Genomic DNA, 57671 nt, shown 5'->3' with positions numbered 1-57671 from the left:
AATCCAAGGATAGATCTTTGCGCCGACTTCCGGGTCGACCATGTTGATGGTGATCGTCACGTGATCAACATTCATTTCGGCAAGCTCAGCTACATGGTCCGGCAGCACGAGCCCGTTGGTGGAGACGCACAGCTTTATGTCGGGGATTTCCCTGATGACGCGGTCGAACGTTGCCTTCGTTTTCTCCCAGTCGTAACAGGCATCCCCCGGCCCAGCGATGCCAAGAACCGAAAGCTGCGGAACTTCGTTGGCAACCGCGATGACCTTGCGTAGCGCTTGGTCGGGCGTCAGCTTCTCAGACACAACACCAGGCCGGCTCTCGTTGGCGCAATCGTATTTGCGATTGCAGTAGTTGCACTGGACATTGCAAGCCGGCGCGACCGCCACATGCATACGCGCGAAATAGTGATGCGCTTCCTCCGAAAAGCAGGGGTGATCCTTGATCTTGTCCCAAATAGCCGGATCCACATCGCCCGGGCTGGTCGGCGACGAACCGTAGGAGGACGGTGCGCAGCCACCGGATTTCGCGGCTGCCAGAAAACCCTCGGATGTCGTGCTGGTCGGCCCCTCAATCGAAACTGTCGGTGAGGACATCAAACGGCTCCGTTGCTGGTAACGTCGCGGTTCAAGGTGCAAGAGCCATACCAACTTAAAAAAGCGGCTTCAGTTCACTATTTGGGTCGATGTCGGATTGTGTGAGGCCGGCGCGACACAATTTTGTCCTGCTTGCGACAGTGCAAGTCCAAATCCGTTCAGAAGCACAAAGCACTCCTTGTCGCGCAGAGGGCGCGCAAGACCACTGGCCTGACGATTGGCTCATCAGGCTCTTAGAATTTCCTTCACCTCGAGACTATGCCGGCGTATCGCCTAGCCGACTTGTCGCGGCGTGAGGCGGAGAATTCGAGCCGCATTAGCCTGAACCCAGCCGGCCTTCTCCATTGTGTCGATCAGCCGGTCACGCTCCGTCCGTCGCGGTCCCAGCGCCGGTCCGGCCGTATCGTTAGAATCGCAACCGGCTATCTCGTGTTCAGGGGCGCCGATGCGCCTAACCGGCTTCGTGCTGGGCCGTGAGAGCTCGTCGATGCCATTGCCACGTTCCGAAAGATTGGTTCCTTCCAGAGGAGAACGCGCAAGTGTGGCTGTTCTTTACACGCAGTTCTCCAGCTCGCGGACGTTGCCGGGGAAATAGCATTGCGAGATCAGCTCAACTGCCGACGGCGTAAAGCCATGGTTCTCCATATTTCAAGGGTAAGCGCTGTGTCCTTCCAGGAGTGCCCGCGATCTGTGGGCCTGCCGATTCTGAGGTGGATCGGAGATCGGCTTGTGTCTGAACTTGAACTTTACGATTGACCCTGAGCGGCAGCCTCGGCGTTTCAAGGTGATCAACGGCGCTGTTAGTCGGCAGGCATTGGTCGATGGACGACAAGGGACGGAGTCATCGCCGAGACCCTGGGGCCGAACGTGGTGATCTCGGAGGTTGCCCGGCGCTACGGGCTGCGGCCGCGGCGGAACGCTCGCAAGCTTGCGACGTCGGCAGGACAGGCCACTCCCGCCTTTGTTCCGGTGGTGGTTTCGGTGGCGCCACCGGAACGACCCGTTGGGCCTACATCCGTGCACCAGAACTCAAGGCCGCGGCCTGAGAATCGGCCGCCCGCTCACCCTTTACTTGGTTCCTCAGCCGACAGCGCTAAGAAGGAGAGCAACTTCCGTCGGTGCGAGGATCATTGCGTCGTGGCCAGTGGCGAGTTCCTGCCACGCCCAGCCATCCTGCTTCGCGACCCATTCTCGCGCTCCCGCCGTCGGCGGGTGGAGCGGATTAGTGCAGACGACATAGGTTCGGGGCCTGCCGTTGCCGAGCGGGGGCTCGAGCTTAAGTCTGCTTTCGTAGGTGCTTGCCGCATGCGGTGTTATCCGGCGCCGCACCCAGTCCGTGAGCGAGTGTCCCTTGGGAATGCCGAATGCTGTTGGCGGCGGAGTCGGCATGAAGATACCCCGTCCTTCCTCCGCAACCAATTTTCGACGGGCGGCGACGATGTCGGGGGGCATGGTGCTGAATACACTTTGACCGCTCTCGACGATGGCGCCGTCGAGCGAGATAAACGAGATGGCTGATATGGTCGGGTATCCGGTCGGCGGCGCCGGTGATGCTGATGCCGCCTAGACTGTGACCGACAAGGATCACATCGCTCAGCTCTTCCGTTACAATGTGGTTGACGATGTCGGTCACGAATGTGTCGGGCGTGATGTCCTTGCACAGCAAATGTGCGCGTTCGCCGACACCTGTCTGGGTCGGCGTGGTCACGTGGCATCCCATCTTGCGAAGATTGGCGGCGACGTCCCGCCAACACCATCCGCCATGCCAGGCACCATGCACTAGCACATACGTCTTTGTCATGGATTGTGCCGTTCCATTTGCTCACCGGCCGTTGTGGCTGCCATCCGGCACGATGGCCGAACGTTGTCCCAAAGGGGCTCGACCACGTTACCGGTGGTAAGTCCGGCGCACAGGCCGCCGCCGTGGCCTGAGGACACCCCTACCAGTCGAGGAAATTTGAATTGCGAACGCCCAATATTCACTAGCTCTTTGCAAGTGGATGGAGAGGCTCATGGTGTGCCGCAGTTGCTCGCTGCCGGCATGCTCTTGGCACGGTCCCGGCTGATCATCCGAACTTGAACAGGACACCAAAGCCGCCGCGCGGATAGTTCCACTCGATGTCGCCGCCTTTCTCGCACAATATCCGGCAGGTGCCGCATTCCATGCAGCCGTCGGCGGTGATCTCGACTTGGCCCCTGTCATTCAACTCATAGCATTTCGCTGGACAGACGTAGGTCAACGCAAGCAAGTTCGCGCTTGGCTTCTCGTGCGGTCGCACTATGATATGGGGGCGGCCGGAATCGACCAGGTAGCGGTTCTGGTAAAGCTTGTCCTCGACACGAACCTTCGTCACTGCGATCGTCATCTTGTACCCTCTTCAGCGCCATGCCAATGCCAGCCGGACCGCGTCGCTGACCAACCCCCAGCGCGAGCGCGCGTTGATGAAGGCGGCCGTGGTGGCCCTTTCCTTCTCGATCTTCGGCGTGCCGTCGACACGCATGAAGTTCTGAGCGGCATACGACATCAACCGCGGATAGCTGGTAAAAAAGTTGCTGGAATTGGTGTGGAGTAAGGCTGGCATGTCCTTGTATTTCTTAAGATCCTTGATCACAAAGGATTCATCCAGCATCGTCTTGTAGAGCGCAAGGTTCCCTTTGGTCATAGGACCGTTGCGGCTTTTGACTTTGATGATCGCCTCAGCCGCGACACGACCCGAGGTCATGGCAAGGTTCGAACCCTCACGGTGAATGGCATTGTTCAGTTGCGCTGCGTCGCCGACGATGACCCAACCGTCGCCGAAGAGCTGCGGAATGGCCCTGTAACCACCTTCGGGGATAAGATGGGCGGCATATTCTTTCACCTCCGAGCCAGCGATCAGCGGCCGGATCGAAGGATGGTTTTTCATCGCGTCTAGGAGGGCGGACGGGCTCTCCAACATCGCGGCGAAATCCGAGACCAGGCAGCCGATGCCGAGTGAAATCGACTCCTTGTTGGTGTAAAGGAAGCCGAGCCCGGCCATGTCGCGAGAGATCGTGCCCACGGCCTCGATTACGCAGCCTTCATCGCCCTTGACACCGAACCGCTGGTCAATGACCTCTTCGGGCAAGAAATGCATTTCCTTGACGGCAAGCGCCACGGTCTCCGGCTTCGGCATCTCGCGCAGGCCTGCGCGAGTGCCAAGCAATCCCGACACCCCTTCTGCGAGAACGACCACATTCGCGAAGACCACTCCGCCAGCCCGGTCTGTGCGGACGCCGATCACCTTGCCATTGCCATCACGGACGAGTTCCGTCGCGGTCGTCTCACACAGGACCGTCGCGCCAGCCTCGCGCACCTTGCGGGAAAACCATTTGTCGAACTGGGCGCGGATGATCGTGTAGCGGTTGGGTTTCGCCTCATTGAAGTCGTCCGACCGGTAATGAATTCCGGTGTGAGATGTGTTGTCCATCACCCAAAGTCGCTGTTCGACCAGGTGCCGCTCGAGGGGCGCATCATCCCGGAAGTCCGGGATGATCTTCTCCAGCATGTTCGCGTACATTATGGCGCCCTGGACGTTCTTAGAGCCCGGATATTCCCCGCGCTCCAACTGCAGTACCTTCAGCCCCTGGCTTGCCAAAGTGTAAGCAGCTGCGTTTCCGGACATGCCGGCTCCGACCACAATGGCATCGAATTGTTCAATCATGTCCTCTCCCTCAACTCGCAAGCTTGTCTCGACTGTGCGGCGACAGCCGCCGGGTGAAGGCTTCCGTGAGTGCGGGCAGGAAGCGGATTGCATCCGTGACGATCCCGAGGTGGGCGAACTCGAAAATCGGCGCGTTCGGATCGGTGTTGATCGCGACGATGAGATCGGCCCCCTCGACCCCAACTCGGTGCTGGATGGCGCCGGAAATTCCGGCCGCGATGTAAAGCTTCGGTCGAATGGTCTTGCCAGTTTGGCCAATCTGGCGATCAGCCGGCATCCAGCCCTTCTGGACCAAGGGGCGCGAACAGCCATGCTCGGCGCCGATCGCTCGGGCAAGATTCTTCACAAGCTGAAGGTTCTCCGCCGCACCGAGACCGAGGCCTCCCGCAACCACGACATCCGCATAGGCAAGATTTGCCATTGCCGACTGGTTATCCGGTAGGAAGCCGAGGACTTTGGTGACGATATCGTCCTCAACGAGCGACAGCTTGTGCCGCATGACACGCCCGACCGGCTTATCCACCCGTTGCGGCATAGGCATGACCCTTGGTCGCACCGTCGCCATTTGCGGCCGGTAATTTAGTGTATAGATCGTACACAACAACGAGCCACCAAAAGTCGGACGGGTCGCGGCGAGTGAACCGTCGGAATCTACATCAAGTTCGGTGCAGTCGGCCGTGAGCCCCGTCTGCAGGGTCGTCGCTACCGAGCCCGCAAGATCCCTGCCCAGTGTGGTCGCGCCGAGAAGGAGGATTTCGGGTTTATGGGTATTGACCAGATCCGTGAGCGCCTTGGCGAACGGCTCGTTGCGGTAGTCGGCGAGCGGCGGCGCATCGACGATGTAGACAAGATCCGCCCCGTAAGCGAAGGCCTCGGCAACAGCGTCCTCGACCATCTCGCCCGGCGGTCCCAGCACGACGCCCGCGAGCTGGACTTCAAGCTTGTCGGCTAATTTGCGGCCTTCACCCAGCAGTTCGAATGATACAGGATGCACATTGCCGCGTTCGAGCTCGAGGAAGACCCACACGTGCCGGTAGTCTTTGAAACGGTCGGGAAGTTCTTTCTTTACACCGGCACGGCCGGGGGCAAGGCGAGGGGTAGCTTGGCTTGCGGTCGACATTTTCTGCTCCTGGCCGTCACGTGCCGCTGTTGAAGGCCAACTCATGTTCCAGCGCCGGCCGGCGGGTTAAGATATCGGCGATGAGTTCATCGGCGATGTCCTGCAAGCCCTTTTCCGCGGTGTCGATCTGCGTCGCGCTTTCTGCCCGTGCGGTGGGGGCGAAAACACGCTTGACGACTGTCGGCGAGCCACGCAGACCGCACCGGGTGAGATCGTCAATGCCGGCGTCGGCTGCAGTCCACTTCACGACTTGGCTGCGCGCCGCGCAAAGAGCCTGCTGGAGCGAGCCCCGGCGGATTTCGTTGGTGTCTTCCAGCATGGTAATGAGGCAGGGGAGTCTGCTCTTCAGCAACTGGGTGCCGCCTTCGGCGCGACGCGCGACTTCGATCTCGCGCGTTTTGAGATCGATGGAGGCAATCTTCGCGACGTAGGTAAGTTGCGATAGATTCAGGCGCTTGGCTATGCCTGGTCCGACCTGGGCGGTATCGCCGTCAATCGTCTGCTTGCCGGTGAAGACGATGTCTGGCCTGCCGAAAGTCTCCCCAATTTTTGCGATTGCTTGCGAAAGAGCAAAGGAGGTCGCCAGCGTATCGGATCCGGCAAAATAGCGGTCCGTCAAGAGAACTGCTCGGTCAGCACCGTAACCGAGCGCCTTTCGCAGCGAGTCCTCCGCCATGGGCGGACCCATTGTGAGCACAGTAACCTCGCCACCATGAACGTCGCGCAGTTTGAGCGCTTCTTCGAGGGCGAACAGGTCGTAAGGATTGATGATGGTCGGCACACCCTGACGCATGATCGTGTTCGTCACCGGGTGGACGCGGATCTGGGCCGAATCCGGCACCTGCTTGATGCAGATTACGATGTGCATTGGCGATTTCTCTAAGCTCCCAGTCCGGATGCGTGCTTGGCGGTTCACCTCATTGCCTGCATCGTTCATGCCAAGTCTTCTTCCTGCCTCTATTCCAGAAGGTGGCTTCGTTTGCGTCCGAGGAGGCGTCATGAGGACTGGATTTGTCGACTTCCCGACATTGTCGCGTCGCAGCCGTGTCGGGCTCATTACTTTCCGAACCGCTTCAGTGCAGAGTCGAGCGGGACGAAGGCGCGGCCAGGTGCGGGACATATGTTTGGATCGTGGTCCCTTAGCACCTTGAACACACGTTGCGTGAGCGGCGAGGAAGTCGCGAAATCTTCGTAGGCGCGTTCCAGCTTGGCGCGCACCCGCGCGGCGATTACCTGGTCAGGCAGACCGGAGAAATCTTCTTCGGCAAGGTATTGGCCCACGCGCTTCATGATATGGAGCCGCGAGACATTCATCACTTTCGGGTCGTAGGAGACGCCAAGGCAGGCGAAGAAGTCCTCCGCAGCCGACAGGCCCTTCAGTCGCGCCAGGATATCGGTGGGATCAATCGGGCGGCTGTCAGCGGAGCAGTTCATTGTATTCTCCCGGCGCGAAATTGTGGTGTCGATGCGTTGGTGACATTGCTGACGGCGTGCCGACCTCTGGCACGGCGGCTGGGGCAAGAGACTTGGCGATCTCAAGCTTTTCTGAAGTGGTGAAGGCGACCCCGGGTTGCCTGCTCTCCATTGCGTAGGGTCGTCACGTTGAGGAAGTCCTCACGGCTCATGAGTGGGCGTCGGCTATTGTGCCGCTCGGGCCCGGGCCGGAATGAAGGTGTTCTGCACCTCGCCCGCACAGTCCAGCACTGGGAACGGCACGTAGTTTCTCGATGATCGCAGGCAGGACCTCAAGCACGCGGTCTACGTCATCTTCGCCGTTGTCACGCGACAAGGAGAAGCGGACTGCCCCACATGCCGCGTTCATAGCGATCAGAACATGGCTCGGTTCCATTGAGCCAGAGGCACAGGCGGACCCGGCGGAACAGGCGATTCCCAGCCGGCTGAGGACAATTGGGATTGCATCGCCTTCGATACCTTCGAATCCAATGTTTGCAGTGTTTGGCAATCGCTCCTGCGGATCGCCGTTGATGGATGCGTTTGGGATGCGCTGGATGATCCCGTTCTCAAGGCGGTCGCGCAACCATTTTATTCGTGTTGTCTCGTCCATGAATTTCAAGGCGAGTTCGGCCGCCATGCCCAGTCCGACTATGCCGGGTGTGTTTTCAGTGCCTGCACGCCGGTCGCGCTCTTGGTGGCCACCCTTGATCAGGGAGGAGAAGCGCACGCCACGTCTTACATAAAGCGCGCCTATCCCCTTTGGACCATGCAGCTTGTGGGCGGAGAGCGACAGCATGTCGATCGCGGTCGATTTCAGCTCAATCGGAAACCTTCCGACCGCCTGCACTGCATCAGTGTGGAAAAGCGCGCCGACTTCCCTGGCTAGGTCGGCAAGCTCAACCACGGGAAAGATCGTACCGGTCTCACTGTTCGCCCACATTATCGAGACGATTGCCACTTGTGGGGTGAGGGCGGTTCTGTAGGCGTCCAGGTCGAGCCGGCCGTGGTGATCGACTGGGATAATGTGCACCTTGACGCCGCGCGTCTTTTCAAGGTGCGCGCACAACTTCAGAACGGCCGGATGTTCAACCGCGGAAGTCACTATTTCCGTTCGACCGGGCATTACCTCGAGCGCCGAAAGGATGGCTGTACTGTCGCTTTCAGTCCCGCCCGAGGTGAAGATGATCTCGTCCTCGAATCCCGCGCCGATGAGGGCTTGCAACTGCCGCCTCGCCTTTCTCACGGCTTCAGCAACCGATGCGCCATAGGCGTGCATGGACGAAGGATTGCCAAATTGCTCCGTAAAGAAAGGCAACATCGCTCCAAGGACTGCAGGATCAACCCGCGTCGTTGCGTTGTTGTCGAGATAGACAGGTCTCATGGGAGTGATCCTTCAACTGCTGAAATGATTCAAGGGTAGGCGGGCCATTGAACCTCTGGCGCATATCGTATCTGGTGAGGTGGGCGGCCGGGCGAGCGATGGCTTGGCTGACCGGTCGCTGCCGACATTGCCATTTGGTGGCGGCATCCGCCGGGAATTCAGCTGTTTCGGGCAATGTTGTTTGCTTGCCCACGGCAACGATCGATGATCGCGATTTGGCACATCACCGAACGCAATTGTTCCGGGCCGACAGTGCGTGTCGGCTGGTTCCAGAGCGCCGGGGGTTACCGGTTTGACGCAGTATTCCTTGGCGTCGCTATAGTCGAACATAGCCTGTTCCCCTGCAATCATTTGCAGGACTTGCCGCAGCTGCACTTCTCCTGCGCATTGGGGTTATCGAAAACAAAGCCGGATGTTTCGAGCCCTGTGACGAAGTCGACGGTCATGCCGGCGGCATGGGGTTGGGAGCCTCTATCCATGAACACCTTGAGCCCATCTCGCTCGATGATCGTATCGCCCTCATGTGAGACGCTCTCCAGGCCCATTGAGTATTGGAAGCCGGCGCAGCCGCCGGCATGGACCATGATGCGAAATCCTTCCGCCGGCTCGCTGGCGCGGTAAAGAGCGGCCTTGATGGCGGCAACAGCGTTGTCGGTGAGCGTAATCATGGCTCGATTTCTCCTCGGTCCGTGACGTTTTCGCGGATCATCTCGCATGAACCGTGCCAAAGGGAAGACGTGTGTAAAAACGGTAGGACATCCCGACGTCTCTATGCTCGATTGCTGGGGAGACGTCCGACAACCGACACTTACTGTCGGGTTTGTCGCGTCCGCGTCACAGGAGGGGCGCCTGAGTTCGCGATGCACTCACGCGTAAAGCAATGAACAGAGCCAAAGATGTTCAGAGCTTGCCGCGGAGCAACTGGCACGACTTTTGAGAGCCTTCGTTGCGGCGGCAAAATTGCCGGCCGATTCACCTTTGGGTTGCCCTCGCAATCGAAGAACGAAGGAAGCAATATGTCGCTCCTCCCTCAGACCCGCCTTGTGTGGGAAAGCAGCACCGCCGGTGGAACCCGAATGCTCGATCGGCCGATTGGCGCCGACCACCCAACAATCGCTCTCTACCGGCGATTGGCCGCTGACCGCCCGGAGACAGGATTCGACTGGCGTGTGCCTGACGATCAATCGCGTCCGCCGTGCACACCCCTGAGGCCCTTTTTTCGACCGATCGTCAAAAGAAGAACGGGGCGGGGTTAAAAACATGGATCAGCGCAAGAAGCGGTCGCCCAACGAAATCCGGCGTGCGTGGGAAGTCTGTCCGAGCATTCCCGCGCGTGATTTCGCCGCCCAATTGGGCATTTCGGAAGCGGAACTGGTCGCGGCCCATTGCGGTTTCGGCGCGGCACGCATCGACCCGCGCGTCAATCACCTGCTGACGGGCCTCGAATTCGTGGGCGAAGTGACGGCGCTGACCCGCAATCAAGGTGCCGTGCACGAAAAGATTGGCGTCTTCAACAAAGTGATAACCGGCAACAATCACGCCATGGTCCTTGGTGACGAATTCGACCTTCGCGTCTTCCCGCAGGCTTGGAGGTATGGTTTCGCTGTTGAAAGGCGCCATCGCGGCGGAATCCAGCGCAGTTTGCAATTCTTCGACGCCGCCGGCGCAGCAGTGCATAAGGTGCATCTCAGGCCGGTCTCCAACCTTCATGCCTATCGAAAGCTGGTGGCCGAGCTCGTATCCGCCAACCAGGAGCCGACCATGTCGCTTAAGGCGAGAGTAGCCGACCTGGGCGCGAGGACTGCGGACCGGGCCGGCACGGTGGACGACCTACGCGAGCACTGGAGCCGGCTGACTGACGTCAACCTTCTGAAGACGCTCAAGCTCAGCCGCTGCCAGGCTTTGCGCATGGTAGGCCAGGATTACGCTTGGCTGCTCGACAATGCTGCAGTTGGCGCCGTGCTCCAGCGTGCGGCCGAAGACGAATTGCCGATCATGTGCTTCGTCGGCAACCGAGGCTCTATCCAGACCCATTCCGGCTTAATCAAGTCGGTCAAGCAGATCGGGCCGTGCATCTATGTGCTGGACGAAACCTTCCGGCTGCATCTCAGGAGCCACCAAATCCGTGAGGTTTGGGCCGTGCGCAAGCCGACCAATGACAGTCACGTCACCTCGCTCGAAGCATATGGGTCCGACGGCAAGATGATCATCCAGTTGTTCGGTGCGCGCAAGGAAGGCGAACGCGAGCGCGACGACTGGCGGGTTCTGGCGGAAAACCTGCCGCGTTTCCCCGACAGCTACATGAGAACAGCTACATGAGAAAGACCGATCGTTGTCGGTGGGACGCCGGCGCCCATCTGCCTCCGCAGCGAGTAGCCGGGCATTGAAGCCGAGATCGGGAACACGATGACGCAATAAGCGCGCTGTATTGTCATAACGCGATGAGCAGGTAGCAATTTGGCGCTGCCCCATCGAAGGCATGGTTACGACGAAGCCGCGGCCTTTGGCCGAGCTCAGAGGTGACAATAGCGTTAACGCCACCGACCGTCGTCACTCCCCACCAGGCGGTCAGCTGTTGCGGTTCTGGCCGAGCAGAAATACTGTCAAGACAGCGAGGAACGTGGCAACCGCGCTGTAGAGAAAGACACTGGCAATGCCCGTGTGATCCACCAATAGGCCACCGAAAGTTGTGCCGGCTGCGATCGCCACTTGGAAGGCTATGACCATCAGTACACCAGCGCTCTCGGCCTGTTTCGGAGCGGCGCGCAGCACCATCCAGGTCTGCAATCCGACCGGGACCGCGCCAAAAGCAAAGCCCCATACGGCAACTGCAATTGCCGAGGTCAAGGCCGATGCTCCCATAGTCAGGAGCGAGACAGCGGCTACGGCAATGAGCAGGGGCGGCAGGGCCGCGACTGCCTTGAGACTGTGTTTGGTGAGGAATGCGCCCGCTAAATTGCCGAAGACGCCGGCCGTGCCAGAAGCAAGGAACACGAGCGGGATCGACTTCTTGTCGAGCGGAGGAACGCTCTCGAGAAAGTCGCGGATGTAGGCGAAGCTGGCAAAATGGCCGGAAGCGACCAATAGCACGACTAGGACCGCAACCTTCATCGTCGGATTCTTCGCGACATCCAGCGGACTGCGGAATCTGCGCACTTCGATCGGAGGCAGTGGCGGAATGGTTACGAGTTGCACGAGCAGCGCAACGGCACTCACGATTGCGGCGACCTTGAACGAGGCTCGCCATCCCCAAATGTCACCGACATAAGCGCCGATTGGAGCCGCGCAGACGGAGGCGACAGAAACGCCGGTGAGGATGATCGACATGGCGCGCGGCATGAGGTGACTTGGAACCAGCCGCATTGCCAACGCTGCCGAAATTGACCAAAAACCACCGAGCGATATGCCGAGGACGACGCGTGCCGCCAGCAACACCGGCAGCGACCCCGCAACCTCCGCCAGAACGTTCGACAGGATCAGCAGCAGCGTCATCGCCCAGATGACGACCCTGCGGTCCAGACGCTTTGTCACGATGGCCATTGTCGGTGCCGAGATCGCCGCGACGATTGCGGTCGCTGTTAGCGCCTGTCCAGCCGTGCCCGTGCTGATACCGAGATCATGCGCGAGCGGTGTCAGAACGCTGGCGGGCAGAAACTCTGCCGTCACAAGCCCGAAGGTGCCGAAGGAAAGCGAAATGATCGCACCCCATGCGGGGCCAGACCGTTGATAGGGACTTTCTGGGTCAAGCCGATCTCGGTCGAACAGAGCCGCGTCCACTAAATCTGTCGCCGATTCGGTCATGAATGAGTTCTCCAGCTAGGAGCTGTTGCAGCAGGGGTGGCTATATCGCCGGGGATCAAAGCCGCTAGACCTTCCGGCGGCGGCCAGTCGGCCTCAGTCGAGGCCTCGGCGCCCACGCATCCGAGGCCTCATCGGAGGGCCGACGGACACAACCGTCGACAATGCGGGAGAGTTCTCGGCGCGGTCGCATCGATCGCATCCGTCGAAGTGCGGCCTGTTCACTGCGAACCAAGCAAGCCGAACGCGGTGTCCTCGATCGAGGCCTTGATGGGGGGATGATCGACGATCTCTATATTGCTTTGAAGCAGGAAGTTCCGTCGCCATATGCGGTTATCCTGGCAGCCAGAATTGAGCGGTCGTCGCAAGCACCAAGGCGGTCGCAATGAGTGCAACGAGGCGGAAGTCTGATCGATGGCTGCGGTTCGATGGCCGCGCGATCGACAGAATTGAGGTGATGAGTTATCCCTTTTGAAGCCGTTGCTCCCAATTCTGGGATAAGGTAATTGCAGGCGGTCCCAGCAACGTCGGGCGGCCTTTTTGGTGATTGAATTCATGGGACGACACTCTCGGTCCGTGACGCGTCTGCGAATGACTGCGCAAGTACCGTGCCATCAACGACAAATCTGGCTCTGCTGAGCGGGTGGTGGAGGCACGAGCGTGGGCTATCCCAAGAGCTTGCCGCAAGGTTGTTCGAAGTTGAGGTGCCGGATAGGCCGCAAATATGTCGGGCGGCCTGGGGTTCGCCAACACGAAGATGCGCAAGTTCAAAAGGACGAGCTGAACCCTTGCCGATATCCGTCCGAGGCTGATCTGGAGAAGGTCAAGAACTGCGTCTTGAAGGCTTTCCGCCGCACCGGCAAATGCGAAGCCAAGGTGCTGGGCAAGATGGACAGGGCCACACAACCCCTCGACTGGACGCTCATTAACGGCATCGGTGTGGCTCTGGTAGCTGGCGAGAAAACGCCGTGCTGAAAGACGAAAGCTCGTGTGGCCGGCTCTGAAGGAGGGCCAATGAGGCAGGCGAGGAGAGGCTATAGCCCATTCTTGTAGACTGACCTTGTCCCACGGAGGCGGCTAACCACCCCGCCAGACATCATCGAGGGGAGCGCCACTAGGCTCACGAACAAGTGTTGGTCATTTCCACCTGGGTGACCTCGGCCAAGTCACCAAACCGCTTAGCGCAACCTTTCGAACTGGATGCTCCCCGGGCACATGATCGGCTAGCGATCCCACCAATTGAGTTGCTCCAAGTCGGTGTCTAGCTTTCTACATTCTGTGTCCGACGCTGGACAAGAATGTTGCAATCCCGACCAGTAAGTCAGCACAGGCGCCACCTGTTGCCCAGCAAACGGCAAGGATTATCGAAAGACGAATTCGGCACGGAGCTTGCACCAACGATTGCATGCAAATGCCGACAGCATCTCATGAACGGTCTCTCGATTCTGGCGCGGTTAAATCGCGGCCGGTTCCAGATCATGTCCCGCCCGAAATGGTGAGGGACTTCAGCCTGTTTACGTCGCCCGGCATGTTGCCGACGGCCAACGGGGATCCGCATGCAGCGGTTGCTTGCGTTCATGCCGGGCCTCCGATCTTTTATTCAACCAGCAACACGCGCGACGGTCGGGGTACCTGGGTCATCACTCGCGCGAGCGACCAGCGCCGGGTGCTGCAGGACACCGAAACGTTTTCCAGCCATCGCAGCATCTTCGCCTCTGTGCTCGGCGAGAGCTGGCCGATGATCCCGCTTGAGCTCGATCCGCCATTCCACGGTGTTTTTCGCTCACTGCTCAATCCGCTGCTTTCGCCAAAGCGGGTAATGGCATTGGAGCCGGCTGTCCGGGAACGAGCGATCAAGCTGATCGACAGGATCGCCGCATCAGGCACGAGCTGCGACATCATGAAGGATTTTGCAGTTCCGTTCGCGGTCAATATCTTCCTTCGCTTTATTGGGCTTTCGGACGACGGACTAGAAACATTTGTCGGCTGGGCTAGAGATCTGCTCCACGGCGATAAGGAGCAACGACCACCCGCAGCCCGGACGATCGTGGCCTTCATCGACGAACTTGCCACCGAGCGCCGCAAGGAGCCGGTCGATGATTTCATGACCTTCATCGTGAAGGCAAAGGTCGAGGGCCGTCTGCTCAGTGACGAAGAAGTCCGTGGCATCGGCGTGCTTGTGTTCGTCGCGGGGCTCGACACGGTCTCAGCAGCCATATGCTTCGACTTGGCCCATCTCGCGCGCAACCCCAAAGATCAGGAATTGCTACGAAGCGAACCGGACCGGATTGCCGTCGCCGCGGAAGAATTGCTGCGCGCCTATTCGACCATTCAGATGATCCGAGTGGCAACGAAGGATGTCGACTTCAAAGGCGCGCCGATCCGCAAGGGAGACTATGTTTCCTGTGCCACGATGATTGCCAATCGTGACCCGGCGGAATTCGAATACCCGAATGAGATCGATCTGGCGCGCGAGGACAACCGGCACGCTGCCTTTGGCTATGGTCCCCATCGTTGTCTTGGCTCACACCTTGCCCGGCGGGAGATTGTCATTGGCCTGGAGGAGTGGCTGGCGCGCATCCCAGCCTTTCGGATCAAGACAGGGACTGAACCCATCACCTTCGGCGGCCATGTGTTCGGGATCGAGAATCTGATCCTGGACTGGTCCTGAAGTTTCCGCCAACGACATTGGAGTTCGCTATGCGTGTCATCGTACACAAAGCCAGATGCCAGGGTCATGCGCGCTGCTTGGCGCGGGCGCCGAGAGTCTTCAAGCTTGATGACGACGGCTACATCTTGCCCGGTGATATTGATGTTGCCGATGGGGAGCAACTGCTTGCCTCACAAGGGGTAAGAGCCTGCCCCGAACAAGCTCTGGAAGTTGACGAGCCCCCCGCTAACTCAATTGTAGAGAGAGACACACGCAAAGTGCAGACTGGCGTCGGGAAGGACAAAACAATCATACAATTCGCGACAGAACCTGTCGACCACGCGAAAATTACCGAACTGCGTGACCGAGAGGCGATCCGCAACTGCCTGTATCGGTACTGCCGCGGGATAGACCGCGCCGATGAGGCGGCGCTGCGTAGCGCATACTGGCCCGAAGCGTATGACAGGCACGGTCCCTATTGCGGACCGGCAGAGGACTTCATCCAATTTGCTCTCGGTCTGCCGGGGCAGCGTAACATCCATCAAATCACGAACAGCCTGATCGACTTCATCAGTTCAGCAGAGGCCGCGGTCGAGAGCTATTTCACCGCGCTGCAACGCGGACCGGATACAGACCAAGAAATACGTCAGACGCTGCTTTGCGGCCGTTACTGCGATCTGTTTCAGAAGAGGCAGGACGAGTGGCGAATTGCGGAACGGACAGTCGTCTACGATTGGGTTGAGGAGCAAATCCCGCCAGCGATTCTTGAGGCAGATAGGTTCGGCCGGCGACAGCCGATTGGAGCACCACATCCAGACGATCCCATCTACCAGCTGCTCAAGCGTCACATCCCCACCGACCAAGATGGCGTCGAGGGTCCCCAACTGGGAGCTGCATAAGTGGGTAGAAATGGAGGATGAGCGCCTTGCGGGATTGAGATCTGTGTGGGGCCGCAACTGGCGGTCACTGCAACGATTTGGCTCGACCCTTCATTCCGCCCAAGGTCGATGGGCTGAGATCACAAGCGGTCATCGTGGAGAAGCTCTCGTGAAACTGGCAGCACGCACCGTAATCATCACAGGCGCCGCGGGCGGGATCGGCCGTGCCCTGGTCGATATCCTTGCCGCGGACGGAGACACTGTAGTTGCGGTGGACCTTCCGGGCAGTGGTGTGGTTGAACTGGCTCGGGATCTCGGGTCGCCGCACGTCGGTCTGGAGTGCGATGTGTCGCGAGAGAAGGACATGCTCTCACTTTTCGGCCAGGTCGAAGCACGGTTCGCGCAAATCGATGTCCTCATCAACAATGCGGCGGTTGGACCCACGATGGATAGGATCATCGACACCGCTGTCGATACCTTCCGACGCGGCGTGACAGTGAACCTTATTGGGCCATTCGTTATGGCCCGGGAAGCGGCGCGGCGCATGAGGCCGGGCGGTGCGATCGTCAATGTGGCTTCGATGGCGGGCGTGGTCGGCAATCCCAGGCGCAACGCCTACGCAGCCTCGAAAGCTGGCGTGATCTCGTTGACAAAGTCCCTTGCGTGCGAGTGGGCTATGCGAGGAATCCGCGTCACGGCGGTGGCGCCGGGCTCCGTCCGCACCCCAATGGTCACAGAACTGGCACGCGCTGGCAAAATGGACCTCGCGGCGATACGCCGCCGCGTGCCGATGGGGCGCTTGGCTCGCCCCGACGAGATCGCCAGGGTCGTGCGTTTTCTGAGCAGCACGCAGGCGCGCTACATCACCGGCTCGGTGCTGGCAGTCGACGGAGGCTGGATGTCATTCAACCAGCCGGGGGATGCTCACCCGCCGGTGGATAGTGCGCTCCAAGCCGAGCTCTCCTGTCCGGCCGAATGCACAGATGCGCGAATCGTGCTCGTCACCGGTGGCGCAAAAAGCATTGGCGCGGCCGTCGCTCGCCGCTTTGCCGCGAACGGCGACACCGTCGTGATTGCTGATAAAGATGGCACTGCAGCGGCAGAGCTGGCTACATCGCTCCCCGGCAAGCATCTGGCGAAATCGCTGGACGTGGCCGTCGAGAGCGATGTGGTGTCGATGTTCGAAGAGCTGAGGCGACGCTTCGGGTATATCGATGTTCTGGTCAATAGTGCTGATACCGCCGACAGGATTGTGCCTGCGATCGAGCAACTGTCGAAACAGCTCGAACACGTCCTGGATGTCAACCTTACCGGCGCCTTCACCTGCGCGCGCGAAGCGATCAAGGCTATGCGCCCGGGCGGCGTGATCCTCAATCTCGGGTCGATCGACAGCTTTCTGCCGTTCGCGCCGCGCCATGCCTACGGCGCCTCCAAGGCGGGGATGGATATGCTGACCCGTTGCATGGCGGCCGAACTCGGCCCGGTCGGAATTCGGACAGCCACCGTCGCTCCTGGCCACATCCGCACGCCCGCACTTGCTCAGTTGGCCAAAGCCGGCCGCATCGACCTGGCAGCAATCGGACGACGCATCCCCATGGGCAGGATGGGACGGCCAGAAGACGTCGCAGATGCATCGTTCTTCCTTGCTTCGTCTGACGCCTCATACATCAACGGCTCGATCCTCTACGTGGACGGCGGCTGGACCTCGTTCGGTGATGCGGGAAACGCCAGCGAACTCTATGACGAATGTTTTGCGGAGGCCGCAGGTTAATTGCCAGGCATTCGCAGGGCGACCGGCCGAGCATTATGAAGCCTCGGCTCCACGACGCACCCGAGGTGCTTGAGATCCAAGCATGCGCATGCCGAGCACATTCCCGGTCGGCTGACGTGTCTATAACGAGGAGAAATCATGGAATTTGCCACTTTCATTCTGGCCGCCCAGCGTGGCTATCACCAATCCTCAGAAAGCGTCATCCGCAACTCCATCGAACAGGCCGTCGCTTCGGAGCAGGCTGGGTTCAACACCGCGTGGTTTGCTGAGCACCACTTCAACAATTACAGCCTCATACCATCCCCGCTGATGATGGTGGCGCACTGCGCCGGCTTGACAAGCACGATTCGCCTGGGCACTGCCGTCTGCGTGCTGCCGCTTTACCAACCGCAGCGCCTGCTGTCCGAGATCGGCTTCGCCGACATCGTTGCGAACGGCCGTCTCGAGCTCGGCGTAGGCTTGGGATACCAGCAGTTCGAGTTCGAACGGTTCGGCGTGGACATCGATGAGGCGCCGGCCGTCTTTTCGGAATACCTGGACATCATTCTCAAGGGCCTCAACCAAAACGTCTTCGAACACGACGGCCAGTATGAGAAGATCCCCCCAACAGCGATTTCGGTCCGCACAGTCCAGCAGCCGACGCCGCCTATCTGGATCGCTGGCGGAGCCGCACGGATGGCTCGGGCCTACCGCGAGGGGCACAATTTTTTTGTCACAGCCTTCCACGACGGCTTAGAGACTTTGACCACACTGCGTGAATCAGTCGAGAGGGCGGCGGCATCCGAGGAAAAGAACGTCACCGACGTCAAGATATCGCTGCTGCGCTGCTGCTATGCCAGCCACGACGAGTTGGAGATCAACAGCTATCTCGACAATGCCCGCTTCCAGCGCCGGCTTTCTGAAGCCCTGCATCAGCGCCGCCAACAGAGCCACGATGGCTACCTGCTGCAGGAGACACCGACCCAGCAGGATCTGTCCTTCGAGACCATGCGCAAAAATTTGCCGATTGGCAGCGTAAATCGCGTGATTGATCGCCTGCTGGAAGAGATCGATATCTTGAAACCGGACCAGATCGCAGTTCAGACTCAATTGGGCGACTTCGACCAAAAGACGATGCTGCGCCAGATCGAGCTCTGGGGCGACAAGATCATCCCTGCGGTCAACAAGGCGCTTTGTCATGCCGGAAGCTGAAGCCGGCCGTTACGATGATGGCTGCCTATCCACGCGCGCAATGGCGTGGGTCCGAGCTAGGGAGGAGCTTCGATCAGCATGTGCTGCCCTGCGTGCTTTCGCGTTCGCTTGAGGAGGTCCAGGCGGGCGAGGTGTTGGCGACGGAGGGGACAGGCCTTTCGTCTGTCGAATTGCGTGATGTCTTGGCCGCAACTTTCCCGTCTACCTCCAGCAGCGTATTCGCTTTGGAGGAGTTGAGCGAGCCCGAGCCGGAACTGGAAGAGGAGCTGCTGCGCCGGCTGCTGCTAGCGCATGCTGCGCCGGGCGACCCGGCGAGCGCCCGCTTGGCCAAGATCATCGCCCGGCGTGCGATGCGCACGGACCATCTTTGGCGGGATCTTGGCCTCTCAAATCGCGCTGAGCTCAGCCGCCTGCTTGCCAGACATTTTCCCGCGCTGGCGGCAGGCAACACAGAAAACATGAAATGGAAAAAGTACTTTTACCGCAAGCTGTGTGAGGCCGAAGGCTTTTCGTCATGCACTGCACCCAGTTGTCGGGAATGCCATGACTTCGAAAGCTGCTTCGGCCCGGAGGAAGTTGAGAGTCGCCTCTCGCCGACCAGGAATGCCGGTTAGTCACTTCGCTTGATCGCAGCTGCGGACAACCGCTTATCACGGCGCCGTAGTATGGAGGAAGGGATGTTCATCGCCTCGCGATATTTGGTGACGGTACGGCGAGCGACATTGATGCCGGTCTGCTTGAGCTGAGCAACGATGTCTTCGTCGGAAAGTACCTTGTCGAGCGATTCTTCGGCGATGATTGCCTTGATCCGATGGCGGACAGATTTGGCGGAGTGCGCGTCGCCGCCCTCGCAGGATGCGATTGTCGCTGTGAAAAAATACTTCAGCTCGAACACCCCGCGCGGAGTTAACATGTACCTGTTCGAAGCCACCCGGCTTACCGTCGACTGGTGCATTTTGATCCCGTCAGCGACATTTTTGAGACAGAGAGGCCGCAGATGGGCGACGCCGTGTGTAAAAAAGGCATCCTGCTGGCGCACGATTTCGGTCGCAACCTTAAGGATCGTCTTAGCGCGCTGCTCGAGACAGCTGATCAGCCAGTTCCCTTTTTCCTGGCAATGGTCGAGAAACGCTTTGCCTTCCGGATTTTGATTGGTCAGCTGCGAGATTTCGGCGACATAGGTGTGGTTGATCAACACTTTGGGCAGCGTGGCCGGATCAAGCTCCACCCGCCATCCACCTTCGGACTTGGGCATTACCCAGACGTCCGGTACGATGGTTTCCGGCGTCCCGGACTGGAACCGGTCTCCAGGCTTGGGATCGAGCGCGCGGATTTCGTTCCTCATGTCGAGGAGATCCTCCTCGTCGACTCCGCAACGCTGCTTCAATCCCTGAAAATCCCCCCGTGCAAGCATCTCGAGATTGGCGACCAAAGCTGCCATAGCCGGGTCGAACCGGTCTTGCTGGCGCAGCTGAATCTCCAGGCATTCGCTGAGAGTTCGCGCAAAAATCCCCGGCGGATCAAATTGCTGCAAGATTCCGATGACCCGTTCCACATCAGCTTGCCGAACGTTTAACCTCCCGGCCAGATCGAAAAGGTTTACCTGAAGATAGCCAGTGTCCTCCAGATGGGCGGCGAGCTGTCCGGCAATCAGCCGCTCCTGCGGGGTGAACGGGGTGAGGGCGACCTGGCGGGCGACATGGTCGTGCAATGTTTCGGTGTGGGCGGTAAACTCCTCGACGGCAGGTCGATCGTTGCCGCTACTGCGTTGCGACTTCCATTGCCCGCGCCCGCCAGACGGCCCGCCAATGGGCGATTCGCCGATTTCGCTTCTGCTTTGACTGCTCCGCTGATCCACCCCTGACAGCGGCGAAACGTCGTCAAACGGGTCAGGCTTCAAAACGGGGTTCTTCTCGAGTGCCTGCTCCACGAGCTGATGGAGTTCAGTATGCGTCAATCGCAGCAAGCGAATAGCTTCAATGGCTTGAGGCGATAAGACCATACGTTGCTTCTGGCGTTGAAGCAGGCTTGCTGAGAGATGCATGTTGAACCGGTAATCTGCCGAGGAGGCTCTAGTGTGTGCTGGGGTTGTGTGAGACTTGCCACTTCTGGGTCATGCCGCCGCCTTCAGTTTGTCGAGAACGTTTTGCGGGGATGAAACGCCATAGGGGTCCGTCTCGCAGTTGTCACAGAAGCCTTCCTCCTCGAACCACTGCTCCACCACGCCATCGTCGATCAGAGCGGCGTATCGCCAGGAGCGCATGCCAAAGCCCAGATTGTCCTTCGCGACCAGCATGCCCATCTTGCGCGTGAACTCGCCCGACCCGTCTGGGATCAGCTCGATCTTCTGCAGCCCCAAGGACTTTCCCCACGCATTCATGACGAAAGCATCGTTGACTGAGACGCAGTAGATCGCGTCAATTCGCAGTTCCAGAAATTGATCATAGAGTTTTTCGAAATCGGGCAGTTGGAAGGTCGAGCAGGTCGGGGTGAAGGCGCCAGGCAGCGAGAACAGGATAACGCGCTTGCCCCCGAAATAATCGTCGGAGGTCTTGTTCTCCCACCGATAAGGATTTGGCCCCCCGATCGACTCATCGCGAACACGCGTGCGAAAGGTCACGAGAGGAACGTTCTTTCTATCGGTCATTGATTTGCTCCCAGGCCAAAGTGGTACGGTGCATTTTTCGGTTAAACTGAAGCGGCATCGACTTCGGTGGACAGTTCCGGCAGCCTTTCGCCCTGGCGTGGTTGCCTCGGACCAGTCTTGTGCAAGACCGCCCCCGAGCAGGGACGTTTAACGGCGACGAGCTTCCAGTTTTCCGCGGGGACGGGGAATGTTTGCTCGCGTGCTTTATCGAGCTTTGAGAGGTAGGCATGGTCTCCAACCGTGGTTTTGACTGCGTTCTAGCGACCGAGTCGCAAGCGCCATGCCAATTGACCCCATGCCTTGGGTTCACTTCGGTTTTTGCAGCAACTTTCGTGTTGTGCAGTAATGCCGGTCGATATTATTGCTCAAGCAGCACTGGAAATTGGGTGGGACTCCGTTCGGCAAACCCGGCCTTTGTCCGAAGCCGGACACGAATGTCGGAAATTAGCCCAACGCCAGGACCTGGGGCGGGTTAAGAAACGTTGCCGTGGGCACCGTTCTTCAGCACAATTGCGCCACGCGAGCATGGCTCCCAGCGTCAATGCCGTGCAGCAGCGAGACGAAAGCCACTGCAGAATATCAACCTCTGCGAAGTCTCTGAGACGATGGGACAGGATAGCCAAGGAGGTGCGCCGTCTTGCATGCCCCGCCAGCGAGGCGAACCCTCTTGGCTACGCGCGCCACCAGAGACGCTCCATATCGTCAGGCCCGCGTCTCATGCTCAGATGAGCCGGTATTTGGCTCTCTCATCAGCGAACCGAGAGAGCCCATGCCAAGACGGAAGCAAGCAAGACGAACGAGCGTCAAAGATACCCGGACGATCCTGCGCCTGACCCATAAACAGGGCAGTCCGGTGGGCGAGGTGGCAGAGCAACTGAGGTTCGGCAAGACCTCGGTTTCCACCTATTTCTGCGGGCGCTGGAGGCGGGCTGTCGTGCTGGCCCTGCATGCGGCTTTGACGACGATGCGATGTTGAAACACCGTCTGTTGCGCCGAATCGGCCGTCGGCCACACGTTGGGTCGTCATCAGGTTCTCGACAGCTTCCCGGTGTCAAATCCAAACCGTGGTCGGCGATCCCACCAAGGTGGGAAGGCAGCGCTGACATAGCCGAACGTCGATCAAGTCACGATCAACGATTGCCTCATGTCACATGCCCTGCGGGACTGAAAAACGGAGAAGAACATGTGCGATGCAAAACTGAAGACCGTGCTTTCGCTTTTCTCGCCGGTGGCCAGCAAATTAGATGCTCTCTCGTCCAACGGACCAGCGACGGATGCAAATTGCGTTAAGCTAAATACGAACGAGAACCCGTTTCCGTTGCCGAAGAGCGTAATGCAAAGTGCAATTGCTGCGATCGAACACCAGTATCTTTATCCGGAAGACGACAATCTCAGCTTAAGGGCAGCTGCCTCCGACGCTTACGGATTTTCCAAAGATCAGGTGATTGCCGGCAACGGTTCGTCGGAACTGCTCGGACTCATCTACAGAACTTTCCTCGCCCCAGGAGATAGAGTGGCGATGCTGTCGCCCGGATTTTCGTTCAACCGTAAACTTGCCATGTTGCAGGGTGCTGAGTTTCTCGAAATCGCATCGAGCGAAGCTCATCCCCTGCCGATAGAAAAACTGCTGTCCGGCCCCGCAAAAGACGCGAAGTTCATTCTGTTGGCTAATCCGAACAATCCGACCGGAACATTCGTGCCGGTGGCCGAAATCGAACGCCTTGTGGAGCAAGCAGATCGCTTGATCGTCTTGGATGAGGCCTACGTTGACTTCGCACCCGACCATGCCCTGCGCCTCGTCAATAGACATCCGAATCTTTTGATCTTGAGGACTTTTTCAAAGAGCTATGCTGCCGCTGGCGTGCGAGTCGGCTTCGGTTTCGGTCACCCAGAAATCATTGGCAGGCTGCGCAACATCCAGAATGTCTTCAACATGAACGTGATCGGGCAGGCGGTCGGGAAAAGCATTCTTGCGCATCGCCACGCCTACGAAGAGAACCACAGGCACATCAAGCATGAACGACAGCGAGTGACCCTGGCGCTGTTGCAACTTGGCTTTTCCGTAACACCCTCCCACGCAAACTTTTTGCTGGCCCGTGTGCCGGCGGGACAGGAGGGCTCATGCTGGCAAGCCGCGTTGAAAGAGCAGAAGATCCTCATCGCCAGCTTTCCTGACATAGATTTGAAGAACTGCATTCGCGTCAGCATTGGCACCACAGAGCAGATGGACAAATTCCTTGCTGCCGCCAAACACGTCTGTATGAACTTTAAGAGGAATCGCGGTGTGCGCAAGCATGAAGTCAATTCACATTGCATTGGAAATGTATCAAGTAATAAGTGTCGATGTGTTATAAGTTATGATGTTTCCAATAGTGGATAAATCATAGGTAATTTGGAGAATAATTAATTGAAGAAAATTTTCGCTTCGGGCCTGACCTTCGGCATCTTCGATCATCTGGACGAAAACGGCGATGACATCGCCCAACAATATGCAGATCGGCTGAGCCTAGCAGAAGCGTGCGATGGCTATGGCTTTTATGCGTATCATCTCGCAGAGCACCACTGTACGCCGCATGGCAGAGGTCCATCACCGAATTTGTTCTTAGCGAGCGTCGCCCAGCGAACCCGCAGTCTTCGTGTTGGTCCCATGGTAATGCTACTTGCGCTCTATCATCCGCTGCGTGCCTTCGAGGAGATCTGCATGCTTGATCAGTTGAGCGGCGGCAGGCTTGAACTCGGCATAGGGCGCGGCTCTGCTCCGACTGAATTGGGATACTTCGGGGTTGCTGTAGAAGCAGCACCAGAACAGTATGCGGAGGCCAGCGAGATTCTCATCAATGCGATGAAAGGCGGGACGCTTTCTTATCAGGGCCGCCACTTTGAGTTGAAAGACGTTCCGCTGACGTTGAGACCTCACCAATATCCCCAGCCGCCGACATGGATCGCCACCAATCGACCCGAGCCGGCTAGCTGGGCCGCCGCGAATGGGGCAAACATCGCCTGCGTCGGACCTTCCACTTCTGTTCGCAGCGTTACCGACGCGTTCCGCGCCGCCCGAATTCACGATGCTGACATTGGCCACCAAGCGCCATTTCTTGGATTGCTCCGAATGGTGGTGATAGGGCGTTCTGAAACAGATGCGTATTTGCTCGCAGCACCTGCCTATGAACGATGGCTCAAGAGCTTCAAATTTCTATACGAACTAAATGCCATTCCCACTCCACCAAACTTGCCTTTGAACTTCGATGCAGCAATTGAAAGTGAATTGTGCGTCGTGGGAACGGCAGCTTCTGTCCGAAAAGCTATCCTTGATCAGCTGGAAGAGGCAGGTGCTAATTATCTTCTGTGTCAACTGGCATTTGGGGATTTGCCGCTGGATGCCTCGCTATACACCGCATCGACCATTCGATCCGAAATCATGGCTCGAGTTGCCGCATCGTGAATCCGTTGTGTGATTGGAGGAGCAGCGGCAGCGCTGCTCCTCATTCCGAAACGGTTGTGGGGGCCGGACTCTTGTGTCAGGCGTAAACACTAGGCCGGTGCTTGGTCGCCGACCGCGATACTGCAGCCCTCGCCCATTTCAGTCCCGATGACATTCCTGCCGCGACGGTTGCAGTGCCGCACTCCGCAAATTCCCCATACAGAAACAGACTTCTTGGCCTGCTCGACCAGCAGGATGGGTCCCTGCTCTCGCCGGATCAGGAGCACGTCGAACTGGCACTGCGCGATCGCCTTGAACAGCAAGGCAGGCCGATCAACTTCGTGTACTTCATAGAGGAGGGCTTCGGCTCTATCATCGCCAAAATGGCGCCCGGCCGGGATGCCAAAGCCGGCATTCTGGGCCACAAAGGCATGACAGGAACGGTTGTCGTCCTCGGCGACAATCTGGCGCCGCATGATTGCGTCGTCCAGCTCGCCGGAGAGGCGATGCGCATTCCGATAGCCCCCTTTCATGAGGCACTCGAGCAAAGTCCCACCCTGCGGCTGTTTCTTCTGCTTCGTGCAATTCCTGATGGTGCAGACCAGCTACACCGCTCTCACGCGAACGCCCGCCAGGGGCTCGAAAGCCGTCTCGCCCGATGGCTGCTGTTGTGTTAGGATCGCGCTGGCCCCGAGCTGAAACTCACGCGCGAATTCCTGTCGATCATGCTCGGCGTGAGGCGGCCGGGCGTAACCGTTGCCATCGAGGTCCTGGAAGGCAATGGCTTGATCCGCGCCACGCGCGGCAAGATCGTCATCCGTGATTGGGAAGGACTGATTCAAACTGGCCGATGGCAGCTATGGCCCACCGGAAGCCGAGTACGAAAGGCTTATCGGTAGCAGTCCACTCCGCTGAAGGCTGTAGGGACCCTCGACAGCAGTGAGCCCATAGGAGATCACATGGCCGCCCTTTCCCTTAATTATTTTGACGTACGCAACAATGATCGGCTCTTTTCCGACACTGAAGGGACATGGTTAGCCGGCGGCATGGATTCCGTCAGGCTCGAGGCTTTCGCCGCGCTGACAGACTATGCGCGGGAAGTCACACCCAGCGTCATTTGCCGCCGCCTTACCGTTAAAGCCCGCGACGAAGACAGCAAGCCGCTCTTGGAAGCTGTTATGGACGTGGTCATCGGGGTCGTTTGTCTCAGACGACCCCGAACAGCCAAAGCGCTAAAAAAACGCCGAGCGCCAGCTCGGATGCCTTCCGGTGAACCGATCTGCGGGGCCGACTAGTCCTCTCGAACATCGGTCAGAGTGGCATGGCGCAGCCCGCCCTCGCCTTTCAGGAAGCTGATGTGGCCGACCAGGCCGGGCTTGATCCACTGCGCGTTCGGCTTCTTGATCGGAATTCCTTTGCGCGCCCGGCCGGGCATCCGGCGACGCTCTCGTAGAGCCGTTCCTTCATGGCGCGGTTCAGACCGATCACCGCGGCCCCGACATATTTTCGTGAGCCGTCGGCCTTGGCCATGAGAGCCATCGGCGCGGCGAGTAACCTTGAGGTCTCGAGCTGCATCAGCATGGAGAGCCTGCCTATAACGGACCCCGTGCCGTCGTCGCGCTTTCCGAAGAAGTCGTCCGCCCACGGCAACCAGAACGTCCTATCGAGGACAAAGCATGTTTGCCTGCGGCATTCTGAATCACATCCGAGACGAGGGTTGCCAGCTAATGGGTGGGCAGGCAGGGTGGCGCGCCAACGGCACACGGCCGCACAATGTAATGCAAAATGGTACGAGGAAACCGATGCCCCCCATCACCCGTCGTCATGCCCTCTGCGCGCTCGCAGCCCTTTTTGGTGGAAAACACGCCCATGCTCAAACTTCTGTACAAGGCGGGCTCGATATCGTCCGCGGCAAGCGGACCACGTCTAAAGAGCATCCTTGGTACGTCGAACTCAATATTGTCAGAGAGGATAAAATTGTCAGAAAGGTTAAATCTTATCTATGCGGTGGAGTGGTGATCGGAGACCAATGGATCCTCACAGCGGCACACTGTTTAGCGGGTGCAACCAAGGTCGAGGCCTCTGTGAAGAATGGCGTTTCGTTAGATGTAACGGACTTTATTGTTCACGAAGAGTATGTCGCGAAGGCATTCAAACATGATCTGGCGCTCGTGCGGGTGCGCAGTACGCTACCCGCAGTGGCCATTCCCCTTGCTACCCCCCGGATGGACATTCCTAATGGCGAGCTCCTTACCGTGACGGGTAAGGGAGATACACGACATGGTGGAGAGGAATCAGAAGAGCTCCGAGAGGGCAAGGTCCCATACGTCGACAACAAAACGTGCAGCCGCAAATATGGGGAGATCTTTCCTGGGATGATGTGCGCCGGAATCGAAAGCGGCGGGACCGATCCTTGCCAAGGGGACAGTGGAGGTCCTCTGACCAAAGCCCATGGCAAAAACCCTATCTTGGTTGGAATTGTCTCGAGTGGGGCCGGTTGCGGAACGACATACGGTGTGTATACGCGCGTGTCGTATTATCGCGAGTGGATCACGAAACATACCGGTGACTGAGGGGGCGAGTCGGGATGCGTGCAGGGTGGAAAGTTCACGTTGCCGCGTATCCGAACGCGCAGAACGTCCAGACTAATCGGAGTTCATCTAACAGGTATCCTGACCATGTCCCATGAAGGCTGTGCAGGCTAGGAAGCCCCGAGGCGCCCGCGCCTGGCTCATCAGCGGAGCTGGGGGCTCTGATTAGACCGCCGGAGATCAGGGCGGCGGGCTCTATCCGGCGGCACTGTATGACGCCAAGTCCAAACGCAAACTTGATGACGACGTGCGCGATATCGGGCTTGGGGATCTTGTCGAGGCGGTCGAAGCCACCCCTCACGCCCTTGGCTATGAAACCAAGGCTTCTTCAGCTTCCAAGAGACCGAGCACAGTGGTGCCAGAGTGGTCGGTCGAGGCATGCTGGCGAATGTGCGACAAAAGCAGCTTGTGGCCATAGAAGGCAGCGACACAAGCAAGACTGGTCGCCCCGCAATCGGTGATATCGCGCTGTTTAAACTTGCTGACCTTGCTTGACATGGCGGCTCGCTGACTGTCTGGAAATTGAAGATTAGTCGCCCGCGTGGAGCGGATTGAGCTAATCGTCGACTTTATCATAGAGGAGTTGCAGCAAAGTGCGGTCTGCAACGAGAAAGCGTGCCCAAACGGTAATGCCTTTCTTCAGGTGAGCGATGCCCCCGTTCTTGAGGACGAGTTGGTTGCGAGACAGCGCAAGGGGGACCTTGAAGAAGGGCTCCCGCCGTGGAGAATGGAGTCCTGCGCCACGTTGAGCACCTTGGCGTCAGTGACACCCCATTGATTGTAGTTGTAGGCATCGATTTGGATATGCACCGACTGGCCCGGGTGCACAAAAGCGATGTCTTTGGGGGGAACGTAGATTTCCACCACCAGTTCGGTATCCGGCGAAACCCAACCGACGTTTTGCCCGGCCTGTACGTAGCTGCCGGAAGTGAGGCCTGAGAATTGCTCAAGAGTGCCTAGTACTGGGGCTCGAATATGAGTCAGATCCCGCTCGTTCTCGAGCTCATGCAAAGTGGCCGTGAGCTCCTTGAGGCGCAGGTTGATGTCGAAGAGTTGCTGGTTCCATTCGGCGATTTTTCGCCGGGCCAGGATCTCGCCCTGGAGCTCAATGTTGTGGAGGGCGAAAGTCTTTTCTTCAACAGTTTTCGCGGGCGCTGCAGAAGCCGAAAGCAGTCGCTTGGCACGGTCGAGTTCCGGCTGCGGCATTGGTGCGGGCGTATTCGTTTTCCCGCAACAAGTTGAGGAAATGCGCGCGGTCAGCTTTGGCGGATTCGGTCGAGAGGCGGATCGGGTCCTTGGCCTGCGTGCCGGAGGAGATCAGGTTTTCGAGATCACCGGCAAGATCGCTCCTTGCGCGAATTTCTGCTCTAACCGGCATGATCTTTTCCTCAACCACCTCATCGTCCAGGGCGAGGATCTCCTGCCCCTGGGCAACGCGTTCGTTCTCAGCGGCAAGGATGCGGGAGATGCGCCCGGAGACGGGTGCGACCAGGGGCGTCTTCTCGACCGTGGGTCGAATGATACCGGCACTTTGGACAGACAGATAGAGTGATGAACGGCACCGACACCAATGCCGCCACCACAGAGAGCACAATCACCTTGTAGATGACTAAGGATCGCCCTGTCGTCTGGAGAGAATGCTCTCTGCCGAATAGCGCCCCATTTCAGCAGGAACCAAGAAATTTTTCGCGCGCCCGTCTGTCGCTACCAATGGTGATCTGCCGCATTGAGGCCATTTATACTCTCAGCTAGTAAGCCAGCCGCCAGAGATGCCAAAAGTCCAAAAGCAAGCCAAAACATTCCCCCTGAAATGCCGGTGCTTCTTCATTGGAAAGCTCAGTCGCACCATAAGTCCATATTCGTCGTCATCGTTATTCCTTCCAACAGTTAAACAAGCGAATAGATCAGTGATGCAGGCCCATGTTGCGCCGCTGAACAACCAGAACTCAAGAAGTTGTGTCAGCTGCGGGAAAAGGCCGTAAATCCGCTAGGTATTCAACCCAACGGCTGAGTTCAGAGTGCCGGCGGTTGCCAGCCAAAACATCACCTGGCGGTAATGCAACAAACGCGACGCAGCCTATGTATGGGTAAAGAGCGTTCTGATGGAGAGAATGCTCTATGCGCAGTAGCCTGCCGTTCAGCAGGAACTACGATATTGATCGGGTGCCCGTCACACCCAATGGTGAGATTCGCCACGCGCCATACCAGGTAACCTGTGGCCGCCGTTATAGCCGTAAGTGCGGCAACAAGTCCGATAACAGCGAACGAAACAAATCTGCGGATGCTCCGTCGAGAGTTAATTCTGTCATGCCATAGTTTGACACATTGATCATTGTATTCTCGTTTTTCCTAAAATTACTGTATCAATTAGTGATGTCGACAGAATGCGTGCCACCGCGATAGTTAAAGCTAAAAGTCCTAGCCAGAAAAGACCGAAAGCCCTTGTCCAAAGCATCACTTCCAAGATGGTGGATGCTTCTTCGGGGGCCAATTCAGTTACCTCATAGGCTTCCATATCACATCAATTGTCGTGCCAACTGCGCAAGCGAAGGCCAGAAAGCCAATATGTATCTTTGTTTCAGTGGCTTAATTGAGAGGCAGCCGATGTCGGCCGAACATCACCTTGTCTCGCAGTCGACAAAATCCGACAGCAGATTGCGAAAGTTGGCGCGATGCGAACAAACTGCTGAAGCGCTCGACTCTTATTGATCACGCGTGTTGGACGCGACCCATGCTCGCTCCAATCGGGCTGTGCGGAAATTCTCCCGGTTCACAAAATTGAGTCGCTGGAGTAGTGGGGGCGCAGAGAAATCTCCGGTCGCAGCCTTACCCGGTCAAAACAAGGATACCAATGATGAAGACTCTCGCCGTCTGCTCTGGCGGATTGGACTCCGTTTCCCTTGCTCACATGGTGGCAGCGGAGCACGAACTCACCGGCCTTCTATCTTTCGACTATGGCCAACGGCACAGGAAGGAATTGGGCTTCGCCGCTCTTTGCGCGCAGCGACTGAAGGTCCCGCACCAGATCATCGACATCGGCGAAATCGGCCGTGGCCTTTCCGGCTCAGCGCTGACCGACAGTGTCGACGTGCCGGACGGCCACTACGCCGAAGACACGATGAAGATTACGGTGGTGCCGAACCGCAATGCCATCATGTTGGCAATCGCCTTCGGTCTCGCCGCCGCCCACAACGCCGAAGCGGTGGCGGCGGCCGTGCATGGTGGGGACCACTTCATCTATCCCGATTGCCGTCCGGCCTTCATTGAAGCTTTCCAGACAATGCAAGACCGCGCGCTCGACGGCTATGCGCAGATACGCCTCTATGCACCGTATGTGAATCTCGGAAAAGCTGACATTGTTGCGGATGGCGCAAGATACGGCACCCCGTTTGCCGAGACCTGGTCCTGTTACAAGGGCGGCGTGCGTCACTGCGGACGATGCGGGACCTGCGTCGAGCGGCGCGAAGCGTTCCATCTCGCCGGGCACGCTGATCCCACCGACTACGAGGACGCCGATTTCTGGCTCGAGGCGCTGCGCAGGAGGCGCGCGTAATGTTCCACATCAGCAAGGAATTCCACTTCTCGGCCTCGCATCAGCTCACCTCCTTGCCTCCCAACCATCAATGTGCGCGCCTGCACGGGCATAACTATGTCGTCGTAGTGGAGCTGTCGGCCAAGGAACTGGACGCCCACGGCTTCGTGCGCGACTATCACGATCTGGCGCCGCTCAAACGCTACATTGACGAGAGCTTCGACCATCGGCACCTCAACGACGTGCTGGGACATGAGAAGGTCACGGCGGAATGCCTGGCCAGACATTTCTATGAATGGTGCAAGGCACGTCTGCCGCAGACCGCGGCCGTGCGCGTTAGCGAAACACCGAAAACTTGGGCGGAATACCGTCCGTGACCGACATGCATCCCGTAATCCGTGTGAGCGAGATATTCGGGCCGACGATCCAGGGCGAGGGCGTGCTCATCGGCTTGCCGACGGTGTTCATCAGAACCGGCGGATGTGATTATCGCTGTTCATGGTGCGACAGCCTTCACGCGGTGGACAATCAGTATCGCCATGAATGGCTACCGATGCCGATCGATGCCGTGTGGCAAACCGTCCATGCGCTTTCCGGCGGCAGGCCGGTTATGGTCTCCTTGTCAGGCGGCAATCCGGCCATTCAGCCGTTCGGTCCCCTCATAGAACGAGGCCATCGCGAGGGCTATCGTTTTGCACTGGAAACGCAGGGTTCCGTGGTGAGGGAGTGGTTTGCGGATCTTGACGTGCTGACCCTTAGCCCAAAGCCGCCGTCCAGCGAAATGACGACCCGTTGGGCTGCGTTTGAGGCGTGCCTCGAAGCGGCGCAAGAGAAGCCGCAAATCGTGCTCAAGCTCGTCGTTTTCGACGAGAGTGACTATGCCTACGCCAAAGAAGTCGCGGCGCGATATCCGCACCTTCCGATCTATCTGCAACCCGGCAATCACACGCCGCCGCGCCCCGGCAGTGAAGACGCCTCTGTCGACTTGGACGGAATAATGATGCGAATGGAATGGCTTGTCGAAAGGGTGACCAGCGACAGGTGGTTCGAAGCCCGCGTGTTGCCGCAGCTGCACGTTCTGCTTTGGGGTAACAAGAGGGCGGTCTAGTCTGCGGCTTGCGTCGCACCGGAAGGCCGGGCTCCGACGGCTTGGCAGGCTCTCTTCGCGTGCCGAGTACAGCCGAGCTTTGTTCGCGCCAGCGGTCTCGCGATTGTGCGGCTGGAAACCGCCCGGACACCCGCTGCCGGCGTGTGTCACCTTGACTCCGATGAGCTGTCGTCACGCAAAGTTGAAATCCGCAAGAACTGGCCTTCTCGCCCCACCTGCTTGACTGTTTCCTCCGTCGCAAGCACGTTATCCCCTCATCCTTGTTCAGCTCTTATCGATGTATCTCATTGTCCGGCCTGACGCTCGACTGTCAGACACCAGAACGCCCAACGGGGCTGGCCCGCCGGTCAACGGCAGCTGCTAAACAGAACGGCGATGTGCATGGGAATGCATCCATTGCGTAAATGCCTTCCATAAAGAAGATCGATTTCCTCACTGGCCCAACGTGAAATATAGCAACGTCTTCGTGGCGTCGTCGGCTGCGTCAGGAGTAGCGATGAAAACGTATTGGGGTCGCCTGCGTCTCCTTGGGCGGCGAGTGTAAAGTATAGCGATGCGGCCTCAGGCGCGAACGGCGAGCCGCGCAGTGATCACCTTCGCCTGTGCCTTTGCGGCGGGGGTCAAGCGCTGGTCTGCTCAAATTTTTATCGTCTAGCTGGTTGAAACTGCGTCCGTTGCGGGCTGCAGAAGCCGGCCGGCCGAGAAACGGCAGCCGCACTTATAAAAGCACGCCAAGGCATGCGGGCATCCGTCAGTTGCAAAGGACAATACTGGCCGCGCCGATTGGCCATCACGGGTCCATTAGGGCAGCCACCAACATCAGTTCGCAAGAGGAGCAAAAGCAATATGTATCGTCGTCACCTGATCAAAGGGTTGGTTGCGCTCGGCGCATGCCGGATTTGCGTTCAAGCCGCCCAAGCGACCAGTGCCCATTGGGGATACACCGGTCCGGTCGGACCGGAGCACTGGGCTGATCTGGATAAGAAAAATTTCGTATGCTCTGCCGGCACGCAGCAATCGCCGATCGATATCAACAGCGCGGTCAAGGCGGATATCCCGCATATCGCCATCGGCTGGCACAAGGGCGGCGGCAATATGGTGAACAACGGCCACACCATTCAAATCAATATGCCACAAGGCAGCACGCTGACCCGCGGCGATCGTGTCTACGAACTGGTACAGTTCCATTTCCATGCGCCAAGCGAACATCACGTGGCGGGCAAGAGCTTCCCGCTGGAGGTGCATTTCGTTCACAAGGACACGCAAAGTGGTACTCTGGGCGTGCTGGGCGTCTTTTTAACGCCCGGCGCGACAAATGCCAGCTTTGCTGCCCTTGCTGCGGCCTTTCCCGAACTGCCGAATGGGGAGGTTACGATCGACGAGGTGAATCCCAACTGGCTTCTGCCAGCGTCGCTTGGCTATTGGACTTATGAGGGCTCACTGACGACGCTGCCGTGCGCCGAAAACGTCGAGTGGATGGTGGCGATGGAACCGGTTGACGTTGATCCGGCAGACATCCAGCGATTTACCTCACTTTACCCGTGAACGCGCGCCCTATTCATTCACCCCAATCGACGCTTCATCCTGCGCCAGAGTTGAGCGCCGCCCCAGCGGTTCCGCACGGTCCAACATTCTTGGCACAAATTGGCGCGAAGCCTCCTCTTCCGGTCTGGCGGTCTGACGGCGCTCCCCAAGCTGGCTAGTCTAAAGGATAGGGATTCGGTGCCGGCACCACTCGTCCCAAAGACGTCGCGGCGAGGTTTGTCTGCAACCCGGCAATCACACGCCGCCCCGCCGTGGCAATGAAGACGTCTCTGTCGAGTCCGACGGAATATGATGCGCATGGAATAGCTGGTCGAAAAGGTGACCAGCGACAGGTGGTTCGAAGCCCGCGTCTTGCCGCAGCTGCACGTTCTACTCTGGGGTAACAAGAGGGCGGTGTATACCTTCTCTTAGCTTCGCCGCCAACTACTCGGTTTTCCGAATTGCTCTCTATATTCTTGAAGGCGATGCGTTCGTTAAAGACATGTGCTGCGCACCTGGTGTAAAAGCTGCTCTCATCATGCAGAGGTCAAGTTGTAGCTGATGTTGCCCTTGATGCCGCAGCCTACCGCGGCGGGACCAAACTCAATGGCAAGCAGGCCGGCTAGGATCGTGCGGCCAGTCGCGAGCCTCGCCCACAACGGGGTCTCACGCGCATGATGGCGCCGGCCATGGGTTCGGCGGTTGTACTCATTGTCTACATAGCGCCGTTTGCCCTCGCTCTTTCTCCCCGCGGGGCAGTATGCCCATCTATCATGACCAGGTGCATATTAGCCCTATGCAGACAAGCGGGTGGCTACTTACATCGTGAGCGTTCTCGAGAAGCCGTAGTGGCGCACCGTGCTGACCAACAACGAAAAGGCGCAACCCTTTGCCCGCGCGTTCGGTTGCCGCTCACTCGTCATCTTCTGGCGGTTCTAGTTTGCCAACCGAAACCTCTAGCCTCGTGGTGCACTCAATAAGGTTAGCTAGCAATTTGGCATCAATGTCTGTGTGCCCCTCGTACTCGGAGAGGTTTCGCTCGTTGTGCGCCTTTAGAAAAATCTGAATGTCAGCCTTGTCGGTTCCGACGGTATGAACGAGCGCTTGAAACACCGAAGTGCGATTGTCCGAGCGATAGCCTTCGCGGCGTAGGGCTGCCAGGGCAAGCCGATGCGCAGCTCCATATAAGAGAGTGAATTGGCTGTCGGGGTCGAGACCTTTCTGTGCGTCAGTTAAATTCTTGCGGGCGCCACCCAGCATGCCGTCATATTCGGACAGCGATGGGGGCTCACTTTTCATCAGCCCAATCTTTACGAGGTTGTCTAGTTCTTGCTTGCCCACGCTTGTAAATCTTTCTCCGAGCCGATGAGGAAAATCTTTGGAAGGGTACTTACCTTACGGACGAACGACCCTTTCTGCGACGCCTTTCGTTGCCATTCCTCCGGCGACAGAAATGTCGGACTGACCTTTCGGCCTAGTCTCATTTCCGCGTTTTGTGCGGCTGAATAAAGTTCAGAGAGGTTCAGGTTATCGCCGACCACCATCAAATCGATATCGCTGCGTTCTGTGTCCGTGCCTTTGGCGACTGAACCGTACACGAAGGCAGATTTGATCGAATGAAAGTGCGACAGCAATTCCCTTAGTGGCTCGGTTAGTATTTGGTTCTTAAGTGAAAAGTGCGCCGTGCTCTGCAAAGCAGGGGGGGCTGCGTTCTCAGGCCCCGAGCTAGTGCCGTCACGATGCGCCTTTAGGCGCTGGTATTCATCGACCGAAAGCAGCACAAGCCGTTCGCGGCCATTCTTGCTGATGGTCACGGGTTCCGCTAGCGCCTTGTCCTGATACAGCCCAAAGTTGCGCTGAAATTCAACCGAGCTAATGACCGGCATAGAATTGTCCCGATACTCCGTCATACCCGTATAATACGTATCTTTTTGAAAATATCAATAATCTCATGCTAAGGTACTGAATTATTTGCCTTCGATATAGCGCGTCGGTGGAACCAACTCGTAGACGGGCTATGAAAGGTTAAGCGCGGATGTCTATCGGCCGCCAGCGTTCCCGCTCCGCAAGCCTGCCTGAACTATTCCGCGCGGCGGTCAAGCCCCAGGCTCCTGCTCATCCAGCGACCGCCCGATCAATGGCAGGCTGGAAAGACAATAGCCGACGTTTTCCGATGGTCTCGCCATCAGCTTTGGGCTAGCTCCCCATTATCCCGCTTCGAGCTCGACACAGGGCGGTTTCGATGGCGCACGACAATCTGTGTCGGCTTTGTCGTGTCCGTGACAGACGCCTGAAAGGCCCGCTCGCGCGTTTTGCCGCCGTCTAAGTGGCTGGAATTTAATAACAAAGTTTCTTCTCGGATCGGCCGATCACACTGGTACGCTTTTTGCGATGCTTGGTATGAGGCGGCACGAGCTGCCTATCGGCACTTGTGTCGCGGGCAGTCGCGATGATTAGAACGAAGGAAGGAAAGCTATTATGTCAGGTCTGCGTCAGATCGCCTTTTACGGCAAAGGCGGCATCGGCAAGTCCACCACCTCCCAAAATACGCTCGCCGCCCTTGTCGACCTCGGGCAGAGAATCCTCATCGTAGGATGCGACCCCAAAGCCGATTCCACACGCTTGATCCTGAATTCGAAAGCTCAGGATACCGTCCTGGATCTCGCCGCACAGGAAGGTTCGGTGGAAGACCTCGAACTCCAGGACGTGCTCAAGGTCGGCTACAGAGGCATCAAGTGCGTGGAGTCCGGCGGCCCCGAGCCGGGTGTCGGTTGCGCCGGCCGCGGCGTCATCACCTCGATCAATTTCCTCGAGGAGAATGGCGCTTATGACGATGTCGATTATGTCTCCTATGACGTCCTCGGCGACGTGGTATGCGGCGGCTTCGCCATGCCGATCCGCGAAGGCAAGGCCCAGGAGATCTACATCGTCATGTCCGGCGAGATGATGGCGCTCTATGCCGCCAACAACATCGCCAAGGGCATCCTCAAATATGCCCATTCGGGCGGTGTGCGGCTGGGCGGGCTGATCTGCAATGAACGTCAAACCGACCGTGAACTCGATCTGGCCGAAGCACTGGCTGGCCGATTGAATTCCAAGCTCATCCACTTCGTGCCCCGCGACAACATCGTCCAGCATGCCGAACTCAGGAAGATGTCGGTGATCCAGTACGCGCCGGACTCCAAGCAGGCAGGGGAATACCGCGCTCTGGCCGAGAAGATCCACGCCAATTCGGGCCAGGGTACGATCCCGACGCCGATCACCATGGAGGAGCTGGAGGAGATGCTGCTCGACTTCGGCATCATGAAGACCGACGAGCAGATGCTTGCCGAGCTTCACTCCAAGGAAGCGGCGAAGGCGGCGGCCCAGTAGTGACATTAGCGCTGCCATGAATCGGCGCGCCTTGCAGAGAACGGCGCCTATTCGTTGAGGCGTCACCCAACCTTGAAAGGGGACTCATGAGCCGGGAATACGAGAATGACGGTGCTCTTCATGCGAAGCTTATCGAAGAGGTGCTGTCGCATTATCCCGACAAGGCGGCGAAGCGCCGCAAGAAGCACCTGAACGTCGCAAAGAGCGGCAACGAGGCTGGCGGGGAAAGCGAGGTCCTTTCCGAATGCGACGTCAAATCGAACATCAAGTCCATTCCCGGGGTGATGACGATTCGCGGCTGTGCATATGCGGGTTCGAAAGGCGTGGTGTGGGGGCCAGTCAAGGATATGGTCCATATCTCGCACGGCCCGGTCGGCTGCGGCCAATATTCTTGGTCGCAGCGCCGCAACTACTACGTCGGTACGACGGGCGTCGACACGTTCGGGACAATGCAGTTCACCTCCGATTTCCAGGAGAAGGACATCGTCTTCGGCGGCGACAAGAAGCTGGAACAGATCATTGACGAGATTGAAGTCTTGTTTCCGCTCAACAACGGCATCACCGTGCAATCCGAATGCCCTATCGGCCTGATTGGCGATGACACCGAGGCGGTTTCTCGCAAAAAGACCAAGGAGTATGACAAGACGATCGTGCCGGTACGCTGCGAGGGTTTCCGCGGCGTCTCGCAGTCGCTTGGCCACCACATCGCCAATGATGCGATCCGGGATTGGGTCTTCGACAAAAAGGATGTCAAGTTCGAGGCCGGCCCCTACGACGTCAACGTCATCGGCGACTACAATATCGGCGGCGATGCCTGGGCCTCGCGCATACTGCTTGAGGAGATAGGGCTGCGCGTGGTCGGCAACTGGTCGGGTGACGCCACACTCGCAGAGATCGAGCGCGCCCCGAAGGCTAAGCTCAATCTTATCCACTGCTACCGGTCGATGAACTACATCTGTCGGCATATGGAGGAAAAGTATGGCGTCGCTTGGATGGAGTACAATTTCTTCGGTCCCTCCCAGATCGAAGCCTCTCTGCGCAACATAGCCAAGCATTTTGGGCCGGAAATCGAGGAAAAGACCGAAAAGGTCATTGCCAAGTACAGGCCGCTTGTTGATGCGGTCATCGCCAAGTACCTGTCGCGCCTGGAAGGAAATACCGTGATGCTCTATGTCGGCGGCCTGCGCCCCCGCCACGTCGTCACGGCCTACGAGGACCTCGGCATGGTCATCGTGGGCACCGGCTATGAATTCGCCCACAGCGACGACTATCAGCGCACCGGCCACTACGTGAAGAACGGCACGCTGATCTATGATGACGTGACCGGCTATGAGTTGGAGAAATTCATCGAAGGGATTCGCCCAAATCTGGTCGGCTCGGGAATCAAAGAAAAATACCCGGTGCAGAAGATGGGCATACCGTTCCGCCAGATGCATTCCTGGGATTATTCAGGCCCGTATCACGGCTACGATGGCTTTGCCATTTTCGCACGTGATGTGGATCTCGCCATCAACAACCCGGTCTGGGACCTATTCCACGCGCCTTGGAAAAGAAGCCGGGGCGATGAGCGGGCGATGGCTGCCGAATAAACATCTGCTTTAGCCCCAGTCTCCCACTGGGACGGTGAACTCCCGCGGCCTCTGATCCGCCGGAGCCTGGAACGTCTCGACGTCCTGAGCTGCCGTACCGGGCAGCCAGATGCAAAAGAGGTAATCATCATGCCGCAGTCGGCTGAAAAAATTCTCGATCACGCTCCCCTGTTCCGCGAGCCGGAATACAGAAAGATGCTCGCTGAGAAGAAGCTAAACTTCGAATGTCCGCACCCCGATGAGATCGTTTCCGATCAGCGCGATTTCACCCAGACGTGGGAATACCGCGAAAAGAACCTCGCCCGCAAAGCGCTTGTCGTGAACCCGGCCAAGGCCTGCCAGCCGCTGGGTGCGGTATTCGCTGCCGCCGGCTTCGAGCGAACCATGTCCTTCGTCCACGGCAGCCAAGGTTGCGTCGCCTATTACCGCTCGCACCTGTCGCGCCATTTCAAGGAGCCTGCCGCGGCGGTCTCCTCCTCAATGACCGAGGATGCGGCGGTGTTTGGCGGCCTGAAGAACATGGTCGACGGGCTCGCCAACACCTACCAGCTCTACGACCCGAAGATGATTGCCGTGTCGACGACCTGTATGGCAGAGGTCATTGGCGACGACCTGCACAGCTTCATCCAGAACGCCAAGGACGAAGATTCAGTCCCGCGCGACTTCGACGTGCCCTTTGCCCACACGCCGGCCTTCGTTGGCAGTCATGTCGACGGCTATGACAACATGGTCAAAGGCATTTTGGAGCACTTCTGGAAAGGCCAGGAGCGTACGCAAGTCGAGGGAACCATCAACATCATTCCGGGCTTCGACGGCTTCTGCGTCGGCAACAACCGGGAGCTCAAGCGCCTCCTCGATGTAATGGGCGTGTCCTACACATTGATCCAGGATGCCTCTGACCAGTTCGACACCCCTTCGGACGGTGAATACCGCATGTATGACGGGGGCACGAAGATCAACGAGGTGAAGAAGGCCCTCAACGCCGAGGCAACGCTTTCGCTGCAGCATCACAACACCCGAAAGACGTTGGGCTATTGCGAGGAGGTCGGGCAGGCGACGGCCTCGTTCCACTATCCGCTCGGCGTTCAGGCGACCGACGAATTCCTGATGGAGGTCGCGGCGATTTCCGGCAAGGAGATCCCCGAGGCAATTCGCCTCGAGCGCGGCCGACTGGTAGACGCCATGGCGGACAGCCAATCCTGGTTGCATGGTAAGAAATACGCCATCTACGGCGATCCCGACTTCGTTCACGCGATGGCCCGCTTTGTCATGGAGACCGGCGGCGAGCCAACCCATTGCCTCGCCACCAATGGCACCTCGGCATGGGAAGCCGATTTGAAGAAGCTGCTAGCATCCTCGCCTTTCGGCAAGGCTGCCCAGGTTTGGGCGGGCAAGGACCTGTGGGCGCTGCGCTCACTGCTCTTTACCGAGCCGGTGGACCTTTTGATCGGCAATTCCTACGGCAAGTACCTGGAGCGCGACACCGGAACGCCGCTGATCCGGCTGATGTTTCCGATCTTCGATCGGCACCATCATCACCGCTTTGCGCTCTTTGGCTACCAGGGCGCGTTGCGCGTGCTTACGACGATCCTCGACAAGATCTTCGACAAACTCGATCGCGAGACGAGCGAGACGGGTGTGACGGATTATTCCTATGACCTCACGCGCTAAGAGCCGTGGCCGGCTTTTCGCCGAGGCCATTCCTTGCCCAATGGACTGGGGAGGCTGAGCAATGTCCTCCCTCAGCGCCAAAATCAAGGACGCCTTCGATGAGCCCGCCTGCGATAAGAACCGTGGCAAAGATGCCAAGGCGCGCAAGGAGGGCTGCTCGAAGTCGCTGACACCAGGGGCGGCAGCCGGCGGCTGCGCCTTTGACGGAGCCAAGATCGTCCTGCAGCCGATCACCGACGTTGCGCATCTGGTCCATGCGCCGCTTGCCTGCGAGGGCAATTCTTGGGACAACCGTGGTGCGGTTTCGTCAGGGCCGACCTTGTGGCGGACAAGCTTCACGACCGACCTCACCGAACTCGACCTGGTGATGGGGCAGGGCGAGCGGAAACTCTTCAAGGCGATCCGCGAGATCAAGCACACATACGCGCCGCCGGCGATCTTCGTCTACTCGACTTGCGTAACGGCGCTGATCGGTGACGACATCGAGGCCGTGTGCAAACGCGCCACGGAAAAGTTCGGTTTGGCCGTGGTGCCGATCAATGCGCCTGGCCTGGCAGGCTCCAAGAACCTCGGCAACAAGCTCGCCGCCGAGGCGTTGCTCGATCATGTCATCGGCACGGTCGAACCCGACGACCCCGGGCCCTACGACATCAACATCCTTGGCGAATTCAACCTCTCGGGCGAATTCTGGCTTGTAAAGCCGCTCCTCGATCGGCTCGGGATCCGGGTGCGCGCCTGCATTCCCGGCGATGCGCGTTACCGCGACATTGCTTCCGCGCACCGCGCCCGGGCGGCAATGATGGTGTGCTCGACCGCGCTGATCAGTCTTGCCCGCAAGATGGAGGAGCGCTGGGACATCCCGTTCTTCGAGGGCTCCTTCTATGGCATCTCCGACACATCGCAAGCTCTTCGCAACCTTGTCAGGCTGCTGGTGAGGAAGGGCGCCGATCCGGAGATCCTCGAGCGCACAGAGACGCTGATCGCGCAGCAGGAGGCGATCGCGTGGAAGAAACTCGAATCCTACCGGCAAAGGCTCCAAGGCAAGCGCGTGCTGCTCAACACAGGCGGTGTGAAGTCCTGGTCGGTTGTCCATGCGCTGATGGAGATCGGAATCGAGATCGTCGGCACCTCGGTCAAGAAATCTACGGTGCAGGACAAGGAGCGCATCAAACAAGTTCTCAAGCACGACAAGCACATGTTCGAATCCATGGCTGCGCGCGAGCTGTACGCCATGCTCTCTGAACACAGGGCCGATATCATGCTGTCGGGCGGTCGCACGCAATTCATTGCGCTCAAGGCCAAGACGCCCTGGCTCGATATCAACCAGGAGCGCCAGCATCCTTATGCCGGCTATGACGGCATGGTGGAACTCGTACGCCAGATCGACCTCGCCATTCACAATCCGATCTGGTCTCAGGTGCGCCAGCCGGCCCCGTGGGATTGCCAGCCTGATCTGATAGGCGAATTGCCGTGCACGAGGAACGAGACCGCGTACCTGTTTGATGAATTCGCCTGCGCGACGGCACACGAGTGTTGAGGCGACCGATGGCCCGCATCCTTCTCCAGAGCAAATCGGCTGCGGTCAACCCGCTGAAGTCGTCGCAGCCGCTGGGTGCCGCCTTTGCCTTTCTTGGCGTCGACGGTGCGATGCCGCTGTTCCACGGCAGCCAGGGATGCACAAGCTTTGCGCTCGTTCTCTTCGTGCGGCACTTCAAAGAAGCGATTCCCTTGCAGACTACGGCGATGGATGAGGTGGCGACCATCCTCGGCGCAGCCGACCATCTGGAAGAGGCGATCCTCAACCTCAAGAACCGCACGAAGCCAAAGCTGATCGGGGTGTGCACGACCGCGCTCGTGGAGACGCGTGGCGAAGATTGCGCGGGTGATATTGCCAACATCAAGCTGAAGCACACGCAAGAGCTTGCGGGTACGGAGGTCGTGCTGGCCAACACGCCGGATTTTGACGGCGCGATCGAAGAGGGCTGGGCCAGGGCAGTCACCGCAATGATCGAAGGGATTACACGCTCGGGCGAACGGGCGCGGCACCCGAAGAAGATCGCAATCCTGCCCGGATGCAACCTCACTGTCGCCGACGTCGAGCATATGCGGGACATGGTTGAAAGCTTTGGGCTCAAGCCGGTTATTCTGCCCGACATCTCAGGCTCGCTCGACGGTACGGTTCCTGACCGCTGGGTAGCGACCACATACGGCGGCACCAGCGTCGAGGACATTCGCGAGTTGGGCACGGCCATGCAATGCATCGCCATCGGTGAGCACATGCGCCGCCCGGCGAAAGCGCTGCTCGGGTTGACCGGCGTGCCTTACGTGTTGTTCCAGTCACTGACTGGGCTGCAGGACACGGACCGCTTCGTGTCGCTGCTGTCTTCGATTTCGGGCGCGGCGGTACCGGCCCGCGTGCGCCGGCGCCGGGCGCAATTGCAGGACGCGATGCTCGACGGACATTTCCATTTCGGCGGCAAGAAAATTGCCATCGCTGCCGAACCAGACCAGCTGTTCCAACTTGCAACCTTCTTTGCTGGCCTCGGCTCCGAGATAGCCGCGGCCGTCACAACGACCGACAGGTCTAAAATTCTCGAGAAAGTCCCGGCGGTTTCGGTTCAGATCGGCGATCTCGGCGATCTGGAAAGTCTTGCCGTCGGTGCTGACCTGCTTGTCACGCATTCGCACGGGCGCCAAGCATCGGAGCGGCTCCGAATTTCGCTCATGCGCATCGGGTTCCCGGTCTTCGATCGACTAGGCAGCCAGCACAAGCTCGCAATTCTCTATCAGGGCACCCGCGACCTGATCTTCGAGGTCGCCAACATCTTCCAGGCCAACCAACACGCGCCCACTCCTGAGGCGCTTGATCCACTCCGTAATCGAGAAATATCACATGAACGCTGTTCGCCGCCTCTCGCTGGTCAGTAATGAGGTTTTCGCCCCGATGCCTGAACGACGTGCGGGCGCATTGCGCGTTGCGATCGCCACTCAGGACATGCAGAACCTCAATGCCCATTTCGGGTCGGCCAGGCGCTTTGCTGTCTACGACGTGACGCGCGAGGAATGGAATCTCGTCGAAGCCGTGGCCTTCGATGACGTTTCGGATGAAAGCGGGGAGCATCGGGCCGAGGGCGATGACCGCATCACGCCCAAGGTGGATGCGCTGAAAGGCTGTCATCTGCTGTTTTGTCTGGCGATTGGCGGACCTTCGGCAGCCAAGGTTGTCGCGGCAAAAATCCACCCGATCAAAGTGGCGGAGCCCCAATCCATCCAAGAGGTGCTGTTGCGCACGCAGATGATGCTCAGGACGTGTCCTCCGCCCTGGCTGCGCAAGGTGCTGGCGCAAGCGGGCGTTGCCGAAACGAAACCGTCCTTCGAGGACGAGGACTGATAGGAGGACGCCAAATGTCTGACCCCGCAATCCCCCCAGCTGTCACCGAAGACGAGGCGGCTCTTTGCACCCCGTTCGTCAAATGCCTCGTGCGGCTGATCCGTGCTCAGGATTCCTATGGCTCGTGGGAACGCAAAGCGGACGCCGAGCTGCTGGGCGACTTCATCATTACCAAGGAACAGCGCCGAGCGATCCCGATCATCGGAGATCCCGATCCGGACGTGCTGTGGAGGCTCGACAAGTACTACGCCGCCATCGGGCTTGCGATCGAGGAGCGCTGCGGCCTTATGGCATCGCCGATGATCCAGGTGAGCCATGAGGGTTTTGGTCGGGTGCTTTTCACGACCGGACGGCTGGTCGTTTTGTCCAAAACGCTGCGCGATGTCCACCGGTTTGGCTTCGAGACGCTCCTGAAGCTCGCCACGGCTGGTACGAAGCTGGTCGACGATGCGATTTCAGTCATCGAAACCTTTCCCCACGTGGCGCTGGCATGATGGGCGCGATTTTCGAGAAAGGCCACCATGACGGACCCGAGAATCTTTGTTGGCCAGTCCCCTCGATCCAGGGGCTCGAGGCCGACCAGGTTGTTGGGGTATCGCTGATGAAGAAGCCGCTGGTCCTGATCTGCTCGCAAGATGCCGAGTTCTATCTGCTCTACAGTCACATACTGGAGGTGGACGGTTTCAGCAGTGAGACGGCAGACGGCGCGAAGGCTGCGCTGGCCTTGGCCGAACAACGGGAGCTTCAGGCCGTAGTGCTGGATTGCGACCCAGCCAGCATAAACGGGTCCGCAATTTGCGCCCACCTCAAGCGGGAACCGCGCACCACCGACCTGCCCATCATCGCCCTGATCGCGCCTGGCGCCGAGCACCAGCACCTCGATCTCTTGAAGGCAGGCGTTGAGAGCTTTGTGCGGCCGGTGGCTCCGGCCAAGCTGCTCGACTGCCTGCGGGCGAGGCTCGGGCTGACCAAGCGTGGTTCGAACGGGGTTGAAAACGACAGTTGGATTTGTTGTGGAGGCCTGGAGATGAAGCTCGATGCCCGTCGGGTTCGCGGTAATGGCCACGACATCCATCTCGGACGGATCGAGTTCAACGTGCTGCGGCTTATGATTGAGGCCCCCGGCAAGGTCTTCAGCCGGGACGAGCTTATCGGGGCGGCCTGGCCGCCCAACATTCATGTCGGTGCACGCACCGTCGATGTCCATATCAGCCGAATCAGGAGGGCGCTGAAAACGGCCTTGCTCGGCAGCGTCATTCGCACCGTCAGGTCGGCCGGCTACTCGCTCGAGAAGCCGGACGACTGAAATCGGTGGTCGAATGTGGTGCCGCTCTCTCTTCCTCCGCTGAGAGCGGTGTTGCCGCAGACGCTCCTAACGAAGACCAAGAGAAGCAGGCAAATGGAATTTAAAAGCATATTCTGTGTGACGGGTGCCGATCATTCTGATGAGGACCTCACAACAGCTGCCGGACTGTGTGGCGAGGTCGGCGCGCACCTATCCGTACTGATTATACCGCCTCCATTGCTCTTGATGTCGTCTCCGCCCCTCGAGTGGGGTACGGGACGTGCACAGGCAATTGCAGTACCGAATTATCGATTTCAGCAAATCGAGAAATTTTCACAGGACGTGACCAGAATGGAAAGACGGTCCGCGGATATCCTCAAACGGCTAAAAGCTATGTCGCTTTCCTGTGACGTTGACACCGACTATTGCGATCCGGCTAGCCTTGGTGAAGTGGCACGACAGCGGGCGCTCTGCGCTGACCTGACGATCGTTGGAGGAGACCTCCTCAACGATGAGACTCTCGGACCTCCTGTTGTCAACGGCTGCTTGTTCGATAGCGGAAAGCCGGTGCTCATCGTGCCGAAGGGCGCTAAGGCGACCCTGTCGCCTCGACGCGTGCTGGTCGGCTGGGATTCGCGCGTAGAGGCCTCGCGTGCGGTTCGGGAAGCTCTTAGTCTCCTATCCGCTGCTGAGGAAGTTTGTGTCGCTATGGTCGATCCGAAGGCGCAAAACAACGGGAAAGGTGCGCAGTCTGGAGCAGACATCGCTGCCTATCTTACTCGGCACGGTGCTCGGGTCTCGGTTGACCTGCTTAAGAGCGCCGGTAAATCGGCGGCCACAGTGCTGACGCAGCACGCGGCCGACACCTGCGCCGACATGATAGTCATGGGTGCTTATGGCAGCCGTCGGCTGCGTGAGCGGATTTTCGGCGGTCCGCCGAGCTGGAGTTTTGAGAAGACCACATTGCCGCTGTTTTTGGCTCGCTGATCAGTTCCGTAGGAACACCGATCAGGTCGAAGGAGCGCCAACCAGTCCGAAGTCGTTGTCGGTTACCGGTCGGATTGCGGAGAGATGGCTGGATCCGCCAACATCTTGCGACGCTTGTCAGAGCCAAACCGGACGCCTCGACTGCTTCAGGACGCTCTCGTGCATCCAACTCGTGCGAGATCGTCTGTAACCGGCAGTAAAGACGAACGGCTGCAGCAGACCGCAGCCAAGCCACAGGGCGGGTGTACCAGGGGCCCCCGCCTCGGGCGCGAACCCTGTTGGAATGCCCCTGATCAGTACCCGGACGCGGGTCAAATCGGCGGCTGCCCCTGTCAGGCCTGCGGTGTGCAAGGGCCGCTGCCGCGGGGCTTCGTCTGCCCGACATCGTCGGGCGCGACAATGTCGGGTTCCAGACGAGCTGGAATTAGGAGAACTCGTTGGTTTGACGTTTTCTTTATCCGGCACGCTGCATGCATGGGAGTCTACGAACGCATTACGAGCCGTTATCCATGGTTACGCCCCTCGAAGAAAGAGCCGCTTCCGTCGTAACCGGGAAACAGTCAATCCTGGGGTGGAGGCAGCCGCTAGGAGCCGCCGTAAAATCCGGAGAGCTGCGCGACAGCATCACACGCGGTCCTTCTCGCTCTTGGGTTCGGATGATGCGGTGCCCGCTGTCGATGTCGCCCATTGAGCTCAAGACCTGGAAGGCCGCGCAGGCTTTTGCCTTCCTCTCAGTCGGGACCGCGGCTCAAGGATGCCTGTGAGGTTCGCAATGCTCAATGCCTGGCGGTCGCCGCGCACATGCCGCTGAGTTGGGAAACACTCCTAGAGGAGCAAGGATAAGTGGAGCTCTTTTGCATTGGTATCGGTGCTGGGCCGTCTAATTTGAGCCTTGCGTGTCAGATACAGGAAGAGATTGCGCAAGGGGCACTGTTCCTGGATCGGCAGGTTGATTTCCGCGGACATCCAGGCAGCGCTTTCGATTGCGCGGAGCTCCAGGTCGGCCACTTCCAGGATCTGGTTACTCTGGTCAATCCGCGATCAGCCTACACATTCGTAAACTACCTCCACGAGAACGGGCGTCTTTACCATTTCCTCAATGCGCAATTTCACGGGGTGCTCAGAGCCGAGTTCGCTCAATATCTCAACTGGGCGTTCCAGAAGAATCCGCTTGTCCGTGGCGGCGAGGCCGTTCGCGAAATCCGCTTTGACGGCGAGTTTCGCGTGCGGACGGACAACGCGGTCCTTGATGCGAGAAACCTCGTCATCGACATAGGCAAGCAGGCGCAAATTCCGCCTCAGTTTCATGGCTGGACTGGACCCAACCTGTTCCACTCATCAGACCTAGCGCATATCCATCCTGAGGTGCACAAAAAGCATGTCTGCGTGGTTGGCGGCGGACAGTCGGGAGCCGAGCTGCTGCTGCACCTTGTCGGCCGGCCGAAAGAACGGCGGCCCGCGGCGGTCACTTGGGTCTTGACGCGCGAGATGCCTTTCGACGACCACCCGTTCACAAACGAGCTGTTCACGCCTTGCTTTTCGGATCGTTTTGCGGCCATGAGCGAGGTGCATCGCCAGCTGTTCCTGCGGCGTTTCGCGCTTGCCTCCGACGGGATTTCAGAAAGCACGTTGCGCGCGGTCTATCAGGCGCTCTACCACCACGCCTTTCTCGAGCCACACCAATGCGACATCACACTGCGGCCAAGTTGCAACGTGTCGCGCTGCATCAACGCAGGGGCGGGGCACAGGCTCACGCTGCAGCGCGGCATGGATAACATCGGAGAAGTAACCGCGGACATCGTCATCCTGGCCACGGGGTACGAGAACGCGCTGCCGGACTTCCTGGAACCGATCGCAGATCGCCTCGAGCAGATCGGCAATGAGCTCGCCACCGGCGAGGATTTTTCGGTGTACTGGGACGGACCGCGAGACAGACGCCTTTTCGTTCAGAACGCCTGCCTTGGACAGCGCGGGCTGGCTGATCCGAACTTTGGCCTGCTGGCCTGGCGAGCGCGCCGCATCCTGGACAGCCTTCTGGGGCGCGCGCCATGCACCAATCCCGAGCATCTGGGCTTCATCAGCCGTACGTTGATCGAGCGCCGGCCCGACCTCGTAGCCGAAGAAATGGGCAGCGGGATATAATGGTCTACTATTGTTCATTGGCGGTGGCATCCAGGGAATGATGTACGCCTTCGTTGCGGCGAACGCGGGAGCCTTAGCCCAGATCATCTTGACCGAATAAGCACTCGGGCCCTGAGGCACATCGTATATTCTGCGGACCTTTCCCCTACGCTCGTTAAGTCCTTACGTTCACTCGAAAGGGTGCGGTAGCCTCAGCGGCCATGGCTGAGCCCGCGCTCAGCGGGGAGGGTCCTTGCCTTTGGCGATGCATGTCGTGGCTGGACCCGGTGAGTTAGGTGAGTCCGGCCCGGTCTACCCAGCCCCTGCGCCCGCCCCGAAGCCGCTCGCCCGCTCAGCGCTATCGAGGGGGCGCTCGCGCGGCTTCGCTGACCGCCGCGTTACAGCGTAAGGACGCGACCCCAGTGAAGGCATACTCCAGTGTCGCCAATCCCGTTTGGTTGGCCCGCCGCAAGCCGGTCCAACCAAAGGCCGAACTCGCCAATTCGCCAGCCAACTCCACCAACGATTGTCTAAATCCGCTACCCAGGGCGGTTCGCTCGGGCTCGCTTGCTTGAGCACGGCACAGACGGGATCGCGAGCATGATGCCGCGGAATGGGAACGCATCATGCTTGGGCACGAGGGCCCGTGCCAACGCGCATCGCGCCAATCGGCGTCGTCACGTCCGAGATTCAGCACCGGCTGCTCGGCGCTTTTACGCTCGCATCATGGGCCGGCATGCCGCTGGCGATCCATGACGCGATGCCGCCGAGGCTGCTAGTTCATGGAAAGCGATAAGCACTAGATTAATGGGCAACCTCGTCGGGACCGAAAAGGGCGCTAAACCGGCTGGCTAGATCGATCCAGGGTGCCGCGTCTCCGCGCTCTGAAGCTATTCGAACGACCGTCGCCAGATAATCGGTAAAAGCCTTCAGTCTGATGGCGCCTTGCTCAGAAAGGTGGTCAATGGCGTCAAGCGGCTGGTGAACGGCAGCCAGCATATGTTGCACCAAAAGCAGTGAGGATGGGCAAGGGCAGTCGCTCTTACTCGCGAGGCGCCTGCACTCGCTGCAAAGCGGCGGAATGTCCTCTAAGGCTAGGTCGCCGGAAAGCCGTTGTATGAGATTGTCAGTGGCGTTCCACAAATTCGCTCGCATGCAGAACGGAATGCAGCGTGACCCCATGTTGGGCTAGCAGCGCCGTAGCTCCCTCGTCGCGGTCCACGAGGCAAGCAGCGTCACCTACAATGCCCCCGACGCGGCGAACCTCTTCAATCGCCTTCAATATCGACTTGCCGCTTGTGGCAACGTCGTCAACGATCAGGACGACTTTTCCCTCGAGATCTTCTTTGGGCCCAAGACCTTCAATCACGTCCCTTGTGCCATGAGACTTCGGAGTTTTGCGAACGAAAATCGTGTTTATGGGTTTGTTCATCGCCGAGCTGACAGCTGCCATCGATCCGATTACGGGGACCGCTCCCATTTCAAGGCCGCCGACGTACTCTGCTTTCACTTGCTCAGCGATTTTTAGGAACTCAAGAGCGGCAAGTTGCGCGCCTCGCGCCATCATCATGGTAGGCTTCATATTGAAATAGATGTCGCTCTCTATGCCCGACGAGAGCGTGTAGCGTCCGGATCGAAAAGAGCGCTCACGGACGATTTCGCGGAGTTCGTCCTTGTCGTGTTGGCTGGAATCAACTGGTCTGAATTTTGCCAGTGCCGCCATAGATCTGACCTCGCCCTAGGGAAAAAATTGGGTGCGGCATGCACCTAGTCACTACCGCTATGTGGCTTATGCAAGTGTTCGCGGGGTGTGTCAATTAATGTCAATACCGGTGCGACCGTTTCGCGCAGATTTTTCCATTATCGTTATTGGGTGCCTAAAGCGTGATCACGGGTTTCCCTACGGCTGGGTAGCGTTGGCTACCCGCCCTTGCCCGATCTCGGCAGGCACGGCTTTTCTCGATGCGGGCCGTCTCTTTGAGGATTTGGGCGTTTCATCCTCGTCCGCTCGAGTTCCGCCTCGCTCGGCCCCGTTTGCGCCAGCTTCTTAACCAGGTTGCGCATGAGGTGAGCGTTTCGGCCGCCATGTCGGCCCGTGTCGCTCTTGTGATGACGAGTGGGCAAGGCCGCGCTTTTCGTGCAACCTCCTCGTAGAGGCGCGAGAGGTAAAGTTCGAGCCGCCGAGAATTTTTGTCATCAGCACCGCGGCGCAACATTTCGGCTCGCTTCATCTGACGACGGTAAAAAGCAAAGTTCAAGGTAGGTCGTAGTCCACCTCCCCTGCCGGCCGAGTCTTTACGGCGATATCGGCGACAGGGGCGAGCGTCTGCCTCTGAGGCAGACGCCGAACAGCAGGCCGAGCCTTACACTGATTTTGGTGACATTGAGTTCGCCGACACCCGTGAGATGGAGCCTATCACGGGCGGGAAGCGCCTTGTGGCAGAACTCGACAAGCGGCGCTACGTTCTGGACGCCGGCGTTGCTGACAGGACATCGAGGCGCCCGAAGGTTTCGATTGCCTGCATCAGCCGCGTTCCACCTGCCTCTCACCTTGGCAACCATTTTTCGTCAATCGATCGATCCCGGACGCCGTTGTTGGACTTCGCTGTGATCAAGATCCGCGGACCACTCTTGCTCCCTCGCGGGCGAACCGCGCTTTCCTTGCCGACCCCGCTCGCGGCTTCGGCGATCACCGCCACCTTGTCGATAAGCCGGCCACCGGCTCCCCGTCGCGCTGGTTCAATAAAATATCATTGTGAAAGTTCATGGTTTCTTCCTTTCCGATGGCGAGGCTCGGCTTCCGCGAGATAGTCGTGGACGACCTTCCCGAGCGCGAGCGTGAGATCGGCGACGAGGTGTACGGCCGAGACTACTTCCAGCACCGGCAGTTCGGCGACGGGGGCAAGCGCATGCGACCAGAGGTTCAGGGCTGCCGGGCCGGTCCAGGCGCCTCTCAGATCGATGTCCTCCAGGTGGTATTCCACGAGTTCGCAGATGCGCGGCGTGCCGTCGACATGCGGGATGATTTTGAGGAGGAAGTTCGGGTCGGCGAGCGAGGCCTTAACGCTCGCAAGGTCCGCGGCCCGGTGCTTGTAGCCCATCGTACCCGTCGCGACGCGGACCGGGCCGTAGTCCAGCGTGCCAACAAGCGTGTCCGTCTCTGTTCGGAGCGTTGGGCTGGCGAGCTTCTTGGGAAAGCCCCACAACTCGCGTCCGCCCGCTGTCGGCGGATGGTCGTCGAGAAACATGCAGTGGGTGTAGCTCCCCATGCGGCCGCAGAAGGAGACAGGGATGACCTGTCCGCTTTCCGTGTAGTCGCCGAAGCCCGTCGAGTCCGGCATGCGAACGAACTCGAATTTGACCAGAGGCTCGCACACCTGAAGCGGCTCCGGCACAAGGTCGCGCAGTTTTTGCGGATCGGTGCGATATGTGATGATCAGATACTCCCGGTTGCTGAAGCGATATGGGCCGGGTGGGTAGGCCGGGCTGGTCAGGGGCATGGCGAAAGCTCTCCCACGGACGGTATCTTGGTGCATGTTTGAAATTCCTTTGTGCTGGCTCACGTGGGCTTAGATAGGTCTCGATGATGGCGGCGAGGCTCTCCGAGGTGCCTTCGTTAGCCTGGATGCATGGCGTGATCGCGCGTAGCCATTTTGCGCTGGGCAATTGCCTCGGGGCGCACTCATTGTATGGTCGCGGACGCGGTTCCATGGGTACGGTTGTGGTCGAGAATCAAGATTCGAGGTAAAGTGATTTTGTTCCTCATTTGAAGGCGCTGCTTCCCGTCTGCTCTCGTGGTAGGAGGAAGTGGAGTGGCGGCCAGCTCCGATTTCGCCTCATGGCGGGGTTTGCGGATCAACGCGCACGCGCCATGCCAAATGAGAAATCGTGGAGGCAAAGCGATAGATCTTGCTCAGCTACGTTACGTATCCGACGTTGTCGGACATCGGATAGCGCCGAACGGGACCGCTTGCGGATTGGGAGGACGTCTCGTTCTTTTGCGCAAGAGGACCTCCGCCCCTCAGGCAAATAGCTCCGACCGGGGCGCTATGCTTCACCACCGTCGGCCCGGGAAGTAACGCTCTTTATGCCGAGGTGTTCTCCCACTGGACGCCGCGCATTCGCCATCATGTGAAAGAGTTCTACTGCTCGACGACCAGAAATTCTCGACCAGCCGGGGCCATGCGGCTAGGGCAAGGAGGCTCTGGGCCCAAAGGCAGGTTGACGTCGTGCGTACCCATTCGGCGCTGGTACGCCCGCAAGGTGAGCTGGACGCGCTCCGCCGGGGGAACGAGACATTTCAAGGGATCTTGCGATATCCGTCGTGTTAGCCTCGCCGTCTTTACCGGTGTGGTTCGAGGCGCTAGTCAGCGTGACGCGCCTTGCATAGTGCCCGATCACCCGAGAACGCCTGTGATCCATCGCGAGGAAATACAGCGGACCTCATTTGCTGGCAGAACGCCTATCCGACCCAAGTACCTTCTAATGGCGGCTGGCTATCCTGCGGCGCAGATTACTGCAGTCGCGCTCGAACGTGGGCAGGTAGCGTCGCTCGACGCCTGGCTGCAGAAGTGGAGGCAGCGAAGGGCATCCGATACATTGGTGCAGCATTACGTGCTGTCGGGGCTCAACGCCGCGCTGATTGAGCCCAATGCCGCCGACTTGCCAGCCGCGTGGTGATTTATGTCCACGAGGCAAGGATCCACACGCGGCGGTGGCGGCACGAGGACCAAGCCGCCCCGCACTTTCGACCCGGCGCCAAAGTGCCACTGCTCGAGGACGCCGGCCAGTCTAATGACAGGCGAGCCATCCAAGCTCTCACCTGTCCTAAAGCGGCTGGCTCAAGAGGGCGAAACCCGACAGCGGCAGAAGACATGTCAGGTCCACGACAATCGGCCGTGTTTGGGCTCGTGGAGAATTTTCAAAGCATTCCCCGCCGCTTACCGGAGCTGAGAGGGGTTGGCACGCCCATTGCTGCTTGATGGGCGGCAACACTGTGAGAGGGCTGAATCGCATGCAAACGCGCAAGACGAGCGATGGCCTCCTGATCCGTGTGTTGCGATTCTGACAGAGAAACCAACTACGCATAAAAGCCACGAAAGGTGTGGGTAGCTTTGGATAAGAACATCATGGAACTGCGTATGGGGTCCCCGGCTCCTCCGATCAAAGTGGAGAACTGGCTGCGTGGCGAGCCCGTCACGAACTTTAAGCCCGGCAAGGTCTACCTCGTTGAATTTTGGGCGACTTGGTGCGGACCATGTGTCGACGCCATGCCCCATTTGATTGAACTGCAGGAGAAATATAAAGACAGCGGATTTGAGATTATCGGAGTCGCAGCTTGCGAACAGGCTGCAACCGCGGACGAGGCGCGGACCAACGTGGATGCCTGGCTGACCGAGAAGTTCCCGAATCTGAATTATCGTATCGGGTTCGATTACATTGGCGAAATGAACAAGCTCTGGATGGATCCCAGCTCTTCGATTGGGATTCCCACCTCGTTCGTGGTCGACCGCGACGGCCACATCGCTTTTATTGGCCACCCGGCGGAACTCGATGACGTTTTGCCGAAAGTCCTTAACGGCAGCTGGCGCAGCAGCTATGAAGCGAAAGCCGCCGATGCAAAGCGCATCGCGCATAACCAACTTGCAGCGCGCGAAATGTCGCTTACCCGGCCGATATACGCCAAACTTACGCCGGCGATGCAGGCCGAGGATTGGACGGCGGCGCTCTTGGCCATCGAAGAAGGCCTCGCCTTGATGCCAGACTCTTATGAGTTCCGGCAGATTCATGCGGATCTTCTGCTTCACAAGCTGCGCGACATCAAGACCGGCATGCCGGTCATGCGAGAATTGGTCGAGGACGCGATCGACAAAACGTCCGAGGCGGTGTCGTGGATGGCCTTGGCCCTCAACCAACTCTTCGATCCCACGATGGACAATTCCCATCTTCCGCGCGCCGAGCGCTTTGCGATGGGCAACGAGCTCTCGGAACAGATACTGACCTTAAATCCCCCACAAGGCGATGGCCCGTTTAAATACCGCCGGTACCTCCCGGTAGCTCAGTATTATTACGAGAGCGGCAACAAAGATCGCGCAATCGAGTTGATCGAGGTGGCACTGAAATCGGTGGACCGTCTGGGGCCAATTCCGGACCACACCAAACAGTACTATCTTACCCCATTGCTCCAAGCACTGGCCAACTACACGGGTGAGCCTGCCTGTCACGCGGATCTTTGTGTGGCTCCGCAAAACAAGGCACCCGAAACTCAAAACGCAGTCGCTTCCTGAGCAAGAATCGCGAAGGGACTGACAATTGGAATTGAACACTGGCCAATCCGCCCATCGAGGCTCGCTTCGCAGCAAGTATGTCGATGCAGCAAGGGCGGGCGGCTTGCGGCAGGGTGGATTTCAATTGCGTTGACCACCGGTCGGATCGCGGCGCAGACGATGTGCGCCGCGAATTCGCGCCGTAGGTCTCGCACTCGTGGACATGTCGAGGTCGGCCACGGGGCACTCTTGGGTGGGGTTGGGCCGCCCAAGCCATTCGTCGGCCACGCAAGTGGGCCCGGAGTGGGCATCGCAGGAAAAGGAAATCGTCCCTCGAAGACGAAGACTGAAATGAGGAACAACGAAATGCCTCATGCACCGGTTGGCCCTGCTGTCAACAAGGACGAAGAAGCCCTTGCTCGCCCGTTCGTCAAATGCCTTCTGCGGCTGATCCGTACTCAGGATTCCTTCGGCTTATGGGAAGGCAATTCGGACGCCGAGCTGCTGGCCGAATTCATCATCACCAAGGAACAGCAATGTGCGACCCCTCTCATCGGCGATCCTGATTCGGACGCGCTGTGGAGGCTCGACATGTTTTACACCGCCGTGGCGCTTGCGATTGAGGAGCGCTCCGGCGTGTCGACGTCGCCAATAATTGGAATGAAACCCCTGGGGGCTTCCGGCGGTTGGTCGTTCTATCGAGATGTCCACCGGTTCGGCTTCGAGACTCTCCGCAAACTGGCTGAGGCCGGTACGAAACTGGTCGACGATGCGACTGCAGTCATTGAAGCCTAGCCCGAGATGGCGCGCATCAAGAAAACCATTGTTCCAGGAAGGATCTATGTCAGACCTAGATAAGATGAGGAAGAAAGTCCGAAAGCTCCAGTTGCGTGCAGCTATTGCCAAGATGGCATTGCAGGACCTTGTCGAGGGTCTGCCGGGCAAGTGGGCCGACATACAGGAAGTCGCCGAGAAAACCCACGCCGTTTATGCCGAGTTGGATGTTGCCAAGAGAGAACTCGCTTCAATGAAGAATTTAGGATGATGCGCACATTCACCACTCGTGACGGCTCCATTTGGATGCCGTCGTACCTGACCTTCATCGATAGCAAGACCTGCATCGGCTGCGGCCGTTGTTTCAAGGTCTGCTCGCGCGATGTCATGCATCTTCACGGCGTCGATGACGCGGGTGAAATCCTCGGCCCCTGCAATGACGAGGATGACGATTTCGACGGCGAGCTCAATCGCATGATCATGGTTGTTGACAATGCCGGCCGCTGCATCGGCTGCGGAGCCTGCGCCCGCGTCTGCCCCAAGAACTGCCAGACGCATGTTGCGGCCGACGAGCTCGCAACATGATCTGGCGAAAAACCAGGAGAACGGCGTTGCACTTCATATCTTTTGTCGGCTCGTGGGGCTGGTCCTGTGCAGCAATGCGTCGATGGTTTACTTCGCTTCGCATTGGACCCATGTGGCAGTCGTCACGACGCTGGCCTGTTCGCTGCTGCTTCAGGCCGGCTATCTCGACACCGTGCTCTTTCTGATCTGGCGGTCTAGCCGCGCTCGTGGAACTCGCCACATGGGCCAGCATGTCAATGGTTCCAGGGAAGCTCGGTATCAGTCGCCTGACTCTGATCAGCTGCGGAATGAAATTTTCAGCTGTGTCCCGGCTTATGGTCGAATGCCCAGCATGTGCTGCTGCTTTGATGCGCGGATGACAGGATCAGTGCTCAGACCCACACCAATTTTGGTCACCCTCTGATGACTGAGTTGATCGTATAGGGAATCTGTGTTCGGCTAAGACGCGACCACATTCGGTTTGTCCTTAGGCCGGGAGATGCGGGTGTTGGGTCGATTAGGCACATAAGAGTCATCGCAGCACGCCGGATGCGGTCTGCTTGTCGCAACGACAAACTCGGTGCTGCAATAAGGATGAACGTTTTCTGCACCCGCTTCGAAAGACGGGTGGCTTTGATCACACACACCCTTGGGCTGACCGGTGCGTAGCCGGTTCAGGTACTTTTTTGCTGGAGAGAGCATGCTGGAAAAATTCGAACGTTATCCGCTCACCTTTGGGCCCACGCCGATCGAGAGGCTCGACCGCCTCGGCAAGCATCTGGGCGACAAGGTGGAAATCTACGCCAAACGCGAGGATTGCAACTCCGGTCTCGCGTTCGGCGGAAACAAGCTGCGCAAGCTCGAATACATTGTGCCCGACGCGATCGCGTCAGATGCCGATACGCTCGTCACAATCGGTGGCGTGCAGTCCAACCATACGCGCATGGTCGCTGCGGTCGCCGCCAAGATCGGCATGAAATGCCTCCTGGTCCAGGAGAGCTGGGTCCCACATGATGATGCTGTCTACGACCGGGTCGGCAATATCCTCTTGAGCCGCATCATGGGGGCAGAGGTGCGCCTGGTTGCCGAGGGCTTTGACATCGGCATCCGCCGCAGCTGGGAAAAGGCACTTTATGAGGTCAAGGCAAGGGGCGGCAGGCCCTATGCGATACCGGCCGGCGCCTCTGTCCACAAATACGGCGGCCTGGGCTATGTGGGGTTCGCTGAGGAGGTGCGCGCCCAGGAAAAGCAGCTTGGGTTTGCCTTCGACTATATCGTCGTCTGTACGGTGACTGGTTCAACCCACGGCGGCATGCTCGTCGGGTTCGCCAAGGACGGTCGACAGCGCAACGTGATCGGTATCGATGCCTCCGCCATGCCCGCCAAGACCAAGGCGCAGGTGCTTGGCATCGCCCGAAATACAGCGAAGCTCGTCCACCTCGGAGCGGAAATTGTCGAGGAAGACGTGGTATTGCTCGAGGACTACGCGTACCCGGGTTATGGCGTTCCATCGGAGGAAACCAAAGAGGCAATCCGTCTGTGCGCGCGGCTCGAGGGCATGATTACCGATCCCGTTTACGAGGGCAAATCGATGCAAGGGATGATCGATCTCGTCCAGAGGGGCTTCTTTCCAGATGGATCGAGGGTCCTCTACGCACATCTAGGTGGCGCCCCGGCGATCAACGGGTACGGCTACACCTTTCGCAACGGCTGACGTTCGGCAGACTACGATTCCGCCGTCCTGCCGTACCGGACGTGCATAGCACTGTTCAGCGCTGGGCCGGAAAGGCCGAGGTCAATTTCGCGGACGTCGATGATCTGTAGAACTGTTCATTCGCTCCGCAGAGGGCCGGCGAATCCAATCTCTTCCTATGCCGTTGGCCGTAATCGAAAGACACGAGGCCGGCGAGTTCGTGCTCAGCTGCCACTGTGCTAGCAAGGGAACGGAATCCAATCCCCCGGAGCAGATGGCGAGAGTTGAGCGAAGACTGCGGAGCTCTTGCGCTTCCGGGTCTCCGAGGGGACGACTTTGCGAACCGAAGGGAGTTTGATGCGTTGACGTGGCCGGCGTGCGGCAGGTTGGGCCAGCGACAGAGCTCCCAGCCGGCCGGGAAGCACCGCCCTCTTCAATGTGCGTTGACTTCGCTTCCTTTGGCGAAATGTGGGTAACGGCGAGGGCCGCACACTTCCCGGACCCAAATGACCGTCGAGATTCCCGCCCTTCTGGTGCGTTCGCCGTGAGGCGCGACAATTCGGTGCCCGCGTGTAACTGCGCGCATTCGCCGAAGCTTAGACGTGGTGCATTCC

Annotated in this window: 53 protein-coding genes and 6 pseudogenes (1 of these 59 running past the window's edge); 37 read left to right on the top strand and 22 right to left on the bottom strand. The window is 58.8% G+C overall.

Features of this window, described 5'->3' with window-relative positions:
- From nifB to E5X88_RS28635, 10 genes are all read right to left on the bottom strand, one after another.
- Positions 1–594, bottom strand: the 5' end (the start) of a protein-coding gene (nifB, locus tag E5X88_RS28680; RefSeq protein ID WP_091599529.1) for a nitrogenase cofactor biosynthesis protein NifB. 888 nt of this gene lie to the left of the window's left edge; the window shows 594 of its 1482 coding nt (coding positions 1–594); it begins with the start codon at positions 592–594; its stop codon lies beyond the left edge, outside the window.
- Positions 595–867: 273 nt separating this feature from the next.
- Complete coding sequence (locus E5X88_RS33720; RefSeq protein WP_329608782.1) at positions 868–981, bottom strand: helix-turn-helix domain-containing protein; 114 nt, start codon at positions 979–981, stop codon at positions 868–870.
- 889 nt (positions 982–1870) lie between these two features.
- Positions 1871–2395 (bottom strand): alpha/beta fold hydrolase, encoded by a 525-nt coding sequence (locus E5X88_RS28670; RefSeq protein WP_128345484.1) that lies wholly within the window; start codon positions 2393–2395, stop codon positions 1871–1873.
- Positions 2396–2660: 265 nt separating this feature from the next.
- Positions 2661–2960, bottom strand: coding sequence for a ferredoxin family protein (locus E5X88_RS28665; RefSeq protein WP_091599526.1), 300 nt, complete (start codon positions 2958–2960; stop codon positions 2661–2663).
- Between the two features lie 12 nt (positions 2961–2972).
- Positions 2973–4277: an FAD-binding protein gene (locus E5X88_RS28660; protein ID WP_091599523.1), complete on the bottom strand. Its 1305-nt coding sequence runs from the start codon at positions 4275–4277 to the stop codon at positions 2973–2975.
- 10 nt (positions 4278–4287) lie between these two features.
- Complete coding sequence (locus E5X88_RS28655) at positions 4288–5397, bottom strand: electron transfer flavoprotein subunit alpha/FixB family protein (RefSeq protein ID WP_091599520.1); 1110 nt, start codon at positions 5395–5397, stop codon at positions 4288–4290.
- Positions 5398–5413: 16 nt separating this feature from the next.
- Positions 5414–6265, bottom strand: coding sequence for an electron transfer flavoprotein subunit beta/FixA family protein (locus E5X88_RS28650; RefSeq protein ID WP_127323375.1), 852 nt, complete (start codon positions 6263–6265; stop codon positions 5414–5416).
- Positions 6266–6453: 188 nt separating this feature from the next.
- Positions 6454–6831, bottom strand: a complete 378-nt coding sequence (gene nifW / locus E5X88_RS28645; RefSeq protein WP_091599514.1) for a nitrogenase stabilizing/protective protein NifW — start codon at positions 6829–6831, stop codon at positions 6454–6456.
- Between the two features lie 187 nt (positions 6832–7018).
- A complete protein-coding gene (nifS, locus tag E5X88_RS28640; RefSeq protein WP_091599511.1) occupies positions 7019–8233 on the bottom strand; it encodes a cysteine desulfurase NifS in 1215 nt (404 codons plus the stop codon).
- A 347-nt stretch (positions 8234–8580) separates the two neighbouring features.
- The gene (locus tag E5X88_RS28635) at positions 8581–8901 is read right to left on the bottom strand and encodes an iron-sulfur cluster assembly accessory protein (RefSeq protein WP_091599508.1); all 321 of its coding nucleotides are present in this window, start codon (positions 8899–8901) and stop codon (positions 8581–8583) included.
- 592 nt (positions 8902–9493) lie between these two features.
- Between E5X88_RS28635 and E5X88_RS28630 the strand changes: the two genes are divergently transcribed.
- Complete coding sequence (locus E5X88_RS28630; protein ID WP_091599505.1) at positions 9494–10552, top strand: ChuX/HutX family heme-like substrate-binding protein; 1059 nt, start codon at positions 9494–9496, stop codon at positions 10550–10552.
- A gap of 249 nt (positions 10553–10801) precedes the next feature.
- On the opposite strand, the gene E5X88_RS28625 is transcribed toward E5X88_RS28630, so the two are convergent.
- Positions 10802–12034 carry an MFS transporter gene (locus E5X88_RS28625; protein ID WP_128204864.1) on the bottom strand — a complete coding sequence of 411 codons (1233 nt, stop codon included), beginning with the start codon at positions 12032–12034 and terminating at the stop codon, positions 10802–10804.
- Between the two features lie 657 nt (positions 12035–12691).
- Between E5X88_RS28625 and E5X88_RS28620 the strand changes: the two genes are divergently transcribed.
- From E5X88_RS28620 to E5X88_RS28590, 7 genes and pseudogenes are all read left to right on the top strand, one after another.
- The gene (locus E5X88_RS28620; RefSeq protein ID WP_091599500.1) at positions 12692–13006 is read left to right on the top strand and encodes a hypothetical protein; all 315 of its coding nucleotides are present in this window, start codon (positions 12692–12694) and stop codon (positions 13004–13006) included.
- A gap of 517 nt (positions 13007–13523) precedes the next feature.
- Positions 13524–14702: a cytochrome P450 gene (locus E5X88_RS28615; protein ID WP_164746650.1), complete on the top strand. Its 1179-nt coding sequence runs from the start codon at positions 13524–13526 to the stop codon at positions 14700–14702.
- Between the two features lie 29 nt (positions 14703–14731).
- A pseudogene (locus E5X88_RS28610) lies at positions 14732–14854 on the top strand (ferredoxin); the annotation flags it as partial.
- A gap of 138 nt (positions 14855–14992) precedes the next feature.
- The gene (locus tag E5X88_RS28605) at positions 14993–15580 is read left to right on the top strand and encodes a nuclear transport factor 2 family protein (protein ID WP_236378846.1); all 588 of its coding nucleotides are present in this window, start codon (positions 14993–14995) and stop codon (positions 15578–15580) included.
- 148 nt (positions 15581–15728) lie between these two features.
- Positions 15729–17330 (top strand): SDR family oxidoreductase, encoded by a 1602-nt coding sequence (locus tag E5X88_RS28600; protein WP_091599495.1) that lies wholly within the window; start codon positions 15729–15731, stop codon positions 17328–17330.
- A 138-nt stretch (positions 17331–17468) separates the two neighbouring features.
- Entirely contained in the window at positions 17469–18521 is a 1053-nt protein-coding gene (locus tag E5X88_RS28595) for an LLM class flavin-dependent oxidoreductase (RefSeq protein WP_024505249.1), read from the top strand.
- Between the two features lie 14 nt (positions 18522–18535).
- On the top strand, positions 18536–19135 hold the full coding sequence (locus E5X88_RS28590; protein WP_126057643.1) for a nitrogen fixation protein NifQ: 600 nt from the start codon (positions 18536–18538) through the stop codon (positions 19133–19135).
- On the opposite strand, the gene rpoN is transcribed toward E5X88_RS28590, so the two are convergent.
- Positions 19132–20565, bottom strand: coding sequence for an RNA polymerase factor sigma-54 (gene rpoN / locus E5X88_RS28585; protein WP_091599489.1), 1434 nt, complete (start codon positions 20563–20565; stop codon positions 19132–19134). The genes E5X88_RS28590 and rpoN overlap by 4 nt on opposite strands.
- A gap of 69 nt (positions 20566–20634) precedes the next feature.
- On the bottom strand, positions 20635–21168 hold the full coding sequence (locus tag E5X88_RS28580) for a peroxiredoxin (RefSeq protein WP_029356553.1): 534 nt from the start codon (positions 21166–21168) through the stop codon (positions 20635–20637).
- A gap of 769 nt (positions 21169–21937) precedes the next feature.
- Here E5X88_RS28580 and E5X88_RS28575 point away from each other — a divergent pair.
- From E5X88_RS28575 to E5X88_RS28550, 6 genes and pseudogenes are all read left to right on the top strand, one after another.
- A pseudogene (locus E5X88_RS28575) lies at positions 21938–22179 on the top strand (IS21 family transposase); the annotation flags it as partial.
- A gap of 172 nt (positions 22180–22351) precedes the next feature.
- Positions 22352–23548 (top strand): histidinol-phosphate transaminase, encoded by a 1197-nt coding sequence (gene hisC, locus E5X88_RS28570; protein WP_292167300.1) that lies wholly within the window; start codon positions 22352–22354, stop codon positions 23546–23548.
- Positions 23549–23575: 27 nt separating this feature from the next.
- On the top strand, positions 23576–24610 hold the full coding sequence (locus tag E5X88_RS28565; RefSeq protein ID WP_287308600.1) for an LLM class flavin-dependent oxidoreductase: 1035 nt from the start codon (positions 23576–23578) through the stop codon (positions 24608–24610).
- A 101-nt stretch (positions 24611–24711) separates the two neighbouring features.
- Positions 24712–25266: a Crp/Fnr family transcriptional regulator gene (locus E5X88_RS28560; RefSeq protein WP_287308599.1), complete on the top strand. Its 555-nt coding sequence runs from the start codon at positions 24712–24714 to the stop codon at positions 25264–25266.
- 48 nt (positions 25267–25314) lie between these two features.
- Complete coding sequence (locus tag E5X88_RS28555) at positions 25315–25488, top strand: helix-turn-helix domain-containing protein (RefSeq protein ID WP_287308598.1); 174 nt, start codon at positions 25315–25317, stop codon at positions 25486–25488.
- 60 nt (positions 25489–25548) lie between these two features.
- Entirely contained in the window at positions 25549–25884 is a 336-nt protein-coding gene (locus tag E5X88_RS28550) for a hypothetical protein (RefSeq protein ID WP_287308597.1), read from the top strand.
- Here the strand turns inward: E5X88_RS28550 and E5X88_RS28545 are convergent.
- Complete coding sequence (locus E5X88_RS28545) at positions 25881–26024, bottom strand: hypothetical protein (RefSeq protein ID WP_164891566.1); 144 nt, start codon at positions 26022–26024, stop codon at positions 25881–25883. The genes E5X88_RS28550 and E5X88_RS28545 overlap by 4 nt on opposite strands.
- 367 nt (positions 26025–26391) lie before the next feature.
- Between E5X88_RS28545 and E5X88_RS28540 the strand changes: the two genes are divergently transcribed.
- Positions 26392–27162, top strand: coding sequence for a serine protease (locus tag E5X88_RS28540; protein WP_287308596.1), 771 nt, complete (start codon positions 26392–26394; stop codon positions 27160–27162).
- Between the two features lie 259 nt (positions 27163–27421).
- Here E5X88_RS28540 and E5X88_RS28535 read toward each other — a convergent pair.
- From E5X88_RS28535 to E5X88_RS28525, 3 genes and pseudogenes are all read right to left on the bottom strand, one after another.
- Positions 27422–27678: pseudogene (locus tag E5X88_RS28535) on the bottom strand (cysteine peptidase family C39 domain-containing protein); the annotation flags it as partial.
- A 58-nt stretch (positions 27679–27736) separates the two neighbouring features.
- Positions 27737–28775, bottom strand: a pseudogene (locus E5X88_RS28530) (HlyD family efflux transporter periplasmic adaptor subunit).
- 734 nt (positions 28776–29509) lie between these two features.
- On the bottom strand, positions 29510–29695 hold the full coding sequence (locus E5X88_RS28525) for a hypothetical protein (RefSeq protein WP_287308595.1): 186 nt from the start codon (positions 29693–29695) through the stop codon (positions 29510–29512).
- A gap of 339 nt (positions 29696–30034) precedes the next feature.
- Here E5X88_RS28525 and queC point away from each other — a divergent pair, with 339 nt between their 5' ends.
- The 5 genes and pseudogenes from queC to E5X88_RS28500 form a co-directional block, all read left to right on the top strand.
- Positions 30035–30733, top strand: a complete 699-nt coding sequence (gene queC / locus E5X88_RS28520; protein ID WP_127204754.1) for a 7-cyano-7-deazaguanine synthase QueC — start codon at positions 30035–30037, stop codon at positions 30731–30733.
- Positions 30733–31089 carry a 6-carboxytetrahydropterin synthase QueD gene (gene queD / locus E5X88_RS28515; RefSeq protein WP_063169374.1) on the top strand — a complete coding sequence of 119 codons (357 nt, stop codon included), beginning with the start codon at positions 30733–30735 and terminating at the stop codon, positions 31087–31089. The genes queC and queD overlap by 1 nt, the downstream gene beginning before the upstream one ends.
- Positions 31090–31094: 5 nt before the next feature.
- Positions 31095–31820, top strand: coding sequence for a 7-carboxy-7-deazaguanine synthase QueE (gene queE / locus E5X88_RS28510; protein WP_164747234.1), 726 nt, complete (start codon positions 31095–31097; stop codon positions 31818–31820).
- An 846-nt stretch (positions 31821–32666) separates the two neighbouring features.
- Positions 32667–33365 (top strand): carbonic anhydrase, encoded by a 699-nt coding sequence (locus tag E5X88_RS28505; protein WP_287308594.1) that lies wholly within the window; start codon positions 32667–32669, stop codon positions 33363–33365.
- A 214-nt stretch (positions 33366–33579) separates the two neighbouring features.
- Positions 33580–33776 (top strand): annotated as a pseudogene (locus E5X88_RS28500) (7-carboxy-7-deazaguanine synthase QueE); the annotation flags it as partial.
- A gap of 480 nt (positions 33777–34256) precedes the next feature.
- Here E5X88_RS28500 and E5X88_RS28495 read toward each other — a convergent pair.
- Positions 34257–34685 (bottom strand): hypothetical protein, encoded by a 429-nt coding sequence (locus E5X88_RS28495; RefSeq protein WP_029356531.1) that lies wholly within the window; start codon positions 34683–34685, stop codon positions 34257–34259.
- Complete coding sequence (locus E5X88_RS28490; RefSeq protein ID WP_287308593.1) at positions 34667–35230, bottom strand: type II toxin-antitoxin system prevent-host-death family antitoxin; 564 nt, start codon at positions 35228–35230, stop codon at positions 34667–34669. Before E5X88_RS28490 ends, E5X88_RS28495 begins: the two co-directional genes overlap by 19 nt.
- A gap of 592 nt (positions 35231–35822) precedes the next feature.
- Between E5X88_RS28490 and nifH the strand changes: the two genes are divergently transcribed.
- The 10 genes from nifH (at position 35823) to E5X88_RS28440 (ending at position 47781) form a co-directional block, all read left to right on the top strand.
- Positions 35823–36716 carry a nitrogenase iron protein gene (gene nifH / locus E5X88_RS28485; RefSeq protein WP_024505261.1) on the top strand — a complete coding sequence of 298 codons (894 nt, stop codon included), beginning with the start codon at positions 35823–35825 and terminating at the stop codon, positions 36714–36716.
- Between the two features lie 86 nt (positions 36717–36802).
- On the top strand, positions 36803–38305 hold the full coding sequence (gene nifD, locus E5X88_RS28480) for a nitrogenase molybdenum-iron protein alpha chain (protein WP_024505262.1): 1503 nt from the start codon (positions 36803–36805) through the stop codon (positions 38303–38305).
- A 129-nt stretch (positions 38306–38434) separates the two neighbouring features.
- Positions 38435–39976, top strand: a complete 1542-nt coding sequence (gene nifK, locus E5X88_RS28475; protein WP_126038034.1) for a nitrogenase molybdenum-iron protein subunit beta — start codon at positions 38435–38437, stop codon at positions 39974–39976.
- A gap of 61 nt (positions 39977–40037) precedes the next feature.
- Positions 40038–41513, top strand: a complete 1476-nt coding sequence (gene nifE / locus E5X88_RS28470) for a nitrogenase iron-molybdenum cofactor biosynthesis protein NifE (RefSeq protein WP_029356524.1) — start codon at positions 40038–40040, stop codon at positions 41511–41513.
- A gap of 8 nt (positions 41514–41521) precedes the next feature.
- Complete coding sequence (nifN, locus tag E5X88_RS28465; RefSeq protein ID WP_287308592.1) at positions 41522–42904, top strand: nitrogenase iron-molybdenum cofactor biosynthesis protein NifN; 1383 nt, start codon at positions 41522–41524, stop codon at positions 42902–42904.
- Positions 42870–43367, top strand: coding sequence for a nitrogen fixation protein NifX (nifX, locus tag E5X88_RS28460; protein ID WP_127239620.1), 498 nt, complete (start codon positions 42870–42872; stop codon positions 43365–43367). Before nifN ends, nifX begins: the two co-directional genes overlap by 35 nt.
- 14 nt (positions 43368–43381) lie before the next feature.
- On the top strand, positions 43382–43861 hold the full coding sequence (locus tag E5X88_RS28455) for a NifX-associated nitrogen fixation protein (RefSeq protein WP_029356518.1): 480 nt from the start codon (positions 43382–43384) through the stop codon (positions 43859–43861).
- The gene (locus tag E5X88_RS28450) at positions 43858–44673 is read left to right on the top strand and encodes a response regulator transcription factor (protein ID WP_164746648.1); all 816 of its coding nucleotides are present in this window, start codon (positions 43858–43860) and stop codon (positions 44671–44673) included. The genes E5X88_RS28455 and E5X88_RS28450 overlap by 4 nt, the downstream gene beginning before the upstream one ends.
- A 93-nt stretch (positions 44674–44766) precedes the next feature.
- Positions 44767–45639: a universal stress protein gene (locus E5X88_RS28445; RefSeq protein ID WP_127221972.1), complete on the top strand. Its 873-nt coding sequence runs from the start codon at positions 44767–44769 to the stop codon at positions 45637–45639.
- Between the two features lie 843 nt (positions 45640–46482).
- Positions 46483–47781: a SidA/IucD/PvdA family monooxygenase gene (locus E5X88_RS28440; protein WP_127241405.1), complete on the top strand. Its 1299-nt coding sequence runs from the start codon at positions 46483–46485 to the stop codon at positions 47779–47781.
- Positions 47782–48886: 1105 nt separating this feature from the next.
- Here the strand turns inward: E5X88_RS28440 and pyrE are convergent.
- Positions 48887–49483 carry an orotate phosphoribosyltransferase gene (gene pyrE / locus E5X88_RS28435; protein WP_287308591.1) on the bottom strand — a complete coding sequence of 199 codons (597 nt, stop codon included), beginning with the start codon at positions 49481–49483 and terminating at the stop codon, positions 48887–48889.
- A 1027-nt stretch (positions 49484–50510) separates the two neighbouring features.
- Positions 50511–51296: an acetoacetate decarboxylase gene (locus tag E5X88_RS28430; RefSeq protein ID WP_287308590.1), complete on the bottom strand. Its 786-nt coding sequence runs from the start codon at positions 51294–51296 to the stop codon at positions 50511–50513.
- A gap of 949 nt (positions 51297–52245) precedes the next feature.
- Here E5X88_RS28430 and E5X88_RS28425 point away from each other — a divergent pair.
- From E5X88_RS28425 to E5X88_RS28395, 7 genes are all read left to right on the top strand, one after another.
- Positions 52246–52440 carry a hypothetical protein gene (locus tag E5X88_RS28425; protein WP_029356503.1) on the top strand — a complete coding sequence of 65 codons (195 nt, stop codon included), beginning with the start codon at positions 52246–52248 and terminating at the stop codon, positions 52438–52440.
- A 449-nt stretch (positions 52441–52889) separates the two neighbouring features.
- Positions 52890–54047 (top strand): TlpA disulfide reductase family protein, encoded by a 1158-nt coding sequence (locus E5X88_RS28420; RefSeq protein ID WP_127221093.1) that lies wholly within the window; start codon positions 52890–52892, stop codon positions 54045–54047.
- 330 nt (positions 54048–54377) lie between these two features.
- A complete protein-coding gene (locus E5X88_RS28415; RefSeq protein WP_240992585.1) occupies positions 54378–54821 on the top strand; it encodes a DUF269 domain-containing protein in 444 nt (147 codons plus the stop codon).
- 46 nt (positions 54822–54867) lie between these two features.
- Complete coding sequence (locus tag E5X88_RS28410; protein WP_029356497.1) at positions 54868–55071, top strand: CCE_0567 family metalloprotein; 204 nt, start codon at positions 54868–54870, stop codon at positions 55069–55071.
- Positions 55068–55385, top strand: coding sequence for a ferredoxin III, nif-specific (gene fdxB, locus E5X88_RS28405; protein ID WP_029356496.1), 318 nt, complete (start codon positions 55068–55070; stop codon positions 55383–55385). The genes E5X88_RS28410 and fdxB overlap by 4 nt, the downstream gene beginning before the upstream one ends.
- Positions 55294–55788 (top strand): exopolysaccharide production repressor protein, encoded by a 495-nt coding sequence (locus tag E5X88_RS33715; protein ID WP_348628884.1) that lies wholly within the window; start codon positions 55294–55296, stop codon positions 55786–55788. Before fdxB ends, E5X88_RS33715 begins: the two co-directional genes overlap by 92 nt.
- 276 nt (positions 55789–56064) lie before the next feature.
- A complete protein-coding gene (locus tag E5X88_RS28395; RefSeq protein WP_292167285.1) occupies positions 56065–57078 on the top strand; it encodes a 1-aminocyclopropane-1-carboxylate deaminase in 1014 nt (337 codons plus the stop codon).
- A 56-nt stretch (positions 57079–57134) separates the two neighbouring features.
- Here E5X88_RS28395 and E5X88_RS28390 read toward each other — a convergent pair.
- A pseudogene (locus E5X88_RS28390) lies at positions 57135–57333 on the bottom strand (7-cyano-7-deazaguanine synthase); the annotation flags it as partial.
- Between the last annotated feature and the right edge of the window lie 338 nt (positions 57334–57671).

Origin of the sequence: Mesorhizobium sp., assembly GCF_004962245.1 — a bacterium.
Taxonomy (GTDB): domain Bacteria; phylum Pseudomonadota; class Alphaproteobacteria; order Rhizobiales; family Rhizobiaceae; genus Mesorhizobium.
This window is presented reverse-complemented; position numbering and strand designations above follow the sequence as displayed.

Coding starts and splice junctions, on each gene's coding strand:
- E5X88_RS28670 (WP_128345484.1), bottom strand. CDS start 2,395: ATGACAAAGACGTATGTGCTAGTGCATGGTGCCTGGCATGGCGGATGG.
- E5X88_RS28665 (WP_091599526.1), bottom strand. CDS start 2,960: ATGACGATCGCAGTGACGAAGGTTCGTGTCGAGGACAAGCTTTACCAG.
- E5X88_RS28660 (WP_091599523.1), bottom strand. CDS start 4,277: ATGATTGAACAATTCGATGCCATTGTGGTCGGAGCCGGCATGTCCGGA.
- E5X88_RS28655 (WP_091599520.1), bottom strand. CDS start 5,397: ATGTCGACCGCAAGCCAAGCTACCCCTCGCCTTGCCCCCGGCCGTGCC.
- E5X88_RS28650 (WP_127323375.1), bottom strand. CDS start 6,265: ATGCACATCGTAATCTGCATCAAGCAGGTGCCGGATTCGGCCCAGATC.
- nifW (WP_091599514.1), bottom strand. CDS start 6,831: ATGAACTGCTCCGCTGACAGCCGCCCGATTGATCCCACCGATATCCTG.
- nifS (WP_091599511.1), bottom strand. CDS start 8,233: ATGAGACCTGTCTATCTCGACAACAACGCAACGACGCGGGTTGATCCT.
- E5X88_RS28635 (WP_091599508.1), bottom strand. CDS start 8,901: ATGATTACGCTCACCGACAACGCTGTTGCCGCCATCAAGGCCGCTCTT.
- E5X88_RS28630 (WP_091599505.1), top strand. CDS start 9,494: ATGGATCAGCGCAAGAAGCGGTCGCCCAACGAAATCCGGCGTGCGTGG.
- E5X88_RS28625 (WP_128204864.1), bottom strand. CDS start 12,034: ATGACCGAATCGGCGACAGATTTAGTGGACGCGGCTCTGTTCGACCGA.
- E5X88_RS28615 (WP_164746650.1), top strand. CDS start 13,524: ATGGTGAGGGACTTCAGCCTGTTTACGTCGCCCGGCATGTTGCCGACG.
- E5X88_RS28595 (WP_024505249.1), top strand. CDS start 17,469: ATGGAATTTGCCACTTTCATTCTGGCCGCCCAGCGTGGCTATCACCAA.
- E5X88_RS28590 (WP_126057643.1), top strand. CDS start 18,536: ATGATGGCTGCCTATCCACGCGCGCAATGGCGTGGGTCCGAGCTAGGG.
- rpoN (WP_091599489.1), bottom strand. CDS start 20,565: ATGCATCTCTCAGCAAGCCTGCTTCAACGCCAGAAGCAACGTATGGTC.
- E5X88_RS28580 (WP_029356553.1), bottom strand. CDS start 21,168: ATGACCGATAGAAAGAACGTTCCTCTCGTGACCTTTCGCACGCGTGTT.
- hisC (WP_292167300.1), top strand. CDS start 22,352: ATGTGCGATGCAAAACTGAAGACCGTGCTTTCGCTTTTCTCGCCGGTG.
- E5X88_RS28555 (WP_287308598.1), top strand. CDS start 25,315: ATGCTCGGCGTGAGGCGGCCGGGCGTAACCGTTGCCATCGAGGTCCTG.
- E5X88_RS28550 (WP_287308597.1), top strand. CDS start 25,549: ATGGCCGCCCTTTCCCTTAATTATTTTGACGTACGCAACAATGATCGG.
- E5X88_RS28545 (WP_164891566.1), bottom strand. CDS start 26,024: ATGCCCGGCCGGGCGCGCAAAGGAATTCCGATCAAGAAGCCGAACGCG.
- E5X88_RS28540 (WP_287308596.1), top strand. CDS start 26,392: ATGCCCCCCATCACCCGTCGTCATGCCCTCTGCGCGCTCGCAGCCCTT.
- E5X88_RS28525 (WP_287308595.1), bottom strand. CDS start 29,695: ATGGAAGCCTATGAGGTAACTGAATTGGCCCCCGAAGAAGCATCCACC.
- queC (WP_127204754.1), top strand. CDS start 30,035: ATGAAGACTCTCGCCGTCTGCTCTGGCGGATTGGACTCCGTTTCCCTT.
- queD (WP_063169374.1), top strand. CDS start 30,733: ATGTTCCACATCAGCAAGGAATTCCACTTCTCGGCCTCGCATCAGCTC.
- queE (WP_164747234.1), top strand. CDS start 31,095: ATGCATCCCGTAATCCGTGTGAGCGAGATATTCGGGCCGACGATCCAG.
- E5X88_RS28505 (WP_287308594.1), top strand. CDS start 32,667: ATGTATCGTCGTCACCTGATCAAAGGGTTGGTTGCGCTCGGCGCATGC.
- E5X88_RS28490 (WP_287308593.1), bottom strand. CDS start 35,230: ATGCCGGTCATTAGCTCGGTTGAATTTCAGCGCAACTTTGGGCTGTAT.
- nifH (WP_024505261.1), top strand. CDS start 35,823: ATGTCAGGTCTGCGTCAGATCGCCTTTTACGGCAAAGGCGGCATCGGC.
- nifD (WP_024505262.1), top strand. CDS start 36,803: ATGAGCCGGGAATACGAGAATGACGGTGCTCTTCATGCGAAGCTTATC.
- nifK (WP_126038034.1), top strand. CDS start 38,435: ATGCCGCAGTCGGCTGAAAAAATTCTCGATCACGCTCCCCTGTTCCGC.
- nifE (WP_029356524.1), top strand. CDS start 40,038: ATGTCCTCCCTCAGCGCCAAAATCAAGGACGCCTTCGATGAGCCCGCC.
- nifN (WP_287308592.1), top strand. CDS start 41,522: ATGGCCCGCATCCTTCTCCAGAGCAAATCGGCTGCGGTCAACCCGCTG.
- nifX (WP_127239620.1), top strand. CDS start 42,870: ATGAACGCTGTTCGCCGCCTCTCGCTGGTCAGTAATGAGGTTTTCGCC.
- E5X88_RS28455 (WP_029356518.1), top strand. CDS start 43,382: ATGTCTGACCCCGCAATCCCCCCAGCTGTCACCGAAGACGAGGCGGCT.
- E5X88_RS28450 (WP_164746648.1), top strand. CDS start 43,858: ATGATGGGCGCGATTTTCGAGAAAGGCCACCATGACGGACCCGAGAAT.
- E5X88_RS28445 (WP_127221972.1), top strand. CDS start 44,767: ATGGAATTTAAAAGCATATTCTGTGTGACGGGTGCCGATCATTCTGAT.
- pyrE (WP_287308591.1), bottom strand. CDS start 49,483: ATGGCGGCACTGGCAAAATTCAGACCAGTTGATTCCAGCCAACACGAC.
- E5X88_RS28430 (WP_287308590.1), bottom strand. CDS start 51,296: ATGCACCAAGATACCGTCCGTGGGAGAGCTTTCGCCATGCCCCTGACC.
- E5X88_RS28425 (WP_029356503.1), top strand. CDS start 52,246: ATGGCGGCTGGCTATCCTGCGGCGCAGATTACTGCAGTCGCGCTCGAA.
- E5X88_RS28420 (WP_127221093.1), top strand. CDS start 52,890: ATGGAACTGCGTATGGGGTCCCCGGCTCCTCCGATCAAAGTGGAGAAC.
- E5X88_RS28415 (WP_240992585.1), top strand. CDS start 54,378: ATGAGGAACAACGAAATGCCTCATGCACCGGTTGGCCCTGCTGTCAAC.
- E5X88_RS28410 (WP_029356497.1), top strand. CDS start 54,868: ATGTCAGACCTAGATAAGATGAGGAAGAAAGTCCGAAAGCTCCAGTTG.
- fdxB (WP_029356496.1), top strand. CDS start 55,068: ATGATGCGCACATTCACCACTCGTGACGGCTCCATTTGGATGCCGTCG.
- E5X88_RS33715 (WP_348628884.1), top strand. CDS start 55,294: ATGCCGGCCGCTGCATCGGCTGCGGAGCCTGCGCCCGCGTCTGCCCCA.
- E5X88_RS28395 (WP_292167285.1), top strand. CDS start 56,065: ATGCTGGAAAAATTCGAACGTTATCCGCTCACCTTTGGGCCCACGCCG.